The sequence below is a fragment of the Stenotrophomonas sp. WZN-1 genome (assembly GCF_002192255.1).
Taxonomy (GTDB): domain Bacteria; phylum Pseudomonadota; class Gammaproteobacteria; order Xanthomonadales; family Xanthomonadaceae; genus Stenotrophomonas.
The window spans coordinates 3,265,162-3,321,867 of the sequence record NZ_CP021768.1; the positions used below are offsets into that span (position 1 = coordinate 3,265,162).

Annotated in this window: 52 protein-coding genes and 1 riboswitch (2 of these 53 cut by a window edge); of the genes, 18 read left to right on the top strand and 34 right to left on the bottom strand. The window is 66.5% G+C overall.

Features of this window, described 5'->3' with window-relative positions; genetic code table 11:
• The 8 genes from CCR98_RS15415 to rlmD form a co-directional block, all read right to left on the bottom strand.
• Positions 1–677, bottom strand: partial view of an NAD(P)/FAD-dependent oxidoreductase gene (locus CCR98_RS15415; RefSeq protein ID WP_087923287.1) — the 5' portion only. The gene continues 592 nt to the left of window position 1, outside the view; only the first 677 of its 1,269 coding nucleotides appear in the window; its start codon is at positions 675–677; its stop codon lies off the left edge, out of view.
• Between the two features lie 126 nt (positions 678–803).
• Positions 804–1,010: a cold-shock protein gene (locus tag CCR98_RS15420; protein ID WP_005410590.1), complete on the bottom strand. Its 207-nt coding sequence runs from the start codon at positions 1,008–1,010 to the stop codon at positions 804–806.
• Positions 1,011–1,098: 88 nt separating this feature from the next.
• Positions 1,099–1,845, bottom strand: coding sequence for an S-methyl-5'-thioinosine phosphorylase (locus tag CCR98_RS15425; protein WP_049430529.1), 747 nt, complete (start codon positions 1,843–1,845; stop codon positions 1,099–1,101).
• Between the two features lie 82 nt (positions 1,846–1,927).
• Entirely contained in the window at positions 1,928–2,482 is a 555-nt protein-coding gene (locus CCR98_RS15430) for a hypoxanthine-guanine phosphoribosyltransferase (RefSeq protein WP_005410592.1), read from the bottom strand.
• Positions 2,482–3,489: a beta-N-acetylhexosaminidase gene (nagZ, locus tag CCR98_RS15435; RefSeq protein WP_087923288.1), complete on the bottom strand. Its 1,008-nt coding sequence runs from the start codon at positions 3,487–3,489 to the stop codon at positions 2,482–2,484. The genes CCR98_RS15430 and nagZ overlap by 1 nt, the downstream gene beginning before the upstream one ends.
• A 132-nt stretch (positions 3,490–3,621) precedes the next feature.
• Positions 3,622–4,317, bottom strand: coding sequence for a DsbA family oxidoreductase (locus tag CCR98_RS15440; protein ID WP_087923289.1), 696 nt, complete (start codon positions 4,315–4,317; stop codon positions 3,622–3,624).
• 113 nt (positions 4,318–4,430) lie between these two features.
• The gene (locus CCR98_RS15445; RefSeq protein WP_042359274.1) at positions 4,431–4,916 is read right to left on the bottom strand and encodes a CYTH domain-containing protein; all 486 of its coding nucleotides are present in this window, start codon (positions 4,914–4,916) and stop codon (positions 4,431–4,433) included.
• Positions 4,917–4,949: 33 nt separating this feature from the next.
• On the bottom strand, positions 4,950–6,284 hold the full coding sequence (gene rlmD, locus CCR98_RS15450; protein ID WP_087923290.1) for a 23S rRNA (uracil(1939)-C(5))-methyltransferase RlmD: 1,335 nt from the start codon (positions 6,282–6,284) through the stop codon (positions 4,950–4,952).
• A gap of 127 nt (positions 6,285–6,411) precedes the next feature.
• Between rlmD and CCR98_RS15455 the strand changes: the two genes are divergently transcribed.
• Positions 6,412–7,140 (top strand): response regulator, encoded by a 729-nt coding sequence (locus CCR98_RS15455; protein ID WP_087924210.1) that lies wholly within the window; start codon positions 6,412–6,414, stop codon positions 7,138–7,140.
• A gap of 640 nt (positions 7,141–7,780) precedes the next feature.
• Here CCR98_RS15455 and recO read toward each other — a convergent pair.
• The 9 genes from recO to rpoE all read right to left on the bottom strand — a co-directional run bounded on the left by recO (position 7,781) and on the right by rpoE (position 16,444).
• Entirely contained in the window at positions 7,781–8,500 is a 720-nt protein-coding gene (gene recO / locus CCR98_RS15460; protein WP_087923291.1) for a DNA repair protein RecO, read from the bottom strand.
• Positions 8,501–8,518: 18 nt separating this feature from the next.
• Positions 8,519–9,415 (bottom strand): GTPase Era, encoded by an 897-nt coding sequence (gene era / locus CCR98_RS15465; RefSeq protein WP_005410599.1) that lies wholly within the window; start codon positions 9,413–9,415, stop codon positions 8,519–8,521.
• Positions 9,412–10,092 carry a ribonuclease III gene (gene rnc / locus CCR98_RS15470; protein WP_087923292.1) on the bottom strand — a complete coding sequence of 227 codons (681 nt, stop codon included), beginning with the start codon at positions 10,090–10,092 and terminating at the stop codon, positions 9,412–9,414. The genes era and rnc overlap by 4 nt, the downstream gene beginning before the upstream one ends.
• Positions 10,082–10,465 carry a DUF4845 domain-containing protein gene (locus CCR98_RS15475; protein WP_087923293.1) on the bottom strand — a complete coding sequence of 128 codons (384 nt, stop codon included), beginning with the start codon at positions 10,463–10,465 and terminating at the stop codon, positions 10,082–10,084. The genes rnc and CCR98_RS15475 overlap by 11 nt, the downstream gene beginning before the upstream one ends.
• A gap of 52 nt (positions 10,466–10,517) precedes the next feature.
• Positions 10,518–11,312, bottom strand: coding sequence for a signal peptidase I (gene lepB, locus CCR98_RS15480; protein ID WP_014038087.1), 795 nt, complete (start codon positions 11,310–11,312; stop codon positions 10,518–10,520).
• 54 nt (positions 11,313–11,366) lie between these two features.
• Positions 11,367–13,160, bottom strand: coding sequence for a translation elongation factor 4 (gene lepA / locus CCR98_RS15485; protein WP_032958997.1), 1,794 nt, complete (start codon positions 13,158–13,160; stop codon positions 11,367–11,369).
• Between the two features lie 181 nt (positions 13,161–13,341).
• Positions 13,342–14,877, bottom strand: coding sequence for a DegQ family serine endoprotease (locus tag CCR98_RS15490; RefSeq protein WP_087923294.1), 1,536 nt, complete (start codon positions 14,875–14,877; stop codon positions 13,342–13,344).
• Between the two features lie 74 nt (positions 14,878–14,951).
• Entirely contained in the window at positions 14,952–15,827 is an 876-nt protein-coding gene (locus CCR98_RS15495) for a sigma-E factor negative regulatory protein (protein ID WP_087923295.1), read from the bottom strand.
• Positions 15,824–16,444, bottom strand: a complete 621-nt coding sequence (gene rpoE, locus CCR98_RS15500; protein ID WP_014038091.1) for an RNA polymerase sigma factor RpoE — start codon at positions 16,442–16,444, stop codon at positions 15,824–15,826. The genes CCR98_RS15495 and rpoE overlap by 4 nt, the downstream gene beginning before the upstream one ends.
• 235 nt (positions 16,445–16,679) lie before the next feature.
• Here rpoE and CCR98_RS15505 point away from each other — a divergent pair, with 235 nt between their 5' ends.
• The 4 genes from CCR98_RS15505 to CCR98_RS15520 all read left to right on the top strand — a co-directional run bounded on the left by CCR98_RS15505 (position 16,680) and on the right by CCR98_RS15520 (position 21,565).
• The gene (locus tag CCR98_RS15505; protein ID WP_049455001.1) at positions 16,680–18,743 is read left to right on the top strand and encodes a 3-hydroxyacyl-CoA dehydrogenase NAD-binding domain-containing protein; all 2,064 of its coding nucleotides are present in this window, start codon (positions 16,680–16,682) and stop codon (positions 18,741–18,743) included.
• Between the two features lie 462 nt (positions 18,744–19,205).
• Positions 19,206–20,069, top strand: coding sequence for a pirin family protein (locus CCR98_RS15510; RefSeq protein ID WP_049427674.1), 864 nt, complete (start codon positions 19,206–19,208; stop codon positions 20,067–20,069).
• 121 nt (positions 20,070–20,190) lie between these two features.
• On the top strand, positions 20,191–20,910 hold the full coding sequence (gene aqpZ, locus CCR98_RS15515) for an aquaporin Z (RefSeq protein ID WP_087923296.1): 720 nt from the start codon (positions 20,191–20,193) through the stop codon (positions 20,908–20,910).
• A gap of 196 nt (positions 20,911–21,106) precedes the next feature.
• The gene (locus CCR98_RS15520; protein ID WP_087923297.1) at positions 21,107–21,565 is read left to right on the top strand and encodes a hypothetical protein; all 459 of its coding nucleotides are present in this window, start codon (positions 21,107–21,109) and stop codon (positions 21,563–21,565) included.
• Between the two features lie 119 nt (positions 21,566–21,684).
• Here CCR98_RS15520 and CCR98_RS15525 read toward each other — a convergent pair whose 3' ends face one another.
• Complete coding sequence (locus tag CCR98_RS15525; RefSeq protein ID WP_087923298.1) at positions 21,685–22,536, bottom strand: pirin family protein; 852 nt, start codon at positions 22,534–22,536, stop codon at positions 21,685–21,687.
• A gap of 215 nt (positions 22,537–22,751) precedes the next feature.
• On the opposite strand from CCR98_RS15525, the gene CCR98_RS15535 reads away from it, so the two are divergent.
• Positions 22,752–24,833 (top strand): carbon starvation CstA family protein, encoded by a 2,082-nt coding sequence (locus CCR98_RS15535; protein WP_087923300.1) that lies wholly within the window; start codon positions 22,752–22,754, stop codon positions 24,831–24,833.
• Positions 24,833–25,057, top strand: a complete 225-nt coding sequence (locus CCR98_RS15540) for a CstA-like transporter-associated (seleno)protein (protein ID WP_005410613.1) — start codon at positions 24,833–24,835, stop codon at positions 25,055–25,057. The genes CCR98_RS15535 and CCR98_RS15540 overlap by 1 nt, the downstream gene beginning before the upstream one ends.
• A gap of 408 nt (positions 25,058–25,465) precedes the next feature.
• Here CCR98_RS15540 and CCR98_RS15545 read toward each other — a convergent pair whose 3' ends face one another.
• Positions 25,466–26,716 (bottom strand): DUF819 family protein, encoded by a 1,251-nt coding sequence (locus CCR98_RS15545; protein WP_087923301.1) that lies wholly within the window; start codon positions 26,714–26,716, stop codon positions 25,466–25,468.
• Positions 26,717–26,852: 136 nt separating this feature from the next.
• On the opposite strand from CCR98_RS15545, the gene CCR98_RS15550 reads away from it, so the two are divergent.
• Positions 26,853–27,242 carry a VOC family protein gene (locus tag CCR98_RS15550; protein ID WP_087923302.1) on the top strand — a complete coding sequence of 130 codons (390 nt, stop codon included), beginning with the start codon at positions 26,853–26,855 and terminating at the stop codon, positions 27,240–27,242.
• An 86-nt stretch (positions 27,243–27,328) separates the two neighbouring features.
• On the opposite strand, the gene CCR98_RS15555 is transcribed toward CCR98_RS15550, so the two are convergent.
• Both CCR98_RS15555 and CCR98_RS15560 read right to left on the bottom strand, forming a co-directional pair.
• Positions 27,329–28,615 carry a HAMP domain-containing sensor histidine kinase gene (locus CCR98_RS15555; protein WP_087923303.1) on the bottom strand — a complete coding sequence of 429 codons (1,287 nt, stop codon included), beginning with the start codon at positions 28,613–28,615 and terminating at the stop codon, positions 27,329–27,331.
• Positions 28,602–29,315, bottom strand: coding sequence for a response regulator transcription factor (locus CCR98_RS15560; RefSeq protein WP_087923304.1), 714 nt, complete (start codon positions 29,313–29,315; stop codon positions 28,602–28,604). Before CCR98_RS15560 ends, CCR98_RS15555 begins: the two co-directional genes overlap by 14 nt.
• A gap of 131 nt (positions 29,316–29,446) precedes the next feature.
• Between CCR98_RS15560 and CCR98_RS15565 the strand changes: the two genes are divergently transcribed.
• The 4 genes from CCR98_RS15565 to CCR98_RS15580 all read left to right on the top strand — a co-directional run bounded on the left by CCR98_RS15565 (position 29,447) and on the right by CCR98_RS15580 (position 36,243).
• Positions 29,447–31,150, top strand: a complete 1,704-nt coding sequence (locus CCR98_RS15565) for a glycosyltransferase family 39 protein (protein ID WP_087923305.1) — start codon at positions 29,447–29,449, stop codon at positions 31,148–31,150.
• Positions 31,151–31,261: 111 nt separating this feature from the next.
• Positions 31,262–32,029 (top strand): phosphatase PAP2 family protein, encoded by a 768-nt coding sequence (locus CCR98_RS15570; RefSeq protein ID WP_087923306.1) that lies wholly within the window; start codon positions 31,262–31,264, stop codon positions 32,027–32,029.
• A complete protein-coding gene (locus tag CCR98_RS15575; RefSeq protein WP_087923307.1) occupies positions 32,026–33,675 on the top strand; it encodes a phosphoethanolamine--lipid A transferase in 1,650 nt (549 codons plus the stop codon). The genes CCR98_RS15570 and CCR98_RS15575 overlap by 4 nt, the downstream gene beginning before the upstream one ends.
• Positions 33,676–34,278: 603 nt before the next feature.
• Positions 34,279–36,243: a M2 family metallopeptidase gene (locus CCR98_RS15580; RefSeq protein WP_087923308.1), complete on the top strand. Its 1,965-nt coding sequence runs from the start codon at positions 34,279–34,281 to the stop codon at positions 36,241–36,243.
• Between the two features lie 118 nt (positions 36,244–36,361).
• Here the strand turns inward: CCR98_RS15580 and CCR98_RS15585 are convergent, their stop codons facing one another.
• The 3 genes from CCR98_RS15585 to CCR98_RS15595 form a co-directional block, all read right to left on the bottom strand.
• Positions 36,362–36,754 carry a hypothetical protein gene (locus tag CCR98_RS15585; protein ID WP_008265644.1) on the bottom strand — a complete coding sequence of 131 codons (393 nt, stop codon included), beginning with the start codon at positions 36,752–36,754 and terminating at the stop codon, positions 36,362–36,364.
• A gap of 68 nt (positions 36,755–36,822) precedes the next feature.
• Positions 36,823–37,719, bottom strand: a complete 897-nt coding sequence (locus CCR98_RS15590; protein ID WP_087923309.1) for a siderophore-interacting protein — start codon at positions 37,717–37,719, stop codon at positions 36,823–36,825.
• A 141-nt stretch (positions 37,720–37,860) separates the two neighbouring features.
• Positions 37,861–39,087 (bottom strand): multidrug effflux MFS transporter, encoded by a 1,227-nt coding sequence (locus CCR98_RS15595; RefSeq protein ID WP_087924211.1) that lies wholly within the window; start codon positions 39,085–39,087, stop codon positions 37,861–37,863.
• A gap of 300 nt (positions 39,088–39,387) precedes the next feature.
• Positions 39,388–39,490: riboswitch (glycine riboswitch) on the top strand.
• Positions 39,491–39,552: 62 nt separating this feature from the next.
• Here CCR98_RS15595 and gcvP point away from each other — a divergent pair.
• Entirely contained in the window at positions 39,553–42,420 is a 2,868-nt protein-coding gene (gene gcvP / locus CCR98_RS15600) for an aminomethyl-transferring glycine dehydrogenase (RefSeq protein WP_087923310.1), read from the top strand.
• A gap of 92 nt (positions 42,421–42,512) precedes the next feature.
• Here the strand turns inward: gcvP and CCR98_RS15605 are convergent, their stop codons facing one another.
• From CCR98_RS15605 to CCR98_RS15615, 3 genes are all read right to left on the bottom strand, one after another.
• Positions 42,513–42,923, bottom strand: coding sequence for a VOC family protein (locus CCR98_RS15605; RefSeq protein ID WP_005418291.1), 411 nt, complete (start codon positions 42,921–42,923; stop codon positions 42,513–42,515).
• A 144-nt stretch (positions 42,924–43,067) separates the two neighbouring features.
• A complete protein-coding gene (locus CCR98_RS15610) occupies positions 43,068–44,435 on the bottom strand; it encodes an amino acid permease (protein WP_087923311.1) in 1,368 nt (455 codons plus the stop codon).
• 82 nt (positions 44,436–44,517) lie between these two features.
• Complete coding sequence (locus tag CCR98_RS15615) at positions 44,518–45,240, bottom strand: AraC family transcriptional regulator (RefSeq protein ID WP_032127825.1); 723 nt, start codon at positions 45,238–45,240, stop codon at positions 44,518–44,520.
• 114 nt (positions 45,241–45,354) lie between these two features.
• Between CCR98_RS15615 and CCR98_RS15620 the strand changes: the two genes are divergently transcribed.
• Both CCR98_RS15620 and CCR98_RS15625 read left to right on the top strand, forming a co-directional pair.
• Positions 45,355–47,445 (top strand): catalase, encoded by a 2,091-nt coding sequence (locus tag CCR98_RS15620; RefSeq protein ID WP_087923312.1) that lies wholly within the window; start codon positions 45,355–45,357, stop codon positions 47,443–47,445.
• 23 nt (positions 47,446–47,468) lie between these two features.
• Positions 47,469–47,954: a hypothetical protein gene (locus CCR98_RS15625; protein ID WP_087923313.1), complete on the top strand. Its 486-nt coding sequence runs from the start codon at positions 47,469–47,471 to the stop codon at positions 47,952–47,954.
• Between the two features lie 9 nt (positions 47,955–47,963).
• Here CCR98_RS15625 and CCR98_RS15630 read toward each other — a convergent pair whose 3' ends face one another.
• Positions 47,964–48,665 carry an alpha/beta hydrolase gene (locus CCR98_RS15630; RefSeq protein WP_087923314.1) on the bottom strand — a complete coding sequence of 234 codons (702 nt, stop codon included), beginning with the start codon at positions 48,663–48,665 and terminating at the stop codon, positions 47,964–47,966.
• A gap of 132 nt (positions 48,666–48,797) precedes the next feature.
• On the opposite strand from CCR98_RS15630, the gene CCR98_RS15635 reads away from it, so the two are divergent.
• Positions 48,798–49,085 carry a hypothetical protein gene (locus tag CCR98_RS15635; RefSeq protein ID WP_087923315.1) on the top strand — a complete coding sequence of 96 codons (288 nt, stop codon included), beginning with the start codon at positions 48,798–48,800 and terminating at the stop codon, positions 49,083–49,085.
• A gap of 85 nt (positions 49,086–49,170) precedes the next feature.
• Here the strand turns inward: CCR98_RS15635 and CCR98_RS15640 are convergent, their stop codons facing one another.
• Positions 49,171–51,294 (bottom strand): methyl-accepting chemotaxis protein, encoded by a 2,124-nt coding sequence (locus tag CCR98_RS15640; protein WP_087923316.1) that lies wholly within the window; start codon positions 51,292–51,294, stop codon positions 49,171–49,173.
• 146 nt (positions 51,295–51,440) lie between these two features.
• Positions 51,441–51,992, bottom strand: a complete 552-nt coding sequence (locus tag CCR98_RS15645) for a potassium channel family protein (protein ID WP_087923317.1) — start codon at positions 51,990–51,992, stop codon at positions 51,441–51,443.
• A 189-nt stretch (positions 51,993–52,181) separates the two neighbouring features.
• Here CCR98_RS15645 and CCR98_RS15650 point away from each other — a divergent pair, with 189 nt between their 5' ends.
• Both CCR98_RS15650 and CCR98_RS15655 read left to right on the top strand, forming a co-directional pair.
• The gene (locus tag CCR98_RS15650) at positions 52,182–53,138 is read left to right on the top strand and encodes a L,D-transpeptidase (RefSeq protein WP_087923319.1); all 957 of its coding nucleotides are present in this window, start codon (positions 52,182–52,184) and stop codon (positions 53,136–53,138) included.
• A gap of 4 nt (positions 53,139–53,142) precedes the next feature.
• A complete protein-coding gene (locus CCR98_RS15655) occupies positions 53,143–53,799 on the top strand; it encodes a M23 family metallopeptidase (protein WP_087923321.1) in 657 nt (218 codons plus the stop codon).
• Here the strand turns inward: CCR98_RS15655 and CCR98_RS15660 are convergent.
• The 4 genes from CCR98_RS15660 to CCR98_RS15675 all read right to left on the bottom strand — a co-directional run.
• Positions 53,729–54,391 (bottom strand): hypothetical protein, encoded by a 663-nt coding sequence (locus tag CCR98_RS15660; RefSeq protein WP_087923323.1) that lies wholly within the window; start codon positions 54,389–54,391, stop codon positions 53,729–53,731. The two genes, CCR98_RS15655 and CCR98_RS15660, sit on opposite strands and share 71 nt — an antisense overlap.
• A 122-nt stretch (positions 54,392–54,513) precedes the next feature.
• Positions 54,514–55,806, bottom strand: a complete 1,293-nt coding sequence (locus CCR98_RS15665) for an adenylosuccinate synthase (protein WP_014038120.1) — start codon at positions 55,804–55,806, stop codon at positions 54,514–54,516.
• 291 nt (positions 55,807–56,097) lie between these two features.
• Positions 56,098–56,283, bottom strand: a complete 186-nt coding sequence (locus CCR98_RS15670) for a DUF2065 family protein (RefSeq protein WP_005414170.1) — start codon at positions 56,281–56,283, stop codon at positions 56,098–56,100.
• A 67-nt stretch (positions 56,284–56,350) separates the two neighbouring features.
• Positions 56,351–56,706 carry the final stretch of a protease modulator HflC gene (locus CCR98_RS15675; RefSeq protein WP_010482785.1) on the bottom strand. The gene runs 508 nt beyond the window's last position, so 356 of the gene's 864 nt are visible here — the last part of the coding sequence; its start codon lies beyond the right edge, outside the window; its stop codon occupies positions 56,351–56,353.

A 56,706-nucleotide genomic window follows, 5' to 3' on the forward strand; every position in this document is an offset into this window, starting at 1 on the left:
CAGAAGAAGCTCAGGCGCGGCGTGTCGTCACCGGGGCGCGTACCGACCGGCAGCAGCCCGATCATCTTGCGCGCGGCCACGTAGCGCTGGCGCAGCTCCTGCAGGTGCGGCCAGTCCTCGGCCGGCAGCAGGCACCACAGCGCCCCCCAGGGATACACCCGGTCCAGCCCGGTACCGCCGGCGATCGTGCCGCGCAGCGTCGACGCGGCGCCATCAGCGGCCACCACCAGGTCGAACGGGCCATGCGCGCGCCCGGCGCTGTCGCGCAGACGGCCGTGTTCGGCATCCACCCCGGTAATGGTGGTACCCGCATGCAGCTGGCCCTCGCCTGCGCGCGCCTCGTCCAGCAGCGAGAACAAGGCCCCGCGCTGCATGCCCAGGCCATGCAGGCGCGCGTCCAGGCCGTCGTAGCGCATGTCCATCACCGCGCGCTCGCACGGCGTGTCGCCATACAGGCGGTGCACCGGCGCGGCATGTGCGCGCACCGCATCAAGCAGGCCCATCTGCCACAGCACCTGCAGGCCGCTGGGCTGCAGCAGGAAGCCGGCGCCAACCGGCCCGGGGGTGGGCACGCGTTCGAAGATCTCAACCTCGTGGCCATCACGGGAGAGCAGGATGGACAATGCCTGTCCGGCGGTGCCGTAGCCGATCACGGCGATGCGCAGTCGTTCCTTCATGGACGCATTGTGCCCGAGCGCAAATCCGGATGGCCATCTGCACTCCGGCCCCCGGCAGCACAATCCTTGCCGTGACGCAAAAAAAAACCCCGCCGAAGCGGGGTTTTCAACGCACTGTCGAGTGGATCACTCGGCCGGCGTGATGTTCGAAGCCTGGGCGCCCTTCGGGCCCTGGGTCACGTCATAGGTGACACGCTGGCCTTCCTGCAGGCTGCGGAAGCCCTTGGAGTTGATGGCGGAGAAGTGCGCGAACACGTCGGCGCTGCCATCCTCCGGCGAGATGAAGCCAAATCCCTTGGCGTCGTTGAACCACTTGACGGTACCGTTCGGCATGGTGATGCGAGACCTTATGCAATGAATGGGTGGTGTACGCTGAACCCGCGCACAAGCTGAGTATGCAAAGCTTGCTCGGGGAAGACAATCACCCCCGCGCCAATTCGCCCACCAGTTCCGGAAGTCCGTTGCTGGCCGCCTGCACATTGGCCAGCACTTCGGCCATCGTAATCTCCTCGCCATCACCGCAGCCGGCGGCCCAGTTGGCGATGATCGCCAGGCAGGCATAATCCAGGCCCAGCTCCCGTGCCAGTGCGGCCTCCGGCATGCCGGTCATGCCCACCAGGTCGCAGCCATCACGGCGCATGCGGGCGATTTCGGCGATGGTTTCCAGGCGCGGACCCTGCGTTGCTCCATAGCAGCCGCCGTCATGGACAGTGACACCGGTCACTTTGGCTGCCGCCAGGATCTTGCTGCGCAACATCGGCGTGTAGGGATGGCCGAAATCGACGTGAACCACGTCGGTGCCCTCTTCTTCACAGATCGTGCTGATGCGGCCCCAGGTGTAGTCGATGATCTGGTCGGGGCAGGCCAGCACGCGCGGACCAAAGTGTTCGGTGATGCCCCCCACCGTGTTCAACGCCAGCACCCGCTGCGCGCCCAGCTGCTGCAGCGCGGCCAGGTTGGCGCGGTAGTTGATCTTGTGCGGCGGCAGCGAATGCCCCTCGCCATGCCGCGCCAGGAACGCGACGCGATGGCCGAGCAGCGTCCCCACCCGCACCGGACCGGACGGGCGGCCGAAGCGGGTGTCGACCTCATGGGTCTGCACGTCGTCAAGCTTGGCCAGGTTGTAGACACCGGTACCGCCGATCACGGCCAGGGCGATCTGTTGCATTCGAAGCACTCCATGAAAAGACGAACGCCGGCACCCGAGGATGCCGGCGGTGGAAGAAGACGCGCTGTGGGCGGCTGCGCGGTTATTCCTTCATTGCGTAAATGGCCGGCACGCAGCGCAGGGTCTCGTTGACGTCCATGCCGAAGCCGAACACGTAGCGGTCCGGCAGTTCGATGCCGGCGTAGTCGGCAGTCACGTCCGGCAGTGCACGGTCGTGCTTCTTCACGGTCATCGCGGCGATGCGCACGTCGGTCGCGCCCTGCTCCAGGCACCAGGTGCGCACGCCCTGCAGGGTGTAGCCCTCGTCGAGGATGTCGTCGACCAGCAGCACGCGGCGGCCGAACAGCGAGGTGGCCGGCTTGTGCTTCCAGACCAGGTCACCGCCGGTGGTTTCGCCACGGTAGCGGGTGGCGTGCAGGTAATCGAACTGCACGTCCTGGCCGCGCGCGCCCAGTTCCAGCGCCAACTGGCCGGCGAACGGCAGCGCACCATGCATGATCGACAGGAACAGCGGCACCTCGCCCTTGTAATCGCGCGCGATGGCGTCGGCGATACCAGCGATGGCCTTGTCGATGGTGGGACGGTCGACCAGCAGGTCAGCCTGGGCCAGGGCCTGGGAAATGGTGAGGTTGGGCATCAGACGGTTCTTCCAAGAGTTTCAAGCAGACGGGATTGGGTGTCGCCATGGCGGGCATCGGCCAGCAGGCCGTCCCAGCCGAGCGCGCCGCGGCCAAGCAGGCCGAGCAGCGCAGCAGTATTGAGGGAGCGTCCCTGCACGGCGTGCAGGGCTTCATCGACCAGTTCCGCGTGGCAGACCAGCACCACATCGCAGCCGGCATCCAGGTGCGCGTGCACGCGTGCCGGCACGCCACCGGCGCTGTGCGAGGCGGCCATGCCGATGTCATCGGAGAACACCACGCCGCGGAAGCCGAGCTCGCCGCGCAGGATCTCCTGGATCCAGCGCGGCGAATAGCCGGCCGGCTCCGCTGCCACCTGCGGATAGATCACGTGCGCCATCATCACCGCATCGGCACCGGCGGCGATGCCGGCCTGGAACGGCACCAGGTCCTGCGCACGCAGTTCGTCCAGCGCGCGCGGGTCGATCGCGGTATCGACGTGGGTGTCTTCCAGCACGGTACCGTGGCCGGGGAAATGCTTGAGCGTTGCGGCCATGCCGACCGCATGCATACCACGCACATAAGCGGCGGTGAACGCCGCCACCACCTGCGGGTCTTCACTGAAGGCGCGGTTGCCGATGGCGCGGTTGCCACGGCCGAGGTCGACCACCGGCGCGAAGCTGAGATCCAGGCCGCTGGCGCGGACTTCGCTGGCCATCAGCCAGGCATGCTGCTCGGCCAGCGCGAGCGCCTGCTGCGGGTCGGTGGCGTACAGCGCACCGATGTCCTGCAGCGGCGGCAGCTCGCTGTAGCCCTCGCGGAAACGCTGCACGCGACCGCCTTCCTGGTCCACGCAGATCAATTGCGGGCGCGGGGCGGCGGCGCGGATCGCCGCGCTCAGATCGGTCACCTGCTGGCGCGAGGCGAAGTTGCGCTTGAACAGCACCACCCCGGCCACGGCATCGTGCTGCAGCCAGTCACGTTCCTGGGCGGTCAGTTCGGTGCCGGCAACGCCGATCAGCAGCATGGTCGATCTCCACAACGCGCGCCCGGATGGCGCAGTGCCGCATTGTCGCAGAACCGGCCGACAGGCGCAGTGGTCAAGGCGAAAGGGAGGTGTGGGGTCAGAGCCCCCTGCGGGGATCTGACCCCGATCTGCTCAGACCTTGCAGCCGTCCGGGCCGCAGGCCTCGTCGCCGCCAGCCGGGGTGGCCGGGGCGCCCTGTTCGGCCGCGATCTGCTGCAGGGCCTGGGCGAACGCTTCCGGCGGCTGGGCCCCGGAAATGGCCCACTTCCCATCGATGACGAAGGTCGGCACCGAGGAAATGCCCAATGCATGGGCCTGTGCAAGCTTGGCTTCGACCTCGGCCAGGCCGCGGTCGGAGGCCAGCATCTGCGCGATTTCACCACCGTCCAGGCCGCCCGCCACGCCGGCCTTCACCAGCACGGCGGTATCGGCCAGATTCTGGCCATGCTCGAAGTGGGCACGGAACAGTGCTTCGCCGACTGTATCCTGCACGCCGTGCTCGCCGGCCAGCCACAACACCCGATGGGCCGGCAGCGTGGTCACCCGCACCTGGCCCTGGCTGAAATCCATCGGCAGGCCCTCGGCCCGCGCGGTGGTCTGGGTCTGGCCGAGGATCTGCTCGGTGCGCTCGACGCCACCGAACTTGCGCACATAGGCCTCGCGCAGCGGCACCGGGGTATCGTCCGCGTCCGGGTCCAGCTGGAACGGCTGCCAGTGGATATCGAGTTCAGGCGCATTGGCGCCCAGCAACTGCACACCCTGCTGGAACCGGTGCTTGCCGATCCAGCACCAGGGGCAGACCACGTCGGAGTAGATGTCGATTCTCATCCCCACCACATGGGGCCCGCCTCCCTCGAAAAAAGGGGACGGAGGGGATTAAGTCGTTTCCAGCACAGCTGGGGTAAAGACGACTTGATCCCCTCCGTCCCCTTTTTGGGGCTTCACCACTGTGAATAGGGATGACTGGCCAGTGCGACGTTGTAGTAGCGCGCGTCGTCGGTGACTTCGGCACCCACCCAGTCCGGCAGGTCGATCGCCTGGTCGGCACTGTCCAGCTCGACTTCGGCCACCACCAGGCCGGCGTTGTCACCAAGGAACTCGTCCACTTCCCAGGTCAGGCCGGCGTGTTCGACCAGATGGCGGCGCTTGTCGATCAGGCCCCCCACGCACAACGCCAGCAGCGCGCGCGCGTCCTCCACCGGGATCGGGTAGTCGAACTCCTGGCGGGTATGGCCGATGGTGCGCGACTTCAGGTTCAACGCTGCGTGGTCGCCTTCGATGCGCACGCGCACCGAGGCGTTCTGGGTGCCGCGGTCGAGCGCGCCCATGTCGTTGATGTAGCCCTGCGCCATCGGGATCACCCGGTGCGCGGCGGTGCGCCAGCCATCACTGCTGACGAGGAATTTGCGTTCGATTTCAATGCCCATCGCGCCATTATGCGCGATGGGCATGACAGCCGATCAGCGCTTCTCGAACACCGCGATGCTTTCCACGTGCGCGGTGTGCGGGAACATGTCCATCGCACCGGCGCTGACCAGGGTGAAGCCCTGTTCGTTGACCAGGTAGCCGGCATCGCGCGCCAGCGAGCCGGGGTGGCAGCTGACGTAGACGATGCGCTTGAACTGCTTCAGCGGCAGCTGCTGCAGCACTTCGATCGCGCCCGAGCGCGGCGGGTCCAGCAGCAGCTTGTCGAAGCCCTGGCGCATCCACGGAGTGCTGCGCTGGTCCTGGGTCAGGTCGGCGCTGAAGAACTGCGCGTTGGCCAGGCCATTGCGCTCGGCGTTCTCACGCGCACGCGCGACCAGGCCGGCATCGCCTTCCACACCGACCACTTCGCGCACGCGGCGGGCCAGCGGCAGGGTGAAGTTGCCCAGGCCGCAGAACAGGTCCAGCACGCGCTCGTCCTCGCCCGGTTCCAGCAGGTCCAGGGCGTGGGCGATCATCTTCTCGTTGAGCTTGGCATTGACCTGGATGAAGTCCAGCGGGCGGAACGCCAGTTCGACATCCCACGGCGCCAGACGGAACGACAGCGGCACGCCCTGCCCGTCCAGCGGCTGCACGGTGTCCACGCCACCGGACTGCAGGTAGATCACGAAGCCATGCTGCTGGCCGAAGGCCGCCCAGGCCACGCGGTCGGCATCGCTTAGCGGCTGCAGATGGCGCACGGTCAGGACCACGGCCTGGTCACCAGCGATGAATTCGATCTGCGGGATGTCACGCTTGCCATCGAGTGACTCGATGAAGGTGGACAGCGCCTCGACCTTGGTGCCGATCTCGGGGATCACGGTCAGGCACTGGCTGAGGTCGGCGACGAAGCGCGGATCCTGTTCACGGAAGCCGACCAGGGTCTTGTCCTTCTTCTCGACCCGGCGCACCGAGAAGCGGCCCTTGCGGCGGTAGCCCCAGCTCTCACCGACCAGCGGCGCCAGCACGGTACCCGGCTTCACATGGCCGATCCGCTCCAGGTTGTCCATCAGCACGCGCTGCTTGGCGACGATCTGCTGGTCCTCGTCCAGGTGCTGCAGCACGCAACCGGCGCAGGTACCGAAATGGGGGCACTTGGGGGTCACCCGCTGCGGCGAGGCCTGCAGCACCTCCACGGTGCGCGCCTCGTCGAAATGGCGGCTGCGGGCGGTCTGTTCAGCCATCACCACCTCGCCGGGCAGCGCGCCACTGACGAAGGTGACCTTGCCGCCCTCGCCTTCACGGCGGGCGACACCGCGACCATCATGGCTGAGGTCGAGGATCTCGGTCTGGAATGGGGTACGGTCGGTGCGGGAACGGGATCGGGCCACGTGGCAACAGGCTGCGGGCAAAAATGGGGGCGTATTGTCGCAGATCCTGACCGGCGGGGCCCGGACCCGCTTGCGCCCGTGGCCGCCGTGCTTGATGATTGGGCCAGCTGACATGGAGGCAGCCCTGATGCAGATGACCCCGCGGGCCGCACGGCCCCGCTTCCTGCTTGTCGAGGACGACATCATCAGCCGCGGTTTTTTCAAGGCGGCGTTGGAAACGTTACCGGCGGATGTGGATACCGCAGATTCGCTGGCCAGTGCCCTGGCCAGTGCCGAGCCCGGCGCGCATGATCTGTGGCTGATCGACGTCAACCTGCCGGACGGCAATGGCGCGCAGCTGCTGCATGAGCTGCGCCGTTCACACCCCGACACGCCCGCGCTGGCACATACCGCCGACGGCGATACCTCCATCCACGCCCGCCTGCGCGAAGCCGGTTTCAGCGACACCCTGGTCAAGCCGCTGGGCCGCGACCAGCTGCTGAAGGCGGTGCGCCGTGCGCTGGTCAACAGTCCGGCGGGAATCTTCCTGGCACAGGCCCCGGCCGCAGTCGAGCTGGCCGTGCAGGACTGGGACGAGACCGCAGCCCTGGCCGCGCTCAATGGCCAGCGCAACCACCTGATCGCCCTGCGCGAGCTGTTCCTGGCCGAGTTGCCGGGCGTGCGCGACGCGGTAGAGCAGGCGGTGGACCAGCACGACGAGCGCCAGCTGCGCAGCCAGCTGCACCGGTTGCAGGCCAGCTGTGGCTTCGTGGGGGCGGCACGGTTGGGCCGGGCGGTGCGCCAACTGCATCATGCGCCCGAGTCCGGGCAGGCCCAGGCAGGGTTCCGCGACGCGGTAGCTGCCCTGCTGCATTGAGGGGTGTTCAGCAGGGCTGCGCCCTGCACCTGCAGAGGCGTTCAAGCCAGAGCAACACCAAAGGCCAGAGCCAGATCGGCTCTGGCTTTCTGCTTGTTGGGCGGGGCGGTGTGGATTGGCAGGACACGCCGTAAACCCGTCCATGGGGGCTCGATGGCGCCTTGCTCGTGTGCGCTGTCCTGCGCACACGGCAAGACCGGGGTTGGGCGTCCTGCCCAACCCGCCCGAGGCGTGCCTCGGGCCCATGGCGCCAACGGTCCTGCCAACCCACACCGCCCCACCCCCGACAGATTCCGTGTGACGGAGGGTAGATCCACGCCATGCGTGGATGAATCTCAATCGGAATCAAATATTTCGAATTGAAATCGAAACGCATCCACGCATGGCGTGGCTCTACTGTGTCGACCAAGGTCGACACCCACCAGAGCAGAGTGCCGTTCCGACAGCTCGCGAGAAACTGTCGAAGGCGGGGTGGGTCCGGTTGCGGGGGCGTGAGCCGCATGGATGCGGCGACCGAGCTTACATGGACGTACTTGCAGCGGCCCCCGCAACCGGCCCCCCCGCCTACCCACGGATAGCCAGCTTTTGCAGTTGACGTTGATTCGGCGGGTGCAGGGCTGCAAGCCCTGCCGAACACCCCTCAACGCCTGGGCGCGAGCTGCTCGAGCATTTCCCAGGACTTCAGGCCGCGCGGCCCCAGGTGATGGGCCAGCACCCGCCGCATCGGCAAGCGCAGGCTGGCCAGGCCGGCGGCATCGGGCTCTTCATCTGCCGCCAACGCCAGCAGCGCCGAGCCGGTGGCCGCTGCCCGGCGTTCCCCACCGCGCTCGCTCAGCAGGCGCTGCGCGCCCTCCTGCGGATCCAGTTCGTAGCGCGCCGCCGGATCGATCGGCTGGCCATCGCTGGCACTGTCCAGCTCGAAGCCCAGCCCCAGCGCGGACAACAGTTCGCGTTCGAAACGGCGCAGGGTCCAGGCCAGGCCGGCACCGACCGCCAGCCGCGCGCGTGCCTCGCCATAGGCGAGGTACAGCTCCGGCAGCGGGTCCTGGCGCGGGGCCAGGCGCAGGGTCAGTTCACTCAGGTAGAAGCCGGCCAGCATCGCCTGGCCGACCAGGCGTGGCGCGGCATCCAATGCCTCGGCACCACGCAGCTGGGCCAGTTCACCCCGCTGCCGGGCACTGAAGCGTATCCACTGCAACGGCTGCAGGGCGGCACGCAGCACCTGGCCCTTGGCGGTGGACACGCCACGCGCCAGCAGGCCAATGCGGCCATGCTGCGCGCTCAACACTTCGACCAGCAGGCTGGTCTCGCGGTAGGCCCGTGCGTGCAGCACGAAGCCGGTGTCGTCCTCGATCATCATCGAAGCGACTGCAACGCCTTACTCGTAACCGAAGGCCTTCAGCGCGGCCTCGTCGTCGGACCAGCCTTCACGCACGCGCACCCAGGTTTCCAGGAACACCTTGGCCCCGAACAGACGCTCCATCTGCAGGCGGGACTTGGCGCCGATCTCCTTCAGGCGGGCGCCGCCCTTGCCGATCACAATGGCCTTCTGGCCCTCGCGCTCGACCCAGATCACCGCACCGATACGCAGCAGGTTGCCGTCCTCGGTGAAGCGCTCGATCTCGACGGTGGTGGCGTACGGCAGTTCCTCGCCGAGTTGGCGCATCAGCTGCTCGCGCACCAGTTCACCAGCCAGGAAACGCTGGCTGCGGTCGGTGATCTCATCCTCGCCGAACATCGGCGGAGCTTCCGGCAGCAGCTTCAGCACATCGCGTACCAGCGCTTCCAGGCCGTTGCGCTTCTGCGCGGAGATCGGATGCACGGCGGCGAAATCACGCCCCTCGGTCACCTGCTGCAGGAACGGCAGCAGCGCGCCCTTTTCCTTCAGGCGATCGATCTTGTTGACCACCAGAACGACCGGAATGCCGGCGTCGCGCAGCACGTTGAACGCCAGGCTGTCCTCTTCATCCCAGCGCCCGGCTTCGATCACCAGCAGGCCGGCATCGACGCCTTCCAGCGAGCCGCGCGCGGCGCGGTTCATCACCCGGTTCATCGCCCGCTTCTGCACCTTGTGCAGGCCGGGGGTGTCGACCAGCACCAGCTGGCCTTCCGGATAGGTGGCGATGCCCAGCAGGCGATGGCGCGTGGTCTGCGGACGGTTGGAGACGATGCTGACCTTGGCGCCGACCAGGGCATTGGTCAGGGTCGACTTGCCCACGTTCGGGCGGCCGATGACGGCCACGCTGCCGCAATGATGGGGAGTTTGTTCGCTCACTTGGAATCCAGTTGTTCTAGGACGGCCGCAGCCGCCTGTTGTTCGGCAAGCCGCCGCGAGGCGCCTTCGCCCTCGGTGCTGGCGGCCGGGTCGGCTACGTTGCAGCGTACCCGGAAGTGTTTGGCGTGGTCGTCACCGGATTCTGACACCAGTTCGTACTGCGGCAACGCCTTCTGTCGGGCCTGCAGCCATTCCTGCAGGCGGGTCTTGGGGTCCTTTTCGGGCCGGCCGGAGGCCGGCAGTGCCTCGATCGAAGCGCTGAACCAGGGCAGTACCACCGCCCGGCAGGCCTCGAAGCCGGCATCCAGGTAGATCGCAGCCACCACGGCTTCCACCGCGTCGGCCAGGATCGAATCACGACGATGGCCGCCGGACTTCATTTCGCCCGGGCCCAGGATCAGCCGCTCGCCCAGTTCCAGGGTACGTCCGATCACCGCCAGCGCGCCCTCACGCACCAGCTCGGCGCGGGCACGGGTCATCGCGCCTTCGTCAGCCTTGGGCCAGCGTTGGTACAACGCCTCGGCCGCCATCATGTTGACGATGCTGTCGCCGAGGAATTCCAGGCGCTCGTTGTGTGGCGCACCCGCACTGCGATGCGTCAGCGCCTGCTTCAGCAGCGCCGGGTCGCGGAAGGGATGACCGATCAGGTCACCACGTTGGAAAGGTTTATTCGGCACCGCTTCGGGTCAGGTCCTGGGTTGAATCGAATTTGCCAACCACGTCCAGGTTGCCGACCAGCGGACGGCGCACTTCGTAGTTGACCTTGAGGGTCCAGCCATTGTCGCGACGGTCGAACTTCACGTTGGCCGGCTTCACGTTTTCCGAGTAGTTGATGTACAGCCGCTTGAAGAACAGATCCTGGATCCGGGCCGGCTCCATGCTGCCCACCCCCGGCTCCTTGGCCAGGCTCTTCATCGCCGAGCGCACCGCGTAATACTCCTGGTACATCGGGAACAGCTTCATGCCGATGTAAAGGAAGAAACCGACCACGATCAGGACCGCCAGGAACGAGGTCAGGGTCATGCCACGCTGCGTGTTCATCGTCTTCATTGCGTTCTCCCCAGATACGCGTTGGATGTGAAAATACTCGGTTGATGCCTGATCAGTTGATGCTCGAGCCGATCCGCGACGGCTCGAAGCCATCCTTGCAGAACCAGCCCTGGCAGTTCAGCCAGATCAGGAAGGCCTTGCCGCGCAGGTTTTCTTCCGGCAGCAGGCCCCAGAAACGGCCGTCGTCGCTGTTGTCACGGTTGTCGCCCATCACCAGGTACTTGCCGGCCGGCACGGTCCACTGGCCCTGGCCACGCGGATAGTCGGTCTCCAGCACGGTATGGGTGCGGCCCGGCAGGTGCTCGACCAGCAGGTTGGCGCCCTCGCCCTGGCCCTTGTGGCCGGCATAGATGCCCTTGTTGTCGTACTTCAGCGGTTCGCCGTTGAGGATCACGCCGTCGCCTTCAAAGACCACGGTGTCACCCGGCACGCCGATCACGCGCTTGATGAAGTTCTCGCCCTTGGCCGGGTCGTTGTCGCTGTGGCCGGGGAAGTGGAACACCACCACGTCTCCGCGCGACGGCTCGCCGAACGGCACGATCTTGGTGTTGCTGATCGGCAGGCGCAGGCCGTAGGAGAACTTGTTGACCAGGATGAAATCGCCGATCAGCAGGTTCGGCATCATCGAGCTGGACGGGATCTTGTACGGCTCGGCGATGAAACTGCGCACGATCAGCACGATCGCCAGCACCGGGAAGAACGCACGCGAGTAGTCCACCAGCACCGGCTCGGAATCGAGCAGGCCCGCGCGCTGGGCGCGACGCTTGGCGAGATACAGCTTGTCCGCGAGCAGGATCAGGCCCGAGGCCAGGGTCAGCACGACCAGGAGGATCTCAAACAGTTTCATTCAGGGTCCTTTGCAACGTCACCAGACGACCGGCCCCGCAGGGCCGGTGCGGGCTTACTTGTTGTCCATCTGCAGGACGGCCAGGAACGCTTCCTGCGGAATCTCCACGCGTCCGACCTGCTTCATGCGCTTCTTGCCTTCCTTCTGCTTTTCCAGAAGCTTCTTCTTGCGCGAAACGTCGCCACCATAGCACTTGGCCAGCACGTTCTTGCGCATGGCCTTGACCGTGGTGCGGGCGATGATCTGCGAGCCGACCGCGGCCTGGATGGCCACGTCGAACATCTGGCGCGGGATCAGGTCCTTCATCTTCTCGCACAGCTCGCGGCCGCGGCGATCGGCATGGCTGCGGTGCACGATCAGCGACAGCGCATCGACCTTGTCACCATTGATCAGCACGTCCACGCGCACGAACGGGCCCGCGTCGAAGCGCACGAAGTGGTAGTCCAGCGAGGCATAGCCACGGCTGACCGACTTCAGCTTGTCGAAGAAGTCCAGCACCACTTCGGCCATCGGCAGCTCGTAGCTGATCTGCACCTGGCTGCCCAGGTAGTTGATGCCGATCTGGCTGCCGCGCTTTTCTTCGCACAGCTTGATGATGTTGCCGATGTACTCCTCGGGGGTGAGCACGTTGGCACGGATGATCGGCTCGCGGATCTCCTCGACCTGGTTCACCGCCGGCAGCTTGGCCGGGTTGTCCATGTTGATGATCGAGCCATCGGTCTTCAGGACTTCATACACCACCGTCGGCGCGGTGCTGATCAGGTCCAGGTTGTATTCGCGCTCCAGGCGCTCCTGCACGATTTCCATGTGCAGCATGCCAAGGAAGCCGCAACGGAAGCCGAAGCCCATCGCCTCGGAGCTTTCCGGCTCGAAACGCAGCGCGGCATCGTTCAGGCGCAGCTTGTCCAGCGCTTCGCGCAGGTCCGGGTAGTCTTCGGCATCAACCGGGAACAGGCCGGCGAACACGCGCGGCTGCATTTCCTGGAAGCCCGGCAGCGGCTTCGGCGCCGGATCGCCGGCCAGGGTCAGGGTGTCGCCGACCGGCGCACCGTGCACGTCCTTGATGCTGGCGGTGACCCAGCCCACTTCACCGGCACGCAGCGCCGGCAGCACCTTGCGCTTCGGGGTGAACACGCCGACGTTGTCGACCTGGTGGTTGCGGCCGGTCGACATCACCTGCAGCTTGTCACCGGCCTTGATCTCACCCTGCATCACGCGCACCAGCGAGACCACGCCCAGGTAGTTGTCGAACCACGAGTCGATGATCAGCGCCTGCAGCTTGTCGGTGTCGCGCGGTGCCGGCGGCGGGATGCGATGGACGATCGCCTCCAGCACGTCCTGCACGTTGAGGCCGGTCTTGGCGCTGACCGGCACAGCGTCGGAGGCGTCGATGCCGATCACGGCCTCGATCTCGGCCTTGGCGCGCTCGATGTCGGCGGTGGGCAGGTCGATCTTGTTGATCACCGGCACCACTTCCAGGCCCTGTTCCACCGCGGTGTAGCAGTTGGCCACCGACTGCGCTTCCACGCCCTGCGCCGCATCGACCACCAGCAGCGCGCCTTCGCAGGCGGCCAGCGAGCGGCTGACTTCATAGGAGAAGTCGACGTGGCCGGGGGTGTCGATGAAGTTCAGGTGGTAGGTCTGCCCGTCCTTGGCCAGGTACGGCAGTGACACCGACTGCGCCTTGATCGTGATGCCACGCTCGCGCTCGATGGGATTGGAGTCGAGCACCTGCGCTTCCATCTCGCGGGCCTGCAGGCCACCGCAGAGCTGGATGATGCGGTCGGCCAGCGTGGACTTGCCGTGGTCGACATGGGCGATGATGGAGAAGTTGCGGATGTTCCGCATCGAATCAGAAGACATAGGTGGCGGCGGCGCGCGGCGTCGTCAGGGTAACGGTCGATTATCGCACGCCCGGCGCCCTGCCGCGAAAACTGCCTCATCGGGCCGGACGCTGAACGACCGAAGCCCCGCCGGGGCGGGGCTTCGGGGGAGACGCCGGGGCCGCCGCAGCGCCCCCGGCAGGGCCTTACTGGCCGGCCTTGACCGCCACGAAGGCGCTGTTGCCATTGGCCGTGCGGACCAGCAGCATCACCACGTCGTCCTTCTTGAAGCTGGACAGCGCCCGGTTCAGGGCATCCACGCTGCCGACCGCGACGCGACCGACCTGCAGGATCACCATCCCCGGCGACAGGCCGGCATCACGCGCCGCCTGGCCCTTGACCCCGGTGATGCGCACGCCTTCGTTGCCGTTGAGCCCGAACTGCTTGCGCTGGGCCGCGTTCAGGTCGCTGACATCCAGCCCCAGCAGGGCATTGGCGCCGGTCTGCGGAGCCGCCTCGGCACCGCCGGCCGACGGCCCGCGCGCATTGGTCTGCCCGTCTTCACTCAGCGCCGTCAGCGTGGCGCTGAGCTCATGCGGCTTGCCGTCGCGGTACACCACCAGGTTCACCTTGCTGCCCGGCGCCATCGCACCGATCAGCGGCGGCAGGTCGGACCAGCTGTTGACCGCGCTGCCGTTGACAGAGCGGATGACATCGCCCACCTGCACGCCGGCCTTGGCGGCCGCACTGCCGGCCACGATCTGGTTGACCAGCGCGCCGCGGCTGTCCGGCAGGCCCAGGCCCTGCGCCTTCAGCGAATCGATCGGTTCGACCACCGCGCCGAGCTGGCCGCGGGTGACCTTGCCGCTCTTCTTGATCTGCTCGACCGCGCTCATCGCCAGGTCGATCGGAATCGCGAAGCTGATGCCCATGTAGCCGCCGGAGGCGGAGAAGATCTGCGAGTTGATGCCGACCACTTCGCCGCGGGTGTTGAGCAGCGGGCCACCGGAATTGCCCTGGTTGATCGCCACGTCGGTCTGGATGAACGGCACGTAGCGCTGATCGGCACCGCCGGTGCTCCGGCCCAGCGCGCTGACGATACCGGCCGTGACCGAGTGGTCAAGGCCGAACGGCGAACCGATCGCGACAACCCACTGGCCCGGCTTCAGGGTGTTGGAGTCACCCACGCGCACGGTCGGCAGGTTCTTGCCGTCGATCTTCAGCAGGGCCACGTCGTACTGCTGGTCGCTGCCCACCACCTTGGCGGTGAACTCGCGGCTGTCGCCCAGCTTGACCTTCACCTCACTGGCGTCGGCCACCACGTGGTAGTTGGTCAGCACATAGCCATCGGGCGAGATGATGAAGCCCGAGCCCATGCCGCGGCCCTTGATGCTGGGACCGCCATCCTGCCCACCCGGCCCCTGCCCCGGCATCGGGAAGTCAGGGCCAAAGAAACGGCGGAAGAACTCCGGCATGTCATCGTCGCCGCCCATCGGGCCCCGCGAGGCCTGGCGATTGTTGCGGACGATGGTGGTGTCGACGTTGACCACGCCCGGACCGACCTGTTCGACCAGGTTGGTGAAGTCGGGCAGGCCGCTGACCAGCGGCTGCGCGGGCGCCCGCGGCGCCGCGGCCGGCGCAGGCAGGGTCTGGGCGGCAGGCGCCGGCGCCTGTGCACAGGCCATCAGGGGAAGGGTCAGGGCCAGCAGGCCAATGGCCTGCGTGCGGAGTCGGGGAGTCATCGGACGGCAACCTCCGGGTCGGATGGAAAGAGGAATACGGGCCCCGCCGACGGCGGGGCGTGAAGGCACCCAGCTCAGTCGCGCGGGCGCGGCGGCACCGGCAGGTCGTCCTGCAGGCGCGGCTCGAACGGGTAGAACGCGGCACCGCCGGCGTGGGCCGGGAAGCTGGCGTTGAGCGCACCACCGGCGGGCGCCAGGCTGGAGCGCGGCCATGGCCGGGCCTGCAACCCACCGACCTCACCAAACGGCAGGTTGCGGTTGGCATTGGCCGGCATGGTCGGGGTCAACGGTGCCTGTGTGGAAGCCACGGCACGCTGCGGAAGATCGTCACGCTGGGCGGCACGCGCGGCCTGCTGGCTGCGCGTGGCACTGGCGCGGCGGGCATCCTGGCGGCGGCTGGCGGCCATCGCCACGGCCGGCGCAGCCACCACGGCCATTGCCGCGGTATCCACCGATGCCTCGGTGACCGGCGCCGGCTGGGTCGGTGCCGGCGCCAGCCGGGCCTGGCTGGCGATCACCTGCGGTGCCAGTGGCTCTCCCGGCGTGGCTTCCTGCAGCTTCTCGCCGCCCATGAACAGCGCCACGGCCGCCACCGAGGCGGCCAGTGCGGCACCGCCGCCCCAGGCCCGCCAACCGCTGCGGCGCACCTGGCGACGGGACTCGGGCTGCGGCACGGGCTCGGCGGCAACAGCTGCGGCCACGGCGGCGCTGAAACCAGCCGGTGCCAATGCCGAGGCCTGCCCGCGCATCACGTCGCCCAGCAGCTGCCAGCGCTCCTGGCAGCCGGCCAGTTCGGGGTCGTGCTCCATCCGGCGCAGCAGGAAGCGCGCTTCATCGGCGCCCAGCTCGCCATCGACCAGGGCCGACAGCTGCTCACGATGGCGCTGGTCCAGGCGCTGCCCGGCGGGCGATTGATGGTTCTGCGATTCGTTGAACGGATTACTGGTCATACGCGGCTCTTCTCACGGGTGGCGCTGCCGATGTCCAACAGCGGCCGGAGTTCGGTGTCGATCGCCTCGCGCGCCCGGAAGATCCGTGAACGCACGGTGCCGATCGGGCACCCCATCTTCTGCGCGATATCCTCGTAGCTCAGGCCTTCCACCTCGCGCAGGGTGATCGCCGACCGGAGCTCTTCCGGCAGCGCGTTGACGGCCTTCATGACCGTCTGTTCCAGCTCCTGGCGCATCAACTCGCGCTCGGGCGTGTCGGTGTCCCGCAGGCGGGTACCACTGTCGAACTGCTCGGCGTCACCGATGTCGATGTCATCGGTCGGCGGACGTCGATTGTGTGAAGCCAGGTAGTTTTTGGCGGTATTCACGGCGATTCGATGCAACCAGGTTGAGAACTGGGCATCGCCACGGAAACTTCCGATCGCGCGGTAGGCACGGATGAAAGTGTCCTGGGCGACGTCCTGACATTCGCTCCAGTCGGCGATGTAGCGACCGACCAGGGCCACGACCCGATGCTGGTACTTGCGCACCAGGACATCGAACGCGGCACTCTCGCCGTGCTGCACGCGCCGGACCAGCTCCAGATCCAGCTCCTGAGGTGTATCAACATCGGCCATGAGGGGCCGCACTCCTGTCAGCCCAACCGACGTCGGGCAATGAGACTGCCAATCCCGGGAAAAGTTCAGTCGCCGATCACCTGGCGCCGCACCAGCTTTTAACCACCGTTCCGTTAGCGTCCCGGTCCACGGCCATGGATCCGGGGTCGCCACTCCCCTGCTATTGGGATTTGACGCGGGGGAAACAACCTCTGGATCATAGCCGCTTCTCCATACACAACCGGATGGAACGTCCATGCTCTCAGGCTTCGATGGTCTCCGCTTCAGCCACTGGCACCCCGAGATCCGCGACGACGGCGTGGTGGTTCTCTCCCTGGATCGTCAGGACAGCAGCGTCAACGCGATGTCGCAGGATGTGCTGCTGGAACTGGGCGACCTGCTTGAGCGCATCGCCCTGGACCCACCCAAGGGCGTGGTGATCCAGTCGCTGAAGAAAGCCGGCTTCATTGCCGGTGCCGATCTGAAGGAGTTCCAGGAATTCGACCGTCGCGGCACCGTCAACGACGCGATCCGTCGTGGCCAGGCCACCTACCAGAAGCTGGCCGAGCTGCCCTGCCCGACCGTGGCGGCCATCCACGGCCACTGCCTCGGCGGCGGCACCGAGCTTGCCCTGGCCTGCCGCTACCGCGTGGCCTCCAATGACAGCAGCACCCGCATCGGCCTGCCGGAAACCCAGCTGGGCATCTTCCCGGGCTGGGGCGGCAGCGCGCGCCTGCCGCAGCTGGTCGGCGCCCCGGCGGCGATGGACATGATGCTGACCGGCCGCACCCTGTCGGCCTCGGCCGCGCGTGGCATCGGCCTGGTCGACAAGGTGGTGGCACCGGCGGTGGTGCTCGACACCGCCGTCGCACTGGCGCTGTCCGGCACCACCCGCCCGTTCAAGCAGCGCGCGACGGCCTGGGCCACCAACACCTGGCTGGCACGCACGCTGCTGGCACCGCAGATGGTCAAGCAGGTCGCACGCAAGGCCAAGAAGGACCAGTACCCTGCGCCGTACGCGCTGATCAGCACCTGGCAGCGCAGCGGTGGCAAGCCGATCCAGGCACGCCTCGACGCCGAACGCCGGGCCGTGGTGAAGCTGGCCAGTACACCGACCGCGCGCAACCTGATCCGCATCTTCTTCCTGACCGAGCGCCTGAAGGGCCTCGGCGGTGGGGATTCCGGCATCCGCCACGTGCACGTGGTCGGCGCCGGCGTGATGGGCGGCGACATCGCCGCGTGGGCCGCCTACAAGGGCTTCGAAGTGACCCTGCAGGACCGTGAGCAGCGCTTCATCGACCCGGCCATGGAACGCGCGCAGGCGCTGTTCGCCAAGAAGGTGCGCGACGAGAGCAAGCGCCCTGCCGTGGCCGCGCGCCTGCGTGCCGACCTGGAAGGCAACGGCGTGGCCGAGGCCGACCTGGTGATCGAGGCGATCATCGAGAACCCGGAGGCCAAGCGTGCGCTGTACCAGACGCTGGAACCGAAGATGAAACTGGACGCGCTGCTGACCACCAATACCTCGTCGATTCCGTTGGTGGAACTGCGCGACCATATCCAGCGTCCGGCACAGTTCGCCGGCCTGCACTACTTCAATCCGGTCGCGCAGATGCCGTTGGTGGAGATCATCCATCACGACGGCATGGCGCCGGAGACCGAGCGCCGCCTGGCCGCGTTCTGCAAGGCGTTGGGCAAGTTCCCGGTACCGGTGGCCGGCAGCCCGGGATTCCTGGTCAACCGCGTGCTGTTCCCGTACATGCTGGAAGCCGCCACCGCCTATGCCGAAGGCATCCCGGGCCCGGTGATCGACAAGGCCGCCGTGAAGTTCGGCATGCCGATGGGGCCGATCGAACTGATCGATACCGTCGGCCTGGACGTGGCCGCCGGCGTCGGCCGCGAACTGGCGCCGTTCCTGGGCCTGCAGATTCCGGCCGCGCTGCAGACGGTGGAACCGGACAAGCGTGGCAAGAAGGATGGCCAGGGCATCTACACCTGGGAGAACGGCAAGCCGAAGAAACCGGACGTGGCCAGCGACTACCAGGCCCCGGCCGATCTGGAGGACCGCCTGATCCTGCCGCTGTTGAACGAGGCGGTGGCCTGCCTGCACGAAGGCGTGGTGGCGGATGCGGACCTGCTGGATGCCGGCGTGATCTTCGGCACTGGTTTTGCACCGTTCCGCGGCGGTCCCATCCAGCACATCCGTGCGGTGGGTGCCGATGCGATCGTCGAGCGGTTGAAGGCACTGCAGCAGCGCCACGGCGACCGTTTCGCCCCGCGCCCAGGCTGGGACAACCCCGCCCTGCGCGAACCGGTGGTGTGATCGGCCGGGCCTGCGGCCCGGCACCCGCGTTTCAAACCAAAGCCAAAGCCAGAGCCGGAGCAACAGCCGGCTCTGGCTTTTCTGTTTGTTGGTGGGGCGGTGTGGATCACTCCGAACTGGTGGGTGGCTACCTTGGTCGCCACCAGGAGCGAAGCGACCGGCGTTTGATTTTGATTTTCTTTTTTCTTCTCCGTGGCTGGACAGCACACGGAAACTGTCAGAGGCCGGGCGGGTGGGTTGCGCAGGACCGTTGGCGCCATGGACGGGTTTACGGCGTGTCCTGCGCAATCCACCCGCCCGGCCAAGCGCTGCTTTTGCTTTTGCTTTTGCCTTCAGCGACCAACCCACAGCCACGAGGGGCTGCGCCGTTGGCTGGAACAACCTGTTACCCATACGGGGCATGTCCCCGTCACAGCCGCATGCGATGCTGATCACCTGATCCCTGCCAGCGAGAACGCCCGCATGACCACCATCATCGCCCCGCGCGTGCACGACATCGGCGGCCTCGAAGTCCGTCGCGCCGTCCCTACCCTGCAGGCGCGCAGCATCGGCTCGTTCGTGTTCGTCGACCAGATGGGCCCGGCACTCATGCACCCCGGCACGGCCATCGACGTGCGCCCGCATCCGCATATCGGCCTGGCCACCGTCACCTACCTGTGGTCGGGCGCCATCGGCCACCGCGACACGCTGGGCTCGGACCAGGTGATCCGCCCCGGCGACGTCAACTGGATGACCGCTGGCCGCGGCATCGCCCATTCCGAGCGCACGCCGCAACCGGACCGCGACCACGACAACCCGATCCATGGCATGCAGACCTGGGTCGCACTGCCGAAGTCGCATGAGGAAATCGAGCCGGCGTTCTACCACCATGCCGCCGCCACCCTGCCCGAGCAGCGCCGCAATGGGGCCTGGCTGCGCGTGATCGCCGGCCGTGCCTATGGCGAGGAATCGCCGGTGAAGGTGTTCGCCGACACGCTCAACGTGGCGATCGATCTCGACCCGGATGCAGAGATCGATATCGACGACGGCCACCGCGAGCGCGCGTTGTACATCCTTGAAGGCGAGGCGCAGCTCGATGGCGTGGACATTCCCGCGCAGCACCTGGTGATCCCCGAAGCCGGTGCACGAGGGCGCCTGCGCGCGAAGACGCCGGTCAAGGCGATGCTGTTCGGTGGCGAGCCGTTGGATGGCCCGCGCCATCTGTGGTGGAACTTCGTGTCCAGCTCGAAGGAGCGTATCGAGCAGGCCAAGCACGACTGGGAGGCCGGCCGCTTCGGCACCATTCCGGGCGACGACAAGGAGTTCATTCCCCTGCCCCAGTACTGAACATCGCGTGTTGCACACATCCGAAGGTGTATCCCTGCACCCGGCGTTGACGCTACAGTCACCCGCTGATCACTGAAATGTGACATAAATCACACTTTAGACCGTCAAAGGAGTGCAACACATGAGCATGGGTAAACGCTTGTCCGCCGAGTTCCTCGGCACGTTCTGGCTGGTTCTGGGTGGCTGTGGCAGTGCGGTGCTGGCCGCCAAGTTCGGTGGTGACGGCAATCCGCTGGGTATCGGATTCCTCGGCGTGGCCCTGGCCTTCGGCCTGACCGTGGTGACCGGCGCCTATGCGTTCGGTCATATCTCCGGCGCGCACTTCAATCCGGCGGTCAGCGTCGGCCTGTGGGCCGGTGGTCGTTTCCCGGCCAAGGACCTGGTGCCGTACATCATCGCCCAGGTCGCCGGCGGCCTGTTGGCCGGTTTCATCCTGCTGCAGATTGCCTCCGGCGCCAGTGGCTTCGCCATCGATGGCAGCCAGGCCGGTGCGTTCGCCAGCAACGGCTACGGCGCACTGTCGCCCGGTGGTTACAGCGTGGCAGCGGCCTTCCTGTGCGAAGTGGTGCTGACGGCGGTGTTCCTGATCGTGATCATGGGGGCCACCCACGGCAAGGCACCGGCCGGTTTCGCCCCGCTGGCGATCGGCCTGTCACTGACCCTGATCCACCTGATCAGCATTCCGGTCACCAACACCTCGGTGAACCCGGCCCGCTCTACCGCCGTCGCGTTCTTCGCCGGCAGTGGCGCGGTCAGCCAGCTGTGGCTGTTCTGGGTCGCCCCGCTGCTGGGCGGCGCGATCGGCGGCATCATCTACAAGTGGATCGGCAGCGACCGCTGATCCACGCGGCACCATTGCGGCCGACGCTCGGCCGCAATGGTTACTTCTGTAACCGCGAATTGTGCGATTGCTCACGTTCCGTTAAGGTTGAGTTGACCACCCGTGCACATGCCGGATGGGGCGGCATCCGGGGATGGGATGCCATGGCCGCCGGCCCTGCTGGCGGAGCCAAACAACTCATCACCTTGGGGGATGCATGAAGTTCGTGCCTGTCATGTTGTCGAGCCTGCTGTTCGCCGCGGCCCAGGCCGCCGCGCAGGCGCCGTCCGAATGTCCTTCGCTGCCCGCCAGCAGTGGCCTGCAGTGGCAGCAGCAGGTGCAGGCCGATTTCCTGGTCTGCCGCGCCAGCACCACGGATGGCCGCGAAGTGCTGAGCCTGATGCTCAGCGCGCGTGATCCCGCCATTCCGCTGAGCCGCTCGCTGCGCCAGGAAAAAGGCAGTTTCGGCGGTGAATCGCTGTACTGGTACCAGCCCGACCTGGGCGGCCAGCAACCGCCGGGGTATGCCGAACGGCGCATCAGCGTGGTCAAGATCGACAAAGGGCGTTACGCGCAGATTTCGCTGTATCCGGACAGCCCGCAGGAACTGGGCTCACTGCAACAACTGGCGCAGGGCATGAGCCTGACCCCGTCAGCCGTGGCCGCCGGGCGCTGACGGTGATGGGGATGACTGCCTGGCAGCATCCCCGCAGGAACCGACGCGCGGGACGTCCGCCGGGCATCGCCCGGCGGTGTTACCGGTACCTTTCGCCGGGCATGGCCCGGCGCTACCCGTCAGAACCTGCCTTCCTGGAAATCGACGAAGGCCTGCATCAGTTCCTGCCGCGTGTTCATCACGAACGGGCCGTGGCGCATCACCGGCTCACGCAGCGGACGGCCTGCTACAAGGATCAGCCGCGCGCCTTCGCTGCCGGCCGAAACATGCAGCTGTTCGCCGCCGCCCAGCACCGCCAGTTCCTGGCGCGCGACATCGCGGGCAGCGTCCTGCTCACCTACCGTCAACGCTCCTTCGAAGACATAGGCGAAAGCGTTGTGGCCTTCCGGCAACGTATAGGTCCAGGCCCGGTCGGGCGCCAGCGTGATGTCCAGATAGAGCGGCTCGGTGGCGGGCTGCACGATCGGGCCGCGGGTGCCGCCGACCGTGCCGGCGATCACTTTCACTTCCACGCCGGCGTCCGGTTTCACCACGGGAATGCGCTCGGGCGCGAACTCCTGGTACTTCGGCTCGGTCATCTTCTCCTTCGCCGGCAGGTTCACCCACAGCTGGAAACCGCGCATCTGCCCGCTTTCCTGCTCGGGCATCTCCGAGTGCACCAGGCCACGGCCAGCGGTCATCCACTGCACGCTGCCCGGGGTCAGCAGGCCTTCGTTGCCGTGGTTGTCGCGATGCCGCATGCGCCCGTCGAGCATGTAGGTGACGGTCTCGAAACCGCGATGCGGATGCTCCGGGAAGCCTGCGATGTAGTCCTCGGCGCGGTCGGTACCGAATTCATCGAGCAGCAGGAACGGATCCAGGTCGGGCAGCGCGGGGCCGCCGATGACGCGGGTCAGGCGCACGCCGGCACCGTCGGAGGTGGGCATGCCACGGATGGTCCGCAGCACGCGGACCGGCTCGGGGAAGCTCATGGCGACTCCTGTTGGATGGATGCCACTGAAGATGGACGCCACATGGCCGTACGCCAATGGATGGCTCCGCAACCGATTGTTCCATCCCTGATGTTGGCTGCACGTCAGCGCAACCGCCGTACGACCAAAGTACTACCGCAGATTCGTCCTGTGCCAATTGACCCTGTCGTGGGCAAGCAGGACTCTTTGACTGTCTTTCCGGGAGAGAGCACCTCATGAAAGGGTTTTCCAAACTGGGCTGGGCGGTACTCGCTCTGCTCGGCGCGTTCTGTCTGGGCACCGTGGCGCTGCGCCGCGGCGAACACATCAATGCCCTGTGGATCGTCGTCGCGGCGGTTTCGCTGTATCTGGTCGCCTACCGCTTCTACAGCCTGTTCATCGCCAACAAGGTGATGCAGCTGGATCCGACCCGGGCCACCCCGGCGGTGATCAACAACGATGGCCTGGACTACGTGCCGACCAACAAGCACGTGCTGTTCGGCCACCACTTCGCCGCCATTGCCGGTGCCGGTCCGCTGGTCGGCCCGGTGCTGGCCGCACAGATGGGTTACCTGCCTGGCCTGTTGTGGCTGGTGGTGGGCGTGGTCCTGGCCGGCGCGGTGCAGGACTTCATGGTCCTGTTCCTGTCCAGCCGCCGCAACGGCCGCTCGCTGGGTGACCTGGTCCGCGAGGAGATGGGCCAGGTGCCCGGCACCATCGCGTTGTTCGGTGCATTCCTGATCATGATCATCATCCTGGCAGTGCTGGCGATGGTGGTGGTCAAGGCGCTGGCCGAAAGCCCGTGGGGCATGTTCACGGTGATCGCGACGATGCCCATCGCGATCCTGATGGGCGTGTACATGCGCTACATCCGCCCCGGCAAGATCGGCGAGATTTCAGTGGTTGGCCTGATCCTGCTGCTGGCCGCGATCTGGTACGGCGGCAAGGTCGCCGCCGACCCGGTGTGGGGCCCGGCGTTCACCTTCACCGGCACCCAGATCACCTGGATGCTGATCGGCTACGGCTTCGTCGCCTCGGTGCTGCCGGTGTGGCTGCTGCTGGCTCCGCGCGATTACCTGTCGACCTTCCTCAAGATCGGCACCATCATCGCGCTGGCCATCGGCATCCTGGTGGTGATGCCGGAACTGAAGATGCCGGCGCTGACCCAGTTCGCCGCCAGCGGTGATGGCCCGGTGTGGAAGGGCGGCATGTTCCCGTTCCTGTTCATCACCATCGCCTGCGGTGCGGTCTCCGGTTTCCATGCACTGATCTCCTCCGGCACCACGCCGAAGCTGCTGGCCAATGAAGCGCATATGCGTTACATCGGCTACGGCGGCATGCTGATGGAATCGTTCGTGGCGGTGATGGCACTGGTGGCGGCCTCGATCATCGATCCGGGCATCTACTTCGCGATGAACAGCCCGGCGGCGGTGATCGGTGCCGATGCAGCCTCGGCAGCGCACTACATCACCAACACCTGGGGCTTCACCATCACCCCCGAGCAGCTGACCGCGACCGCGGGCGCCATCGGTGAACCCACCATCCTGCACCGCGCCGGTGGTGCGCCGACACTGGCAGTGGGCATCGCGCAGATCCTGCACCAGGCGATACCGAGCAGCAGCGACGCGATGATGGCGTTCTGGTACCACTTCGCGATCCTGTTCGAAGCCTTGTTCATCCTGACCGCGGTGGACGCCGGTACCCGCGCCGGGCGCTTCATGCTGCAGGACCTGCTGGGCAACTTCGTGCCGGCCCTGAAGAAGACCGAATCGTGGACCGCCAACATCATCGGTACCGCCGGCTGCGTAGCGCTGTGGGGCTACCTGCTGTACACCGGCGTGGTCGATCCGTTCGGCGGCATCCAGACGCTGTGGCCGCTGTTCGGCATCTCCAACCAGATGCTGGCCGGCATCGCGCTGATGCTGGGCACGGTGGTGCTGTTCAAGATGAAGCGTGACCGCTATGCCTGGGTCACCGCGGTACCAGCGGTGTGGCTGCTGATCTGCACCACCTACGCTGGCTTCATCAAGATCTTCGACAGCAACCCGGCACAGGGCTTCCTGGCGCAGGCGCACAAGTTCCAGGCTGCGCTCGCCAGCGATACGATCACTGCACCGGCCAAGTCGGTGGCGCAGATGAAGCAGATCGTGGTCAACGCCTACGTCAACACCGGCCTGACCGCGCTGTTCCTGCTGGTGGTGGGCGCGGTGCTCGTGTATTCGATCAAGACCATCCTGGCGGCACGCCGCAATCCGCAGCGTACCGACCGCGAGACCCCGTACGTGGCGCTGAAGCCGCATGAAATGGTGGATCTGTGATGAGCACGCAACTGGTTCCCGCCGGCCAGTACCAGGCGCACCGCCGTATCTGGCGGCGCCTGGTGCAGACCGCACGACTGTGCTGTGGCATTCCTGATTACGACAACTACGTCCGGCACATGCTGGAAAAGCACCCGGACCAGGAGCCGATGGACTACAAGACGTTCTTCCGCGAGCGCCAGGAAGCGCGTTACGGCGGGCGCAACGGCGGCCGCTGCTGTTGAGCAGTGAGGTGGGTGCCGGGCTTGCAGCCCGGCACCCGCAGAGGCAACTGCAACTGCAACGGCGAAAGCGGCGGCTCTGGTTTTCCGTGAATTTGGCGGGGACGCCGTAAACCCGTCCTTGGGGGCTTGGCCGCGGCATCCATGCCGCGGACACCCCGCCATCCGACACCACCCCACCTTCGACAGATTTCCGGTGACGGCAAGAAGCATCAGGGGGCAGATCCGTTTCCGCGGGGAAACGGATCTGCCCTTTCTTTGTTCATGGATACCCATGAAGTGCATCCACGCATGACGTGGATCTATCTGGTGGCAGGCAAAAAGAAAGCCGAGCGTGGGCTCGGCTCTGCACGGGGAGAGCGTGTCCACGGCAATTGCCGTGAACACGCAACATGATCGTCAGCTCAGGACTCAGGCCCCGGCCATCCACTTCAGCATCAGGCCGGTGACATACGCCAGCCCGGTGCCGGTGGCATAACCGACCGTGCCCAGCAGCACACCCACCGGGGCCAGCGTCGGGTGGAAGGCTGCGGCCACCACCGGCGCCGACGCCGCAGCGCCGATGTTGCCCTGCGAACCGATCGCGAAGAAGAACAGCGGCGCGCGCAGCAGCTTGGCCACCACCCACAGCACCAGCACGTGCGTGGCCATCCAGATCGCGCCGAGCAGGAACAGCCACGGCCGATCCAGCAGCGACAGCAGGTTCATCTGCATGCCGATGCAGGCGATCAGGAAATACAGGAACACCGTGCCCAGCCGCGAAGCGCCGGCCGCTTCCAGCCGGCGCGCACGGGTGAAGCTCAGGCCCAGGCCCATCGCCGTGGACAGCAGGATCACCCAGACGAACTGGCTGTCCAGGTTGAACTGGCTGGCCCAGCTGACATTGGCCTTGAACCAGCCCGCCAGCGGCGCGGCGATGGCATGGGCCAGGCCGACGCCGCCCAGTGCCACGCCAACGATCACCATCAGGTCGGTCATGCTGGGAATGCGCGCGTTCTGTGCCTCGTAGGCACTGATGCGTGCCTTCATCTCGTCGATGGCACGGGTATCGGCACCGTTGCGGGTGTCGATCTGCTGCGCGCGGTTGGCCAGGAACAGCAGGATCGCCATCCACAGGCTGGCGCAGGCCACGTCGACCACCGCGAACTGGCCGAAGGTGGTGGCATCGGTGCCGAACACTTCGCGCATGGCGACCATGTTGGCGCCGCCGCCGATCCAGCTGCCGGCCAGCGCGGCCATCCCTGCCCAGGTGTCACCGGCCACGGTTTCCGGATGGATCAGCTTCATCAGCTGGAACGACACGATGGCGCCGAGCATGATGCCGGCGGTACCGGCGCAGAACACCAGCAGCAGCTTCGGGCCGAGCTTGATGACGCCCTTCAGGTCGATCGAAAGTGTCAGCAGGACCAGCGCGGCCGGCAGCAGCACGTCGCGCGCGACCGGGTTGTACAGCGAGGTGTTGTGTCCATCGATGACACCGGCGGTGTTGTAGATGGCGGGGATGAAATAGCACAGCAGCAGTGCCGGCACCCAGGCGAAGATCTTCTTCAACAACGGGGTCGGACCACTGGCAGCCCAGAAGATCAGGGCCAGGGTGGCGGCAATCAGGCCCAGTCCAACGATGTCGTTGCTGATCAGGGCAGTAGCGGGTTCGGTCGGCATGGGATCCTCTGTCGATCGAAAGAGCGGAGAAAAAAAAGCGCCGCTTAAAGCGGCGCGGATCGAGATTAACATTGTCTTCACGCCGGGTCATGCTGCAGTGCCGACTACGGCCACATTCCCCTCAGGGAGCCCACCCATGCAGCTTGGCGCCTTTTCGGTCAGCCTCTCGGTGAAGGATCTCGCGGTCTCCCGCGCGTTCTACGAAGCGCTGGGCTTCTCGGTCACCGGTGGCGATCCCACGCAGAACTGGCTGGTGATGCGTAGCAACGGCACGGTGATCGGGCTGTTCCAGGGCATGTTCGAGGGCAACCTGCTGACCTTCAACCCCGGCTGGGACCAGCACAAGCAGGAACTTCCCCATTTCCAGGACGTGCGTGAGCTGCAGGCCGAGCTGGATGCCAAGGGCATCGAACTGGCAGTGCGGACCGATCCCGATGGCCAGGGTACCGGCTACCTGCAGCTGGCCGATCCCGACGGCAACGTGATCCTGATCGACCAGCACGTGGCGCGACCGAACGGGCGGTAATGCGAACAGCCATTGCGTGGGTAGGCGTCGACCTTGGTCGACGGGCAGCATGCCAACCAAAGTTGGCATCTACCAGGACGGCCGGCTCAGGCCGGGCGCGAGGCACTGAAATCGAGCGTGACACGCGTTCCGCGCGGCTCGCAGGGCTGCAGCTGCAGGGTCCAGCCCAGGTGCTCGCACAACCGCGCGATCAGGTCCAGGCCGATGCCGCCGCCACGATCGGCGCGCTCGCCGCGGGCCATGCGCGCGTGGATGGCCGCGATCTCCTCCGGGCTCATGCCATGCCCCGGGTCCTGCAGCGTCAGTACCGCCAACGAATCCAGCTGCAGCTCGATATGGCCGCGGCCGCTGTTCTCGATGGCATTGCGCAGCAGGTTGCCGATCGCCGCCTGCACCACCGCCAGCGGCGCAACGATATCCACCGGCGCCGCCTGGATGCCGATGCTCAGGTCCTTGTCACCGAGCAGGTGGCGATGGTCGTCGACGATCTCCGGCAGCAGCTGGTCCAGGGCGATGCGCTCGGCACGCGCGGCCAGGCGCGCCGGATCACGCGCCAGTACCAGCAGCAGCTCGATCAGCTGCTCCACGCTCTGCGCCGTGCGCAGCACCCGCTGCATCTGCTGGCGGGCACGTTCTGTCAGGCCTGGTTGTTCCAGTGCCAACTCGGCGGCACCGGTCATCACCGCGATTGGCGTGCGCAGTTCGTGGCTGGCGGTGCTGATGAAGACCCGTTCGCGCTCGACGAACTGCTCATTGCGGTCGAGGTAGTCGTTCAGCGCATCGGCAATGGTGTGCAGCTCGGAACTGCCACGCGGGTCGACGTCGATGCGCTGGCCCTGTACGCCCGGCCGCAGGGCGCCGATGTGCTGTGCCAGCAGGCTCAAGGGGCGCACCATGCGCTCCATGCCGAAAGACGCCATCAACACGGTGACGAAGATCATGATCACCCCGGCCAGCATCACCCAGCGCGTGGCGAACTGTTCCAGGTCATGGAAATCGGAGATGTCCAGCGCCAGTGCTACCCGTCCCATCGACTGGGTTTCACGCACCATCACCGCCGTCTCGCGGCCCTTGACCATCACTCCGTCATGCAACCCCGGATGCAGGGAACGCAGGCTCTCCGGCAGATTGACCGCGTCAAAGCGGTACAGGCTCAGCGTGTCCGAGTCCTGCCAGCGATAGTGAGGTTCGTGCTCGACATGCTCGACGATGCTGTCCAGTTCGGAATTGAGCAGCGCGCGCCACGCAGCGTGCTCGGCGTGTTCGTGCACGTAGTTGCCGACACTGAACACGGCAATCGACAGCAGGGCCAGGTAGCCCAGCAACCACCACACCACCCGCCGGTACAGCGGTCCCGGCTTACGCGCCCTCATCAGCATTCCTGCCGGCGTCGGCACCGTCCATCACCGCCAACCGATAGCCCACCCGCGGCAGCGTATGGATCAGCTTCTCGGCGAACGGTCCATCCACACTGCGGCGCAGCTCGTAGACATGCGAACGCAGCAGGTCGCCATCGGGTGGCTCGTCGCCCCACAGGGCGAATTCCAGCTGCTGGCGCGTGACCGCGCCCGGGCTGGCCCGCATCAGCACTTCAAGCAGCTTGCGGCAGGCCGGGTACAGATGCAGCACCTGGTTGCCGCGCTGCGCCTCCAGGGTCGCCAGGTCCAGCACGAGGTCGCCAACCTGCAGGCGCTTGCGCGGATTTCGGCCCTGCGCACGCAGCAGCAGCGCCTCCAGCCGCACCTCCAGCTCGGGAAGGGCGAACGGCTTGGTCAGGTAGTCGTCGGCGCCGGCGCGGAAGCCGGCGATCTTGTCCGGCAGCTCGTCGCGCGCGGTCAGCATGATCACCGGCACCTCCGAGGCGTGCTCGGCGCGCAGGCGGCGCAGCACCTCCGGCCCCTCCATGCGCGGCAGCATCCAGTCCAGGATCACCGCATCGTAGGGGTGGCTGCCGGCCAGGTGCAGGCCGGTGATGCCATCCGGGGCCACGTCGAGCACGTGCCCGCGCGACTCGAAATAGTCGAACAGGTTGGCCACCAGCTGGCGGTTGTCCTCGATCACCAACAGACGCATGCACGAAAGATCCACGGAAGTTCGTACCATGGTAGCGCCGACCATGTCGGAATGCGGTCGCCGCGCACCCGCTCCGACGCCTTTCCTACCCCTGCCACGTCAGAGTGGCCGTTTTGCTCCCGGAGCCTGCCGTGCCCGTAGCCCTGCCCCGCCGTTGGCGCCTGCCCCTGTTGTGGTTGCTGATCATCGCTGCACTGGCAGCGGGTATCGGCCTTCGGCAGCCACAGCCGCCGGACGAGCCGCGCTTCGTGCTGGCGGCCCGCACCATGGTCGAAAGCGGGCAATGGCTGCTGCCACACCGTGGCGGCGAGCTGTACGCCGAGAAGCCGCCGGTATTCATGTGGCTGCAGGCGGCCGCCTACGAGATCGTCGGCAGCTGGCAATGGTCGTTCCTGCTGCCGTCGTTGCTCGGCGCCCTGCTCAGCCTGTGGCTGGTGTCGGATCTGGCACGGCGGCTGTGGTCGCCGCGGCATTCCCTGTACGCCCTGGCGGCGCTGTTCTGCACCCTGCAGTTCGGGCTGATGGCCAAGCGTGCGCAGATCGACATGGTGCTGGTGGGGATGACCACCGTGGCCCTGTGGGGATTGATGCGCCACCTGTGCGAGCGCCGCAACCTGCCCGCGCTGTGGCTGGCCGGTTTCGCCGCTGGCCTCGGCACGGTGACCAAGGGTGTGGGTTTCCTGCCGCTGCTGATGGTGCTGCCCTGGTTCGGCTGGTGGCTGTACCAGCGTCGCCGCGGGCGCAGCGTGGACGGTCCGCACCCGGCAACGCTGCTGTGGCTGATCCCGGCCTTCCTGCTGGGCGTGGCGGTGTGGCTTGCGCCGCTGGGCTGGGCATTGCTGCATGAGCCCAGCGCGTCCCTGCAGTCCTATGCCCACGAACTGCTGTTCAAGCAGACCGGCACCCGCTATGCCAACGCCTGGCACCACCGCCAGCCGGTCTGGTACTACCTGCAGGTGATCCTGACCTTGTGGCTGCCGGGCAGCCTGTTGTTGCCGATGCTGTTCAAACCCTGGTGGCGCCGCATCCGCCGTGGCGACCGCCGGCAGTGGCTGTTGCTGGGCTGGGCGCTGCTGGTGCTGGTGTTCTTCAGTGCCAGCCCCGGCAAGCGCGAGGTCTATGTGCTGCCGATGCTGCCGGCGATGGCGCTGGCGGTGGCCCCGCTGTTGCCGGGCCTGCTGCGCCGGCTCTGCGTGCGGCGCTACCTGTTCGGCTACAGCCTGGTGCTGATGCTGGCCACCGGGGTGCTGGGCGTGATGCTGATGACCGAGCATCCGTGGGCCGTGGCGCAGCTGGAACGGCGGGCGATGCCCGGTTCGCTGCTGCCGGTGCTGGGGGATGGCCTGCTGACGTTTGCCATTGCCTTGGCCACGTTGATCGTGTGGCTGCGGGTGCGCGGAGCCGCAACGCTGGTGCTGCTGACCCACGGCATGCTGTGGATGCTCTACGGCCTGGTGCTGATCCCGGCGCTGGATCCATACGCATCGGCGTCGGCGGTGATGCGCCGGGTGGGTGCGCGGATCGGCCCGGATGCGGAGCTGGCACTGGTCGCCTGGCGCGAACAGAACCTGCTGCAGGCAGATCGACCGGTGCGCGAGTTCGGCTTCAAGCGCCCGTGGGCCGAGCAGTGGCATGATGCCGGCCCGTGGCTGGCCGAGGCACCGGGCAAGCGCTGGCTGCTGGTGCTGGACGATGCGATGAGCCCCTGCGTGGACCCGGCCAAGGTGATCGACATCGGCATCGCCAACAGGAATCGTTGGCAACTGCTTCCCGGTACGGCCTGGGACCCGCAATGCCACGCCGAACGGGCCGGCTCGACCGCTGAAGAAGATTGAACGTAGGCACGCGCCGGGGACTCATTAACCCGGCGCGAACGAGCGTCCGACCCTTCTCCGACATCCAGGTGACGAGCATGGCCGCGGATTCCCGAACCGCCCCTTCCCAGCATGCCCGTTCGTCCCCTTGATGCGGTATCGCCGCTTGCGACATCGCCACTGGCGTCAAAATTTGCCGTAACTCACCTTTGGTTGCCTGTCGCAATCGGACTACCCGTGTTTACGCTGCTGATGGGTTTCGGCGGCGACCAGTGGGTGGCCGATCACCTGTTCCGCCTTGAGGGCGGCCATTGGGCGCTGCAGGACGCCTGGGCCACCCGCACGGTGGTGCACAAGGCAGGCAAATGGCTGAGCACGGCAGCGGCGCTGGTGGCGATCCTGCTGTGCTTCCACCACTGGCGCAAGGGGTGCGATCGCACCCTGCGTTGGGCGTTGCTTTATGTCGTAATTGCCATTGCGCTGGGCACCGGCGTGATCTCCCTGCTGAAGTCGCTGGTGCCGATGGAATGCCCCTGGGACCTGCTGCGCTACGGCGGCCACCAGCCGTTCATCGGGCTGTTCACGGCGCGCCCCGCAGGCATGGCCGCGCAGGCCTGCTTCCCGGCGGGCCACGCCAGCGCGGGCTATGCGTGGTTGTCCCTGTACTTTTTTGCCCTGCTGTGGCGCCCTTCATGGCGCTGGACCGGGTTGTGGATCGGTCTTGGCACCGGCCTGGTGTTCGGCATCAGCCAGCAGCTCCGGGGCGCGCACTTCCTTTCGCATGACGTCGCCACTGCACTGATATGTTGGCTGCTTTCGCTGGGCCTGTACCTGATCGTCAAACGCGTCCTGATCCGCCGTCAGCTGGACCGTCCCCACCGCCAGGAGGCAAACGCATGAGTGCATCGGTCCAACGCCCCGCCCGCCTTCCCGCGTTGGCGAACCTTCGCCGCTGGCGGCCGCAGCTGTCCACCGAAGCACTGATCGCACTGACCAGCCTGTTCTTCGCGGTGGCCGGCAACGGCCTGTTCTGGCACAGCGCCATGGCCAGCCATCCGGGCAGCCTGCGCTACGCGCTCTCGCTGCTGCTGTTGCTGCTGGGTGCGCACGGCGTGCTGCTGGGCCTTCTGGTCTGGCGCTGGAACGCCAGGGTGGTGATCAGCCTGTTGCTGCTGGTGACCGCATTCGCTGCGCATTACATGAGCCGTTACCACATCTACCTGGATGCGGACATGCTGCGCAACGTGCTGGCGACCGACCCCAAGGAAAGCCGCGAGCTGATGACCGTGTCACTGCTGTGGCCAGTCCTTCTGCTGGCGGTGCTGCCGATGATCGTGCTGTGGCGTGTGCAGCTGCGTCGCCGCAGCTGGGGCCGCAGCCTGCTGTGGCGGCTGGGCTTCCTGGTGGTGGCGGCGGTGACTGCTGTCGGCGGCGCGTTGATCTCGTTCCAGGATGTCTCGGCACTGATGCGCAACCAGCGCGAAGTGCGCTACCTCGCGACACCGGCCAATGTGCTGCTGGGCATGCCGCGTGCACTGCGCGGTGACAACCCGGTGCAGCGTGCGCCGAAGCTGCCGATCGGTACCGATGCCAAGGCCACCCCGCGCGCGCCGGCCAGCAAGCCACGCCTGCTGGTGATCGTCATGGGCGAGACCGTGCGCGCGCAGAACTGGGGGCTCAACGGTGGCCGCAACACCACCCCGGAGCTGGCGCAGGCCAGCGTGATCAATTTCCCGGACATGCACTCGTGCGGCACCAGCACCGAGGTTTCGCTACCGTGCCTGTTCTCGCCCTGGGGGCGCCACGACTACGACGAAAAGAAGATCCGCGCACACCAGTCGCTGCTGCACGTGCTGAACCGCGCCGGCATCGCGCCGTTGTGGCGCGACAACCAGTCCGGCTGCAAGGGCGTGTGCGAGGGCCTGGACTTCCAGTCGCTGTCCGACGCCACCACGCCGGGCCTGTGCGCCGATGGCCGCTGCATGGACGAGATCCTGCTGCAGGACCTCGCCACCCAGGTGCGGGCCAGGCCCGGCGACCGGGTGGTGGTGCTGCACCAGCTGGGCAACCACGGCCCGGCCTATTTCGAGCGCTATCCGCCCGCGTTCCGCCGTTTCACCCCGACCTGCGATACCCGTGACATCGGCCGTTGCTCGCGCGAAGAGATCACCAACAGCTACGACAATGCCGTGCTGTACACCGATCACTTCCTGACCAAGACGATCGGCACGCTGCAGGGCATGCAGGACTACGACACGGCGATGATCTACCTGTCCGACCACGGCGAGTCGCTGGGCGAGAAGGGCCTGTTCCTGCATGGCGTGCCCTACGCCATCGCCCCGGCCGAGCAGACCCGGGTACCGATGACGATGTGGTTCTCGCCGGGCTTTGCCAGCAGCCGCGGGCTGGACCTGCAGTGCGTGCGCAAGCGTTCGGCAGCCTACACCGACCATGACAACCTGTTCCCGTCGGTGCTGGGCCTGATGCAGGTGAAGACCTCGCTGTACGAGCGCGACCGCGACGTGTTCGCCAGCTGCGAAGGTTGAGGGTTGTTCGGCAGGGCTTGCAGCCCTGCACCTGCAGAGGCAACTGCAACTGCAACCGCAAGGGCCGAAGCAACAGCAACAGCGTGCGTTCCGTGGGATGGCGGGGTGGGTCCGGTGGCGGGAGACGCCGTAAACCCCTCCCTGGGGGCTTGGCCGCGGCATCCATGCCGCGGACACTCCCGCCACCGGACCCACCCCGCCTTCGACAGTTTTCCGCGATCTGTTGGAATGACCTTGGGGTCAGATCCGTTTTCCTCCGGAAAACGGATCTGACCCCATTTTGATTATCGATATCTGACAGATGTGTCGACCAAGGTCGACACCCACCAACAGCCACCGCGATCTGTCAGAGGTGGGGCGGTATCGGAGTGCGGGGTGTCAGCCGCATGGATGCGGCTGCCAAGCCTACAGGGACGTACTTGCGGCGTCCCCGCAGTCCGACACCGCCCCGCCACCCCACGGAATCCTCGCTTTTGAAGTTGACGTTGCCCTTGCTTGAAAGCCTCTGCGGGTGCCGGGCGCCGCCCGGCCGACTTCCGCCACTTGCGGTAGCAGCGACTGCCCACTAGCCTTCGGCCGTCGTTCACCACCCAAGGACCGCCCGTGAAACACCGTCATCTCCTGCTGGCCTCGGCAATCGCCGCCGCCACGCTGGCCCTGGCCGCCTGCAAGAAGGAAGCTGCCCCAGGTACCGATACCGCCAGCAGCAGCGCCCCGGCCGGCGAAACCGCCGATCAGTTCGTGGCCCGCATCAATGCCGAGTTCAAGGCCGCCTACCCGGAGATGACCTCGGCGCAGTGGCTGTCCTCCACCTACATCAACAGTGACTCGGAACGCATTGCGGCCAAGGCCAACGAGCGTTCGCTGACCCAGCTCAACAGCTGGATCGAACAGGCCGCCACGTTCGACGGCAAGCCGATGAGCGAGGACAGCAAGCGCGCGATCCACCTGCTGAAGCTGATGTCGTCGATGCCGGCACCGCGTGACCCGGCCAAGCTGGCCGAGCTGACCCAGATCGCCACCCGCATGGAAGGCAGCTACGGCGCCGGCAAGTACTGCACCGATGCCAACGATCCGAACTCCTGCCGCCAGCTGGGCGAGCTGGAGCAGGTGCTGGCACGCAGCCGCGATTACGACAAGCAGCTCGACGCCTGGCAGGGCTGGCACAGCACCACCAAGAGCATGCGCGGCGACTACCAGAAGTTCGTCGGCCTGGTGAATGAAGGCGCCAAGGGCATGGGCTTCACCGATGCCGGCCAGATGTGGCGCAGCGGCTATGACATGCCGCCGGAACAGATCGGCCCGGAAACCGATCGCCTGTGGGAACAGGTCAAGCCGATGTACGAGCAGCTGCACTGCTACGCACGCGGCAAGCTGGACAAAACCTACGGCAAGGACAAGGCCGAAGTGGGCAACGGCCTGATCGCCGCGCACCTGCTGGGCAACATGTGGCAGCAGGACTGGTCGAACCTGTGGGACCAGCTGGAACCGTACCCGGGTGCCGGCAGCCTGGACATCACCGCGGCGCTTGAGAAGCAGTACCAGACCAACCTGAGCGCCGCGCTGGCCAAGGCCGGCAAGGACGCCAACGTGGCCGCGCAGTACAAGGCGCAGCGCGAGGCCGAACTGCGTACCGCCAGGCAGATGACCGAACGCGCGCAGGACTTCTATGTGTCGCTGGGCATGCCGTCGCTGCCGCAGTCGTACTGGGAACGCACCCAGTTCATCAAGCCCGACGACCGCGACGTGGTCTGCCACGCCAGCGCCTGGGACATGAACATGGAAGGCGATGTGCGCACCAAGATGTGCATCAAGCCGAACGAAGAGAACTTCACCACCATCTACCACGAGCTGGGCCACATCTATTACGACCTGGCCTACAACCCGCTGCCGCCGCTGTTCCAGGGCGGTGCCAACGATGGCTTCCATGAAGCGATCGGCGACACCATCGTGCTGGCGATGACGCCCAAGTACCTCAGCTCGATCGGCCTGGTCGACGCACCGACCGAGAGCCGCGAGGCGGTCATCAACAACCAGATGCGCATGGCGCTGTCGGGCGTATCGTTCCTGCCGTTCGGGCTGATGATCGACCGCTGGCGCTGGGGCGTGTTCGATGGCTCGATCACCGCCGACAACTACAACAAGGCGTGGTGGGACCTGAAGGCCAAGTACCAGGGCGTGGCGCCGGCAAGCACCCGTGGCGAAGAATTCTTCGACCCGGGCGCGAAGTACCACGTGCCGGGCAACACTCCGTACACGCGCTACTTCCTGGCACGCATCCTGCAGTTCCAGTTCTACAAGGGCCTGTGCGACGCGGCCGGCTACAAGGGCCCGCTGCATGAGTGCACCTTCTACGGCAACAAGGAAGCCGGCCAGAAGTACTGGGCGATGCTGAGCAAGGGTGCCAGCCAGCCGTGGCAGGCCACGCTGAAGGAGCTGACCGGCACCGACAAGCTCGATGCCGGCCCGATGATCGAGTACTTCACCCCGGTCAACGAGTGGTTGAAGCAGCAGAACGAAGGCCAGATGTGCGGCTGGCAGGCCAGCGCGGCACCGGCGGCGAAATGAAAAAGGGGCGGATCCGCGAGGATCCGCCCCTTTCTGGTAGTGCCGGCCGCTGGCCGGCAACTGCGCGACGAAGACCCAACGGGCAGCCGGCCAGCGGCCGGCTCTACCGAAACGCCTGTCAGCTGTTCTTCTTCGCGGCCATCGCCGCGGCCAGCTCGGCCTTGAACTCCTCGAAAGTCTGGCCCTTTTCCTTCGCTTCGGCCTGTGCGGCATCGCGCAGCGCATCGGAGTACATCAGGCGCACCGGCGTGCCGTTGCGCTCGTGCAGTTCACCGGCCTGCATGATCAGCGCCAGCACCTGCGCAGCGCTCTCGCTGTGGCCAGCGATGCGGCCGTCCATGCCCAGCACCCATTCGCCGTCGCGGCGCACGACACCGGCCAGCAGGGTGCGCTGCGCGTCGCGCAGTTCGGCATGCGGCTCCACCGGCGAGGCCTGGGCAGCAGCCTTGTTGGCGGCCTGCTTTTCCTGGCGACGGCGCTGGTCGCGGCGGGTCTTGGAGCTGGTGGACATGGTGCGGTACCGCTGCGAGGGGGGCGCAAGGATAGCGCACCCCGCCCGCAGCGCTGCTTCACGTCGCCTCAGTCCAGCACTTTGCCGTGCCGCCAGTAACCCATGAAGGTGATCGCACGGCGGTCCAACCCGCAATCGCGCACCAGGTGGCGGCGGATCGCCATCACCGCCCCCGCCTCGCCCGCCACCCAGGCATACAGCGGCCCCGCCACGCGGGTATCGGCCTGCTCCCAGAGGATCTGCGCATCGACGTCGATCTCCTCCAGCGCGTCGCCGGCAGCCACACCCGAGGCCGCAGCCAACCTTGCCTGGACTGCCTGCAGCAAGGGCTGCCCGTACGCCGCCTGCCCGCGCGGCAACCAGACCAGCTCGGCCGTGGCCGGCGCCTTGAGCGGAACCGCGTCACCGGCCTGCGCCACTTCCAGCAGGGCCAGCGTGCGCGGCGGATCCACCATGGCCGCCAGTTCCTCGAGAATGCCGGCCACTGCCGGCAGCGCGGTCTCGTCAGCCACCAGCAGCACCTGGCCAACGCCGGCCGGCGGCTTCCATTCCCAGCCCTCGCTGCTGTCGGCGCAGTCGGCATCCGGGGCCAGCAGCACCACGCGGTCGCCCGGCCGGGCATGCATGGCCCAGCGCGAAGCGGGGCCGGTCACGCCGTGGATGACGAAATCGACATCGACCTCGCCCTGCTCGGCGCGCAGCTGGCGGATCGTGTAGGTGCGCATCGGCGGGCGCTGATCGTCCGGCAGGGCCCGGTAGCGCGGGTACCAGTCCTCGCCGCTGGGGACCTGCGGCACCTCCTGGCCGGGCAAGGGGAAGAACACCTTGATGCGCTGGTCCGGGCCTTCGGACTTCATCCGTGCCACGTCGGCACCGGTGAACACCATGCGGTCCAGGGAGGGGGAAAGGACGCGGCGCTCCTTCAGCGCCACCTCGAACAGGCGGTAGGTCTGCTGCGCAGCCATGGGGGTACCTCATGCAACGACAGTGGATCGGCTGGCTGTCGTGCACCTGTGCACCGGCTGGCTGGAGTACCCAGCCTAGTCCGGTGGTTTCCCGTCGCAAGTGCTGCGGGCGTCACGGCCCGCCCTACCCCTGCACGCTGCTCAATGGCCCGTGCAGGCCGCCTGCGCCGCGCGTTCGCGCCGGTGTTCCCAGTACCAGAACACGAAGCCGGCGCCGAAGAACGCCGCCTGGCCCAGCGCCAGGTGCAGCGGGCTGGCGCTGAGCAGCGGTGACACCACGCCGGCCACCACGGTGCTGATCATCAGCTGCACGAAGGCCTGCAGCGACGAGGCCAGGCCGCGCTGGTGCGGGTACATGTCCAGCACCGCCAGCGCCAGGATCGGGAAGATCAGCGCCATGCCCATGCCGCCCAGGAAGATCGGCATCACCGCCCACGGCAGGGCGAACTGTGGCGCCAGGCCGACATAGCCGATGTTCAGCAGCACCGACAGCGCGCACAGGGCGAAACCGATGGAGACCTGTCGCGTGGGGCTGCTGTGCCCGGCCATGCGCCCGGACAGGAACGAGCCGGTGGTCATGCCGCCGATGGTGGGGATGAACAGCCAGGCGAAGCCGCCCTCGCCCAGGTGCAGGTGCTGCATCACGAACACCGGCGCCGAGGAGATGTACAGGAACACGCCACCGAAGCCGATGCTGCCGGCCAACGCAAGGCGCAGGAAACGCGGATTGAAGCCGATGCCCACGTAGTTGCGCATCAGCACGCGCGGTGACAACGGCACGCGCGCCTCGACCGGATGGGTTTCCGGCAGGTAGCGCGCGGTGGCCGCCAGCAGCACCAGCGCGAACACCACCAGGAACCAGAAGATCAGCGGCCAGCCGGCGCCGCTGAGCAGGATCCAGCCACCGATGATCGGTGCGATCGCCGGGGCGATGCCGAACAGCATCGACACCTGGCTCATCAGCCGCTGTGCATCGTGGCCGTGGTACAGGTCGCGGATCACCGCACGGCCGACAATCATGCCGACGCCTGCGGACAGACCCTGCAGCGCGCGGAACGCCAGCAGCGTGGTCAGGTCGGTGGACAGCGCACAGCCGACCGAGGCACCGACGAACACCACCAGGCCGCCGAGGATCACCCGCTTGCGGCCCCAGGCATCGGACAGCGGGCCGTGTGCCAGGCTCATCAGGCCGTAGAACAGCAGGTACACGCTGATGGTCTGCTGCACCGCCACCTCGTCCACCGCCAGGCGCTGGGCCAGCTGCGGGAACGCCGGGAAGATGGTGTCGATCGAGAACGGACCGAACATGGCCAGGCCGGCGAGCAGCAGGGCCATGCGGCGGGTGGAGGGAGCAACAGCGGCGGTCATGGGGAAGGCGTCCGGCAGGGCCATGCGTTGCACGCACGGCGGGCGCCGGTCCCCCTGCAGCAGGGACGGCGCCAGATGAATTCGGGTATCCCGCCATCATAGGTGGGGATTGCGCCCGATGCCATGCAGCGGTGCACAAAACGCACGACCGGGCCATCGGCCATTCAGGCGCAGCGGCCGGGCCCGGAGGCGGCTGGCGCGCCCGCAACGGGCTATAATCGGCGGGCAACACGGTGGGAGAAGCGGAACACCGCTGCCGAAGGCGCAACGCCCGTAATCGCTCAGGCCCGATACCACCCGTAACACAACTCTGGAGAGACCGGTTCGATCCGGCGCCGAAGGGGCACGAAGCCGCGGTTTTCCGCGCTTCCAAACTCTCAGGCAAAAGGACAGAGGGGCGCCCCGCAGACCGCCGACCGGCGGCTTGTGCCCGTGCGTGTGCCCTTTCCTGACGGATCCTTCGCCATGTCCCAGAACACCCCTTCCCTGCGTGAGCTCGAGCACCACAATGCGTTCGTCGAGCGCCACATCGGCCCCAACGATGCCGAGATCGCGCAGATGCTCGACGTCGTCGGCCACGCATCGCTGGATGCGATGTCCGATGCCATCGTACCGGCCAAGATCAAGTCGCCGGCGCCGCTGGCACTGCCTGAATCGATGACCGAAGTGCAGGCACTGGCGAAGATCCGTGCGATCGCCGACAAGAACACCGTGCTGCGCAGCTTCATCGGCCAGGGCTACTACGGTACCCACACGCCGAACGTGATCCTGCGCAATATCCTGGAAAACCCGGCCTGGTACACCGCCTACACCCCGTACCAGGCGGAAATCTCGCAGGGCCGCATGGAAGCGCTGATCAACTTCCAGACCCTGTGCGCCGACCTCACCGGCATGGAAATCGCCAACGCCTCGCTGCTGGACGAAGCCACCGCCGCTGCCGAAGCGATGACCCTGGCCAAGCGTTCGGCCAAGTCGAAGTCGGACACCTTCTTCGTGCACGACGCCGTGCACCCGCAGACCCTGGAACTGCTGCGCACGCGCGCCGAACCGATGGGCATCGTGCTGCGCGTGGGCACCCCGGCCGAAGCACTGGAAGCGGAAGCCTTCGGCCTGCTGCTGCAGTACCCGGACACCTTCGGCCAGGTCGGCGACTACAAGGCGCTGGTCGATGCCGTGCACGCGCGCGGCGGCCTGGTGGCCGTGGCCACCGACCTGCTGGCACTGACCCTGCTGGCCGCCCCGGGCGAATGGGGCGCGGACATCGTGGTCGGCAACAGCCAGCGATTCGGCGTGCCATTCGGCTTCGGCGGCCCGCACGCCGCGTTCATGGCCTGCCGTGACGCCTACAAGCGCTCGATGCCGGGCCGCCTGATCGGCGTCTCGGTCGATGCGCAGGGCAACCCGGCCTACCGCCTGACCCTGCAGACCCGCGAGCAGCACATCCGCCGCGAGAAGGCCACCTCCAACATCTGTACCGCACAGGTGCTGCTGGCGGTGATGGCCTCGATGTATGCCGTCTACCACGGCCCGGAAGGCCTGACCCGCATCGCCCGCCGCACCCACCGCCTGGCCTCGATCCTGGCCGCGGCGCTGCGCAAGGCCGGCGTGCAGGTCGGTAGTGACTTCTTCGACACCCTGCATGTCACCGGCGTGCATGCCGATGAGATCCACGCCAAGGCCCGCGCTGCGGGTTACAACCTGCGCGCGATCGACAGCGACTCGGTCGGCATCAGCCTGGACGAGACCGCCACCCGCGCCGACGTGGTCGCGCTGGCCGCCGTGTTCGGTGCGCAGGCCGACGTCGACGCGCTGGATGCCAGCACCGCCGATGCGCTGCCGGCCGGCCTGCTGCGCCAGTCCGCGTTCCTGACCCACCCGGTGTTCAACACCCACCACAGCGAGCACGAACTGCTGCGCTACCTGCGCTCGCTGGCCGACAAGGACCTGGCGATGGACCGCACGATGATCCCGCTGGGCTCGTGCACCATGAAGCTCAACGCCACCGCCGAGATGATCCCGGTGACCTGGCCGGAGTTCTCGCAGATCCACCCGCTGGTGCCGGCCGACCAGGCGCTGGGCTACAAGGAACTGATCGACACGCTGGAAGCGATGCTGGTCGAATGCACCGGCTATGACGCGGTCAGCCTGCAGCCGAACTCCGGCGCGCAGGGCGAGTACGCCGGCCTGCTGGCGATCCGCGCCTACCACCGCTCGCGCGGCGAAGACCACCGCGACATCTGCCTGATCCCGGACTCGGCGCACGGCACCAACCCGGCCTCGGCGCAGATGTGCGGCATGAAGGTGGTGGTGACCAAGACCGATGCCAACGGCAACGTCGACGTCGAGGACATCCGCCTCAACGCCGAGAAGTACAGCGACCGCCTGGCCGCGATCATGATGACCTACCCGTCCACGCACGGCGTGTTCGAGGAAGAGGTGGTGGAGATCTGCGAGATCATCCACAAGCACGGCGGCCAGGTGTACACCGACGGTGCCAACATGAACGCCCTGGTCGGCGTGGCCAAGCCGGGCAAGTGGGGGTCGGATGTTTCGCACCTGAACCTGCACAAGACCTTCTGCATCCCGCACGGCGGTGGCGGCCCGGGCGTCGGCCCGTGCGCGGTCAAGGAGCACCTGGCCCCGTTCCTGCCCGGCAAGCTGGGTGACAACGGCCCGGTCGGCATGGTCAGCGCGGCCAGCTTCGGCAGCGCCTCGATCCTGCCGATCAGCTGGATGTACATCGCGATGATGGGCCGCGACGGCCTGCGCAAGGCCACCCAGGTCGCGCAGCTCAACGCCAACTACATCGCCAAGCGCCTGGCCCCGCACTTCAAGACCCTGTACACCGGCCGCAACGGCCTGGTGGCGCACGAGTGCATCCTCGACGTGCGCCCGCTGGAAAAGACCAGCGGCATCGGCGCCGAGGACGTGGCCAAGCGCCTGATCGACTTCGGCTTCCACGCCCCGACCCTGAGCTTCCCGGTGGCCGGCACGCTGATGGTGGAGCCGACCGAGAGCGAATCGCTGCACGAACTGGATCGCTTCATCAACGCGATGATCCAGATCCGCGAGGAAATCACTGCGATCGAAGACGGCCGCCTGGACCGCGAGGACAACCCGCTGAAGAACGCGCCGCACACTGCCACCGCAGTGACCGCCAGCGAGTGGACCCACGCCTACCCGCGCGAACTGGCCGCTTTCCCGCTGGCCAGCCTGAAGCAGAGCAAGTACTGGCCGCCGGTGGCGCGCGTGGACAACGTGTACGGCGACAAGAACGTGATGTGCGCCTGCATCCCGGTCGATGCCTACAAGGATGATGAAGTCGAGGCGTGATTCCTCCCTGCATCGGTAAAGAAAACGGCCCGCGCAAGCGGGCCGTTTTCATAAGGACGTGTGGACCAGGGGCCACACCCACATACTTCCGATCACGGATCCGGCATCTGCCCCAGGCTCAACTGCCACGACACGCCGAAGCGGTCCTGCACCCAGCCATAGCGGTTGCTGAAATCGTAATCGCCCACCGGCATCAGCCAATGGCCGCCCTCGCCCAGCACGCGTGCGGCTCGTTCGAACTGCTCGGCGCCGGAACACTCGACGAACAGCGAGATCGACGGCGAGAAGGTGAAGTCGTGCACGTCCAGGCTGTCGAAGCACAGGTAGTGGGTGCCACCGAGCAGGAAAATGGCCTGGCGCACCTGCCCGGGCACGCCGGCGCCGGCGCCCTCGGGGTGGCGTTGCAGGGCCAGCAGGCGGAAATCGGCAAAGGCTTCGGCGTACAGGGCCAGCGCGGCCTCGGCCTGGCCGGTGAACATCAGGAAGGGACGGCTGCGCAGCATGCGGTGCTCCTGTTCGACGGGCCGATGACGGCCCACGCGATCAGGATGGCACGGCGGATGTATGCCTGCTGTAGAGCCGAGCCCGCGCTCGGCTGGCGGCCACGCGAACAGCAGCCGACCGTGGGGTCGGCTCTACAACAGCAATCAGGCCTCGCGCATGCGCCGCGCGATGGCGCTGCTGGCGGCGATCGTGGCGGTCAACGCCACCATCGACAGGAACTGCAGCCGGGTATGCGCTTCACTCAGCAGCAGGCCGAAGATCAGCGCCAGGATCGCCAGTGCACAGCAGGTCAGCCACGGGAAGCCGGCCATGCGGAACGGCAGGCGGGTGCCCAGGCGATCCGCGCGCCGGCGCAGCACCAGCTGCGAGACCAGCGACAGCGTCCACACCAGCAGGCAGGTGGAACCGACGATGTTCAGCAGCACCGGCAGCACCCGGTCCGGGAACAGCAGTTCCATCACCGTGGCGGCAAAGCCGAACAGCACGCTGGCCAGCACGGCGATCACCGGCACCTGGCGCGGGTCGGTCCAGCCGAGCACAGCCGGCGCTTCGCGGCGCTGCGCCAGCGAATACATCATGCGCGAGGCGCCATAGAGGTTGGCATTGAGCGCCGACAGCAGCGCAATCACGGCGATCAGGGTGATCGCAGTACCGGCGCCCGGGATGCGGGCGATGTCCAGCACGGCGGCGAACGGCGACTTCAGCGCCTCGCTGGTCCACGGCACCACGGCGATGATCACGCTCAGCGAGCCGATGTAGAACACCAGGATGCGCCAGGCCACGGTGCGGATGGCACGGGCGATGCTGCGCTCGGGATCTTCGGTTTCGGCCGCTGCCACGGCCACGATCTCGGTGCCACCGAAGGCAAAAACGACAACCAGCAGCGCCGCACCGATCCCGGCCAGGCCCTTCGGTGCGAAGCCACCATGCTCGGTGAAGTTGCTCAGGCCCGGCGAGGTCACCTGCGGCAGCCAGCCCATCAGCAGCGCCACGCCAATGGCGATGAAGGCCAGGATCGCCGCCACCTTGAGGATGGCGAACCAGAATTCGAACTCGCCGAAGTTCTTCACTCCGAGCAGGTTGATCGCGGTGAAGAACAGCATGAAGGCCAATGCCGCCATCGGTACCGGTATCGCCGGCCAGACCGTGGCCAGCAGCCCCGCTGCGCCCACTGCTTCAGCGGCGATCACGATCACCAGCTGCACCCACCACAGCCAGCCCACGGTGGCACCGGCGGTAGCGCCCATGGCGTCGGCTGCATACACCGAGAACGCGCCGCTGGTGGGCTTGGCCGCCGCCATCTCACCCAGCGCGTTCATCACGATGATCACCAGCGCGCCAGCCACCAGGTACGACACCAGCACCGCCGGACCGGCCGCCTGCACACCCACGCCCGAGCCGAGGAACAGGCCGGCGCCGATGGCGCTGCCCAGGCCCATCATGATCAGCTGGCGGGGCTTGAGCGAATGTCCGAGGCGGGACGGCGAAGCGGTCGGAATCGAGTTGGGCATCGGCGGGGCTGGCGGCGGGCTACAGGGGCGACACCTTACCCTGTCCCGTGCCCACGGGGATAGGCACAGCGCAGCAGGCGGCTCAGGCCAGCGCCGGCTCGCCGACGTTCCCACCGATACGGGCGCGGTAGGCGCGCGGCGAGAAACCGGTTTCAGCCTTGAACTTGCGGGTAAAGGCGCTCTGGTCGCTGAAACCACAGGCCTGGCCGATGCAGGCGATGCTGTCGTCGCCATGCAGCAGATGCATGGCCATCTGGATCCGCAGCCGGGTCAGCACCTGCTGCGGGGTCATCTGGAACACCTTGCGGAAGCTGCGCTCCAGCTTCGACAGCGAGAAACCGGTGATGTCCAGCAGGGTCTGCATGCGCACGTTCTCGGCGTAGTGCGCGTTGAGGTGGGCCAGCGCCAGCCGCAGCTGCTCGTACTGGGTGCCGAGGCTGTCCTTCTGGCCGAGGTCGCGGGAAATGCCGATCAGGCCCTCGATGGCTCCATCGACCACCAGCGGGCGCTTGCAGGTCAGGCACCAGCCCGGTTCGCGGTTGGCGAACAGGTGCAGCTCCATCAGGTTCTCGATCACTTCGCCGGACAGCACGCGGGCGTCCTGGTCGACGTAGTCCGCACTGAGGCCGGTCGGGTAGATCTCGGCCGCGGTGCGCCCGATCACGTCCTTGCGCGCGCGCAGGCCCAGCCGTCGCAGCATGGTCTGGTTGACGTGGGTGTAACGCCCCTGAAGGTCCTTGATGAAGAACAGCACATCCGGGATGGCGTCGAATAGGGCTTCGATGTCGGCGGGCTCGACTCGCATGGGGCAAGCATACCCGAGCCTGCTTTTGCCTGTACGTTCACCTTTGCCGGACCTGGGTTTAACGGGTCCGGTTCCAGTGTCGTGGTTCTCTTTGATGATCCGGAGCCACCATCCATGGCCGCCAGCAAGCCGACCGGCAAGCGCGCAACCGCCCAGACCGAGAACCATCGCCGGGGCAATGGCGATGAACTGCACCAGCAGGCCGGGGGCAGCCACCCGACGATGACCACCGACCAGGGCATCCCGGTGGCGGACAACCAGAACTCCCTGCGGCAGGGACCTCGAGGGCCCACGCTGCTGGAGGACTTCATCCTGCGCGAGAAGATCACCCACTTCGATCACGAACGCATTCCCGAGCGCATCGTGCACGCACGTGGCAGCGCAGCCCATGGCTACTTCGAGCTGACCCGATCGCTGAAGGCGCATACCCGAGCGCGCGTCTTGACCGAGGTAGGCGTGAAGACACCCGTGTTCACCCGCTTCTCGACGGTAGCCGGTGGCGCAGGCTCGGTGGACACCCCGCGCGACGTTCGCGGCTTCGCGGTCAAGTTCTATACCAGGGAAGGCAACTGGGATCTGGTCGGTAACAACATCCCGGTGTTCTTCATCCAGGACGCGATGAAATTCCCGGACCTGGTGCACGCGGTGAAGATGGAACCGGACCGTGCGTTTCCACAGGCGGCCACGGCCCACGACACCTTCTGGGATTTCATCTCGCTGATGCCCGAGTCGATGCACATGATCATGTGGGCAATGAGCGACCGTGCCATTCCGCGTTCGCTGCGCATGATCGAAGGCTTCGGCGTGCACAGCTTCCGCCTGCTGAACGAGGCGGGTGACTCGACCTTCGTAAAGTTCCACTGGCGGCCAAAGCTGGGCATCCAGTCCACGGTGTGGGACGAAGCGCTGAAACTGCAGTCGGCCGACAACGACTTCCATCGCCGCGACCTGTTCGAGGCCATCCAGCGCGGCGACTTCCCGGAATGGGAACTGGCAGTGCAGCTGTTCACCGAAGAGCAGGCAGACAGTTTCCCGTTCGATCACCTGGATCCGACCAAGATCATTCCCGAATCGCTGGTGCCGTTGCAGGTGATCGGGCGCATGGTGCTGGACCGCTGGCCGGACAACTTCTTCGCCGAGACCGAACAGGTGGCGTTCTGCCCGGCCAACGTGCCGCCGGGCATCGACTTCAGCAACGACCCGCTGCTGCAGGGCCGTCTGTTCTCCTACCTGGACACCCAGCTGCTGCGCCTGGGCGGCCCGAACTTCCACCAGATCCCGGTGAATGCGCCCAAGTGCCCGTTTGCCAATCATCAGCGCGACGGCCACATGCAGATGCAGGTGCCCAAGGGCCGGGTGGCGTACGACCCCAGTTCGCTGCAGGACGACACACCGCGCGAGACCCCGAGCGGCTTCCGTAGCCACGCCACTGCGGACGACGGTCGCAAGGGGCGGACACGCGCGGAGAGCTTCGCCGACCACTACAGCCAGGCGCGCATGTTCTTCCGCAGCCTTGAAAAGCCGGAGCAGGCGCACCTGGCATCGGCGCTGGTGTTCGAACTGTCGAAGGTGGAAACGCTGAAGGTGCGGGTACGCACCGTCAGCCATCTGCGCAACATCGATGACGCGTTGGCGCAGCGCGTGGCCGATGGACTGGCACTGCCTGCGCTGCCCGACCCGGCGCCTACCGCCACCCCGGCACGCGACATGCCGCCGGCCCCCGAGGTGCGCGTGATCGGCCGCACCAAACCCACCCTGCAGGGGCGCTGCATCGGCATCCTGTTCGACGAAGGTTCTGACGCCCGCATGATCGCTGGCCTGAGCAAGGCCGCACGGAAGGCAGGTGCAGACGTGAAGCTGGTCGCGCCGAAAGTGGGCGGCGCCACGCTCAGCGACGGCACGTTGCAGGCGGCGGATGGGCAACTGGCGGGCACCCCATCGGCCGTGTTCGATGCGGTAGCCGTGGTGCTCAGCCTTGACGCCGCGAAGGCCTTGTCGAAAGAGAGTGCCGCCATCGAGTTCGCCAGCCAGGCGTGGGCTCACCTGAAGGCCATCGCCAGCGATGCCGGCGGCCATGCACTGCTGAAGGCAGCAAGGGTCGGCAACGATGCCGGCATCGTCGAAGCGGAAGACGCCAAGGCCTTCCTGACGGTCGCCGCCACCCGCCAATGGGCGCGTGAGCCCAAGCTGCGCCTGCTGGCGTGAATACAACAACAGGAGAACCTGTCATGCCCCGTGGTGACAAATCTGCATATACCGACAAACAGAAGCGCCAGGCCGAGCACATCGAGGAAAGCGAGCGCGAGCGCGGTGCCAGCGAAGGCACGGCCGAGCGTATTGCCTGGGCTACCGTGAACAAGCAGGATGGCGGCGGCAAGCGTAGCGGCAGCGCGCGCAAGGGTACGAAGAAGGCGACCCGCAAGACAGCTGCCAAGAAGGCGCCTGCCAGGAAGTCCGCTACAAAGAAGGCCACACCCAAGACGGCAGCGAAGAAGGCACCTGCGAAGAAGGCGGCGGCAAAGAAGGCACCGGCTCGCAAGACAGCCACAAAGAAGGCGACAAAGAAGACGACAAAGAAGACGGTGGCCAAGAAGACCAGCACTCCCGCCTCGCGTAGTGCTGCCGCAAAGAAGGCGGCCAAGACGCGTGCGGCGAAGAAGACCGTGCGCAAGGTGGCGGCGAAGAAGGCAGCGCGTACCCGCGCGCGCGGCTGATCCTGCCGATCAGGACGACAGCGTCCTCATCCACGCGGCGACTTCGGCTGCAGCTGCGTCAGCGCGTGCCTGCAGCAGCAAGTGTGGCCCCTCCAGCGAAACATGCCGGGCATCGGGCAACAACGCCTGCAGCTCGGCCACGCTGGGTGGCCACAGCAGGTGGTCCTGCAGGGCATGCAGGCATAGCGTCGGCACCACCAGTTCCGGCAGCAACGTACGAACATCCGCGCGCAGCGTCGTCGCAGCACGCTGGCGCAGGGTTGCCGCCGGCACCTGCGCGATTGCCAGGCCCAGCTCACGCAGGCTCCCGCGCGTTCGCCATCGCCCCAGCAGCAACCGGACCATCAACCCGAGTGGCGGCAACGGCCACGCCGGAGCCAGCATCCGTGCGCTCGCCGCAGGCAGCGGCACCGGCCGCCGTGCGAAGGTCGTACTCAGTACCAGCCCTCGCAATCCAGGCTGCCCGGCCACCGCCAGTTCGATGGCCAGTGGCCCGGCGAACGATTCGGCCAGCAGCACAAAAGGAGATGCCGGAAGCTGCGGGCGCAGGATCGACGCCAACGTGGTGTAGTCCTGTGGCCCCCGCGCGGGCATCGGCAGCACCTGCATCTGGATGCCCCGCGCCTGCATCGCCTCTACGAAGTGCGCCGACAGCAGGCCGGTGCCATCCAGGCCTGGCAGCATCACGACCGGCAGCATCACGGCACTCATCACGCTGATCACCCTTCAGGTCTGTTCGCACTATTCCCTGCCTGCAGCATCACTCATGGGCTCGGCCCAAGGAAGTGCACGGCGGCGCACGCCGCGCTACGCTGGTGGCCCCGACGGAACGGAGAAGGCGGCATGCGCAAGCCACGCTGGATCAGCTGGACCGGCATTGCCGTATGCACACTCTATCTCGCGCTGACCGCCTGGCTGGTACTCGATGCCCAGGCCCACAGTGACCCCAAGAGCGCCTACATCCTCATGCAGCTGCCGGTAATGCTGCAGACCGCAGCACTCAACGTCATCGGCATGGGTGGGTGGCTTTCCGGAAAGACCTGGACGACCGTTTACCTGCTGGTGATGCCCCCTACCCTGGTCGCGCTGTATGCCGTGGGGGCCATGCTCGGCAGTGTTCTGGAGCAATGATGGCCATGCTTCCCACTGCCTGAGCCGGCCATTGAAATACGGCCGCCCAAGGCGGCCGTATTCCTGTCACTGCGGTGGCAGCAGCTCAGGCTGCGCGACGCGGCACAACCGACGCTGCTTCGCCCTCCACCTTGAACACCGACACCGACGTGGTCAGTGCATGCGCCTGTTCTTCCAGCGCGCGGCTGGCGGCGGTGGCTTCTTCCACCAACGCCGCGTTCTGCTGGGTCACCTGGTCCATCTGAACCACCACCTGGTTGACCTGTTCGATACCGGCTGCCTGCTCCTTGCTCGCCGCAGCGATGTCGCTCATCAGCTGGGTCGTGCGCGAACTTGCCTGTGCCACGCGCGCGATCGCGGCTTCCGATTCAACCGTCACTGCCAGGCCGCTCTTCACCTTGGCAGCGGCATCTTCGATCAGTTCCTTGATCTCCTTGGCGGCGACACCGGCACGCTGCGCGAGCGTGCGCACTTCACTGGCGACCACGGCGAAACCACGGCCCTGCTCACCTGCACGCGCAGCTTCCACCGCAGCATTCAGCGCCAGGATGTTGGTCTGGAACGCGATGCCGTCGATCACCGTGGAGATTTCCGAGATGCGTGCCGAGGACTGGTCGATCTCACCCATGACCGACGCCATCTGTGCCATCGCTTGTTCGGTCTCGCGTACGGCTGCACCGGCCGCATGCGCTTCACTGTCGGCCTGGCGCGCCAGCTCGGCATTCTGGCGCACGGTGGAAGTCAGTTCCTCCATCGATGCAGCGGCTTCTTCCAGGTTGGCCGCCTGCTGCTCGGTGCGGCGCGACAGGTCGTTGTTACCGGCGGCCAGTTCCTGCGCCGCGTTGTTGATGCTGTCGGCAGCCACCTGGATGCCCCGCACGATGCCGGTCAGCTGTGCGGTGGTGGTGTTGGCATCGTCGCGCATACGGGCGAACACGCCGTCGTACTCGCCGTCCATGCGTGCGGTCAGGTCGCCGTGCGAGATCGCGCGCAGCACGTCGGAGACATCGGCGATGCTGGCCTGCGAACTGGCCATCATGCCGTTGAGGTGCTCGACCATCGCCTTGAACTGGTACTGGAACGCATCGGCATCGCCACGCATGCTGAAATCACCGGCGCGCGCGGCGCGAGCCAGTTCATCAATCTGCGCGTTGATCGCCATCAGGCTCTGCTTCACCGCGGCCAGGGTGCGGGTCAGCGTGCCCTTCTCGCCCGGGTAGTCCGGCAGGTCGCGGCTGAGGTCACCGATGGCGTAGCGCTGCATCACCTCGGCCATCAGCAGTTCCACCTCCACGTGCGATTCGACCAGGCTGTTGGTGGCCTGCACCATGCGGCCGAAATCACCGGGGAAGGCGCTGGCGTCCATGCGATAGCGGATCGCACCGGCCTCGTGCTGTTCGGCCATCTGCAGCTGCGCGCCGATCGCCGCCTGCACGCTCTGGCGCACGCTGGCCATGGCCTCGCCCAGCTGGGTCAGCTCGTCGCGGCCACCGAGGCGGAACTCCTGGTCCAGCTGGCCCTTGGACAGGCGCTCGGCCAGGTTCACCGCGCGGGCCAGTGGGCCGGTCAGGCTGCGGCCGATCATCACCGAGGCACCGATGCCGACCAGCAGCGCGACGCCGCCCAGCACCAGCAGCTGCAGCAGGCTGCGCTCGCCCAGGCGGATCGCCTCGGCGGCTGCATCGCGGCTTTCCTTCTCTTCGAAGTCCACGCCATCGGAAAGCGCCTTGTTCCAGCCGTTGGCCGCCTCCTGCACCGGGCCCAGGGTCAGCGCCACAGCGCCCGGGTAGTCGCCCTGCTCCATCAGCTCGCTGGTCTGCTTGTTGAGCGGGCGGGCGATGGCACGCTTGGCCGCGATGGTTTCCGCGATGGCCTTGCCGTCTGCATCACCCGGTAGTGCCTGATAAGCGGTCCAGCTGGCCTCGTAGCGCTTGACCAGATCGGCGATGCGCTGCTCGTCGCTACCGCGGTCTTCGCCCTGGCGGATCAGCATTTCGCGGCGCACGACCATCATCTGGTTGTTGGCATCGAGCATCTGCGATAGCAGGCGCACCTTGGCCACGCTGACGTCGACCACCTGCTGCATCGCGCGCTTCTGCACGACACTGGCGGTGGCGCCGGTGGCCACCACGGCAGCAACCAGCAACAGCAGCAGGCCAAAGCCCAGCCCAAGACGCCAGGCAACCCTGACGTTCCTCAAGTAGTTCATCGGTACATCCAAAACGGGGGGATGAGGCCTTATCGGCCGCTACCCGATGTGGCTTGATGGCGGCCGCAGCGTTCGGCCGGACACGGTTCAGGCAGATGACGACTACCCACAAGAATTGACCGATTGAAATCGGTTGCATGACAGCTTCAGTCAGCCCGCGTCCGATCTTCCGGTGGTCGATCAAAATCGACGTTGCGCAGAAACAGCAGTATGAACACCACCATATGCGTCATTCCCAATAACGATTCGAACACCACCATCCATCGCCCATGTACTGTAATCGGTACGATGTCACCAAAGCCAAGTGTGGTGAACGTCGCTGTCGAGAAGTAGAAGGCCTCGGCCAATCCGGTGATGATTCGATCATCCTTGCTGTAGGCGACCCAACTTAGTTTCGCGTAGTAGGCAGACAAGACCAGAATCAACAGAACAGACGTGACGACGAAGATCAACGGGGTGAGTACCAGCTCTGCCCTCGTATATCTCAAGTGACGATGGCTTACCAGGGCGAAACTGATGTAACCCGCCAATATCAGCAACACTCCAAACCAGAGAATCGCCGTATGGGACAGATGCTTTTCCTGAAATGGCAACAAAACGGCCGGCAGGAAAAATACTGCACCGATATACATCCGTGCGCGTCCGGCCGGATCCTTCACATCGATCCAGTTGATTAGCCTCAGCAGATGCTTTCTCACACCATCCCTCCTTGAATTGTGACGTCACGGGACGAGATATCGGAAGTTCTGCACAGTACTTGAGCACTGGCGCTCTTTATCTGGCGCCCATCGATTCCCAGTCTCCCATCATCTACGTATCAGGAATTTTTCACGGAGCTTCTGCGGGGTTTCAGGGCAATGTGGATCTGCTTGTCATTGGAGTCGTCAATGCCGTCAATCCGCGCAACTGTATTGTCCCTCGCCCTGCTGGCCCCCGCCGCCTTCGCACAGGCTGCAATACCCAGCCTTCCCACGCCGATCCCCGAGAAAGCCGGGCCGGATGTGGCCCCACGCTCCGACCTGCACGCCCAGGTGCTGCTGGATCGCGCGAATTTCTCCCCTGGCCAGATCGATGGCGAGGTGGGCAGCAACCAGCGACGCGCAGTGTCGGGTTTTCAGGCGGCGCATGGGCTTACCGTAACCGGCGAACTGGACGACGCCACCTGGAAGGCTCTGCAGGTTGATACGGTGGGGCCGCTGGCCAGCTACACGCTGACTGCTGAGGATGTTGCCGGTCCGTTCCAGCCCATACCGAAAGGACCCGCCGCCCAGGCCAAGCTCAAATCGCTGGGCTACGGCAGTGTGGAGGAAGCCCTGGGTGAGCGTTTCCACGCGTCTCCTGAGCTGCTGAAGCTGCTCAATCCGGGCGTGGATCTGGCCAAGGCTGGCAGCCGCATCCAGGTCCCCAACATTGCGCCGGCCGCATTGCCAAAGGCGGCGAAGATCGTGGTCGATAAATCCGACTCCACCCTGCAGTTGCTGGATGCGCAGGGCAAGGTGATTGCTCAGGTCCCGGTGTCGTCGGGCAGCCAGCACGACCCGTTGCCAATCGGCGAATGGAAGATTCTGGGCGTGTACCGCGACCCGCCGTTCCACTACAACCCGAAGCTGTTCTGGGATGCACGCAAGGGCGAGAAGAAGGCCACGCTGCCGCCGGGCCCGAACAATCCGGTCGGCCGGGTCTGGATCGACCTGTCCAAACCGCATTACGGCCTGCACGGCACGCCTGAACCCGGCCATGTCGGCAAGACCGAATCGCATGGCTGCGTACGCATGACCAACTGGGATGCGGTGCGTGTGGCCGATGCAGTGGATACTTCGGTACCCGTGGTGATGCAGGAGTGAGCCGATGCGTCTTCCGCACCTGATCGTACTGGGCGTGGTGTTGGGACTGGGCCTGGGTTGGTGGCTGCACCGTGATGGGCAACCAGCACCGGCAACAACGGCCTTGTCTTCCACAACCGCGACTGCGGTGCAGCGCGCAGCATCACCGACACCCACCGCCGCGCTGTCGGCCCAGAAGGCTGTGGACGCACCATCCGGGCTGCTGCTACCGGTGCAGGGCGTAGCTGCCTCGCAGCTGCGCGACACCTTCACCGATGCGCGCAGCGAAGGGCGCGTACACGATGCCATCGACATCATGGCCGACGCCGGTACGCCGGTGCTGGCGGTGGCCGATGGCACGGTCGAAAAACTGTTCGACAGTGCGCGCGGCGGCTTGACGATCTACCAGTTCGAACCCAGCGGACGCTGGTGCTACTACTACGCACACCTGCAGCGCTATGCCGATGGCCTGGCGGAAAAACAGGTGATCAAACGCGGGGATGTGATCGGTTACGTCGGCAGCACAGGCAATGCCAGTGCCGACGCGCCGCACCTGCATTTCGAAGTACATGTGCTCGGACCGGAAAAACAGTGGTGGAAGGGAGAGTCGATCAACCCCTATCCCCTGCTGAAGTCGGCGGCGTTGATGCCCGGCGCTGCCAGCGCCGCAACGCCAGAGTAAAGACAGCCAGCACTACCCCTGGAATCAGCAGGAACAGTGCCGCCATCTTCCAGAAGAAGAACGGCCACAGCCAGATGTAATCCAGATCGGTCAGCTTCAGCAGATCCAGCGGTGGCTGCAGCTCGATGTCTGCCACATGCCCCACCAGTGCCGGGTCCACCTCCAGCACGGTGACCCGCAGCCATGAGCGCCCGCGTGGCAATGCATCGCCGCGGCCATGACCAAAGTAGGACGCCATGAGGCCGCTGGACTCAACCGATACCAGCGCGCGGTTGATGCCCTGCCCGACCACTCCCGAGCGCTCCCCTGCGCGGAAGTCTCCATGATCGGTGGGAGTTTCGATGCGCAGCAGCACTTCAGGGTCAACCCCGGTACCGTCTGCTGCATACCGCAGGCGCAGCCGCAGACGATCATCGATGAGGCGGTAGACGGTGATCTGGGCGGTTGCACCAGGACTCATCGCCAGCGGCACCGTCTGCGTGCGCGAAGCCAGGGCATTGGCGGCTGCACCCAACAAGAGTGCCAGGCAGGCGATGCCCCACAGGCTCCACGACACCCAGAGGGTGACCCGCACTACCGTCTCGCCCTTCACGCTGACATCCTGGTCATCGCGTCGCTTTCCCGCTGGCCCTGGCGACACAGTAACGAAAAAGCCCCGCTTTCGCGGGGCGGGGCTCTTCCTGTCACCTACGCCGGGCAGCGCCCGGCGCTACCTCAGGCGAACGGATCCTGCAGGACCATGGTGTGGTCGCGGTCCGGACCGGTGGAGACGATGCTGATCGGGCAGCCGGCCAGCTCTTCCAGCGAACGCAGGTAGGCGCGAGCAGCCGGCGGCAGGTCGTCCCAGTTGGTGATGCCGTGGGTGTTCTCGCTCCAGCCCGGGAACTCCAGGTACACCGGGGTGCAGTCTTCCCAGCCCTGCGCATCCAGCGGCGCGTACTCGGTGCGCTTGCCGTTGTATTCATACGCGATGCAGACCTTCAGCTTTTCCATGCCATCCAGCACGTCCAGCTTGGTGATGCACAGACCGCTGATGCCGTTGATGGCCACGGCGCGCTTCAGCGCAACGATGTCCATCCAGCCGCAACGACGCGGACGGCCGGTCGAGGCACCGTACTCGGCGCCGCGATCACGGATGCCCTGGCCGACTTCGTCGTCCAGCTCGGTCGGGAACGGGCCGCCGCCGACGCGGGTGGCGTAGGCCTTGGCGATGCCCAGCACGTAGTCGATCGAATCGGCACCAACGCCGGAACCGGCCAGCGCACCACCGACGGTGGTGTTGGAGCTGGTGACGTACGGGTAGGTGCCGTGGTCGATGTCCAGCAGCGCGCCCTGCGCGCCTTCGAACAGCACGCGCTTACCCTGCTTGCGCAGGTCGTGCAGGATGCCGGCCACGTCGGACTTCATCGGCTGCACGTATTCGCCGAAGGCCAGTGCTTCGTCGAAGGTCTTCTGGAAATCGACCGCATCGGTGTTCAGATACTTGGTCAGCACGAAGTTGTGGTAATCCAGCGCGGTGCGCAGCAGCTCTTCCAGCTGCTTCGGGTAGTGCAGGTCGGCGATGCGGATGCCGCGACGCGCCACCTTGTCTTCGTAGGCCGGGCCGATGCCACGGCCGGTGGTGCCGATCGCCTTGCCGCCGGCAGCGCGTTCGCGCGCCTGGTCCAGGGCGATGTGGTACGGCATGATCAGCGGCGCGGCCGGGGAGATCTTCAGGCGCGAACGCACTTCCACGCCGGAGGCTTCCAGCTCGGCGATTTCCTTCTGCAGCGCGGCCGGCGAGATCACCACGCCGTTGCCGATCAGGCACAGCGCATCGTCACGCAGGATGCCCGACGGGATCAGGTGCAGGACGGTCTTCTTACCGTTGATGACCAGGGTATGGCCGGCATTGTGGCCGCCCTGGAAGCGCACGACGGCGCCGATTTCCTCAGTGAGCAGATCGACGATCTTGCCCTTGCCTTCATCGCCCCACTGGGCACCCAACACTACGACAGACTGACCCATGACGGGCTCCTCGATTTGTTGCGGCCATCGGGGCCGCGGACGGTTGAACCGTGGCGGGGCTGGCCAGCACCTGGAGGGCGGCTCCAAACGGGGAGCGGCCGGCGATGGAAGGCCCAGACACGGAAAAAGCCGAACGGGGAGGCCCGTCCGGCTTTTGTGCATTATCCGGGTTTCCGGGGTCCGCTGCCACCTTTCCGACGGACGGCTTCACCGGCCGGTCAGCCGCCCTCCGGTGGTGCCGGCCGCTGGCCGGCAATGCCGGGTCGCCGGCCAGCGGCCGGCACACCCCTTTCAATGCCGCACCCACCACAGCAGGCTCAGGCCGGCCAGCAGCACCAGCCCGCCGAAGCTGCGCAGGGCCGGGCTGGGCAGGTCCAGCAGGCGTTCGGCCATGCGCTTCCAGGCAAACGGGGCGACGAACAGGAACAGGCCTTCCAGCACCGCCACCAGGCAGACGGCGGCGAACAGATCTTTCATGGGGGACTCCGGAAAAAGCACGGGGCCCGGCGTCTGGCCGGGCCCCGTGGGGTACTGCCCTGCGACCTCAGCGGTCGTTCTTCAGGTACTGCAGGAACGGGTCGTTCTTGTCGAGCACGATCACGCCGTTGCCGTCTGTCATGGAGCCACGGTAGGCCTCCAGGCTGCGGTAGAACGCATAGAACGACGGATCGGCCGAACCGGCCTTGCCGTAGATGCGGGCCGCATCGGCATCGCCTTCACCGCGCAGGCGCTGGGCATCACGCTCGGCCTCGGCGATCAGCACGGTGCTGTCACGGTCGGCCTGGGCGCGGATGGTCAGCGACTGCTCCTCGCCTTCGGCGCGCAGCTTGGCGGCCTCCTGCTTGCGCTGCGCGCGCATGCGCTCGTACACGTCGTTGATCACCTGGCTGTCAGTCGGCA

What these genes read in the sequence shown, in the direction of transcription:
- CCR98_RS15475 (WP_087923293.1), bottom strand. Translation starts at nt 10,465, where the DNA reads ATGAAGACGATGAACACGCAGCGTGGCATGACCCTGACCTCGTTCCTG.
- CCR98_RS15665 (WP_014038120.1), bottom strand. Translation starts at nt 55,806, where the DNA reads ATGGGTCAGTCTGTCGTAGTGTTGGGTGCCCAGTGGGGCGATGAAGGC.
- CCR98_RS15555 (WP_087923303.1), bottom strand. Translation starts at nt 28,615, where the DNA reads ATGAGGGCGCGTAAGCCGGGACCGCTGTACCGGCGGGTGGTGTGGTGG.
- CCR98_RS15545 (WP_087923301.1), bottom strand. Translation starts at nt 26,716, where the DNA reads ATGCCGACCGAACCCGCTACTGCCCTGATCAGCAACGACATCGTTGGA.
- aqpZ (WP_087923296.1), top strand. Translation starts at nt 20,191, where the DNA reads ATGAGCATGGGTAAACGCTTGTCCGCCGAGTTCCTCGGCACGTTCTGG.
- CCR98_RS15505 (WP_049455001.1), top strand. Translation starts at nt 16,680, where the DNA reads ATGCTCTCAGGCTTCGATGGTCTCCGCTTCAGCCACTGGCACCCCGAG.
- CCR98_RS15635 (WP_087923315.1), top strand. Translation starts at nt 48,798, where the DNA reads ATGCGCAAGCCACGCTGGATCAGCTGGACCGGCATTGCCGTATGCACA.
- gcvP (WP_087923310.1), top strand. Translation starts at nt 39,553, where the DNA reads ATGTCCCAGAACACCCCTTCCCTGCGTGAGCTCGAGCACCACAATGCG.
- nagZ (WP_087923288.1), bottom strand. Translation starts at nt 3,489, where the DNA reads ATGCTGCTGATCGGCGTTGCCGGCACCGAACTGACCGCCCAGGAACGT.
- lepB (WP_014038087.1), bottom strand. Translation starts at nt 11,312, where the DNA reads ATGAAACTGTTTGAGATCCTCCTGGTCGTGCTGACCCTGGCCTCGGGC.
- CCR98_RS15620 (WP_087923312.1), top strand. Translation starts at nt 45,355, where the DNA reads ATGGCCGCCAGCAAGCCGACCGGCAAGCGCGCAACCGCCCAGACCGAG.
- CCR98_RS15615 (WP_032127825.1), bottom strand. Translation starts at nt 45,240, where the DNA reads ATGCGAGTCGAGCCCGCCGACATCGAAGCCCTATTCGACGCCATCCCG.
- CCR98_RS15595 (WP_087924211.1), bottom strand. Translation starts at nt 39,087, where the DNA reads ATGACCGCCGCTGTTGCTCCCTCCACCCGCCGCATGGCCCTGCTGCTC.
- CCR98_RS15605 (WP_005418291.1), bottom strand. Translation starts at nt 42,923, where the DNA reads ATGCTGCGCAGCCGTCCCTTCCTGATGTTCACCGGCCAGGCCGAGGCC.
- CCR98_RS15440 (WP_087923289.1), bottom strand. Translation starts at nt 4,317, where the DNA reads ATGAGAATCGACATCTACTCCGACGTGGTCTGCCCCTGGTGCTGGATC.
- CCR98_RS15590 (WP_087923309.1), bottom strand. Translation starts at nt 37,719, where the DNA reads ATGGCTGCGCAGCAGACCTACCGCCTGTTCGAGGTGGCGCTGAAGGAG.
- CCR98_RS15425 (WP_049430529.1), bottom strand. Translation starts at nt 1,845, where the DNA reads ATGCAACAGATCGCCCTGGCCGTGATCGGCGGTACCGGTGTCTACAAC.
- CCR98_RS15575 (WP_087923307.1), top strand. Translation starts at nt 32,026, where the DNA reads ATGAGTGCATCGGTCCAACGCCCCGCCCGCCTTCCCGCGTTGGCGAAC.
- CCR98_RS15535 (WP_087923300.1), top strand. Translation starts at nt 22,752, where the DNA reads ATGAAAGGGTTTTCCAAACTGGGCTGGGCGGTACTCGCTCTGCTCGGC.
- CCR98_RS15650 (WP_087923319.1), top strand. Translation starts at nt 52,182, where the DNA reads ATGCCGTCAATCCGCGCAACTGTATTGTCCCTCGCCCTGCTGGCCCCC.
- CCR98_RS15560 (WP_087923304.1), bottom strand. Translation starts at nt 29,315, where the DNA reads ATGCGTCTGTTGGTGATCGAGGACAACCGCCAGCTGGTGGCCAACCTG.
- lepA (WP_032958997.1), bottom strand. Translation starts at nt 13,160, where the DNA reads ATGCGGAACATCCGCAACTTCTCCATCATCGCCCATGTCGACCACGGC.
- CCR98_RS15525 (WP_087923298.1), bottom strand. Translation starts at nt 22,536, where the DNA reads ATGAGCTTCCCCGAGCCGGTCCGCGTGCTGCGGACCATCCGTGGCATG.
- CCR98_RS15455 (WP_087924210.1), top strand. Translation starts at nt 6,412, where the DNA reads ATGCAGATGACCCCGCGGGCCGCACGGCCCCGCTTCCTGCTTGTCGAG.
- CCR98_RS15570 (WP_087923306.1), top strand. Translation starts at nt 31,262, where the DNA reads ATGCCCGTTCGTCCCCTTGATGCGGTATCGCCGCTTGCGACATCGCCA.
- CCR98_RS15520 (WP_087923297.1), top strand. Translation starts at nt 21,107, where the DNA reads ATGAAGTTCGTGCCTGTCATGTTGTCGAGCCTGCTGTTCGCCGCGGCC.
- CCR98_RS15540 (WP_005410613.1), top strand. Translation starts at nt 24,833, where the DNA reads ATGAGCACGCAACTGGTTCCCGCCGGCCAGTACCAGGCGCACCGCCGT.
- CCR98_RS15670 (WP_005414170.1), bottom strand. Translation starts at nt 56,283, where the DNA reads ATGAAAGATCTGTTCGCCGCCGTCTGCCTGGTGGCGGTGCTGGAAGGC.
- CCR98_RS15490 (WP_087923294.1), bottom strand. Translation starts at nt 14,877, where the DNA reads ATGACTCCCCGACTCCGCACGCAGGCCATTGGCCTGCTGGCCCTGACC.
- CCR98_RS15430 (WP_005410592.1), bottom strand. Translation starts at nt 2,482, where the DNA reads ATGCCCAACCTCACCATTTCCCAGGCCCTGGCCCAGGCTGACCTGCTG.
- CCR98_RS15610 (WP_087923311.1), bottom strand. Translation starts at nt 44,435, where the DNA reads ATGCCCAACTCGATTCCGACCGCTTCGCCGTCCCGCCTCGGACATTCG.
- CCR98_RS15510 (WP_049427674.1), top strand. Translation starts at nt 19,206, where the DNA reads ATGACCACCATCATCGCCCCGCGCGTGCACGACATCGGCGGCCTCGAA.
- CCR98_RS15625 (WP_087923313.1), top strand. Translation starts at nt 47,469, where the DNA reads ATGCCCCGTGGTGACAAATCTGCATATACCGACAAACAGAAGCGCCAG.
- CCR98_RS15630 (WP_087923314.1), bottom strand. Translation starts at nt 48,665, where the DNA reads ATGAGTGCCGTGATGCTGCCGGTCGTGATGCTGCCAGGCCTGGATGGC.
- CCR98_RS15495 (WP_087923295.1), bottom strand. Translation starts at nt 15,827, where the DNA reads ATGACCAGTAATCCGTTCAACGAATCGCAGAACCATCAATCGCCCGCC.
- CCR98_RS15445 (WP_042359274.1), bottom strand. Translation starts at nt 4,916, where the DNA reads ATGGGCATTGAAATCGAACGCAAATTCCTCGTCAGCAGTGATGGCTGG.
- CCR98_RS15640 (WP_087923316.1), bottom strand. Translation starts at nt 51,294, where the DNA reads ATGAACTACTTGAGGAACGTCAGGGTTGCCTGGCGTCTTGGGCTGGGC.
- CCR98_RS15655 (WP_087923321.1), top strand. Translation starts at nt 53,143, where the DNA reads ATGCGTCTTCCGCACCTGATCGTACTGGGCGTGGTGTTGGGACTGGGC.
- CCR98_RS15550 (WP_087923302.1), top strand. Translation starts at nt 26,853, where the DNA reads ATGCAGCTTGGCGCCTTTTCGGTCAGCCTCTCGGTGAAGGATCTCGCG.
- CCR98_RS15585 (WP_008265644.1), bottom strand. Translation starts at nt 36,754, where the DNA reads ATGTCCACCAGCTCCAAGACCCGCCGCGACCAGCGCCGTCGCCAGGAA.
- recO (WP_087923291.1), bottom strand. Translation starts at nt 8,500, where the DNA reads ATGATGATCGAGGACGACACCGGCTTCGTGCTGCACGCACGGGCCTAC.
- rpoE (WP_014038091.1), bottom strand. Translation starts at nt 16,444, where the DNA reads ATGGCCGATGTTGATACACCTCAGGAGCTGGATCTGGAGCTGGTCCGG.
- CCR98_RS15420 (WP_005410590.1), bottom strand. Translation starts at nt 1,010, where the DNA reads ATGCCGAACGGTACCGTCAAGTGGTTCAACGACGCCAAGGGATTTGGC.